The following is a 57,025-nucleotide window of genomic DNA, read 5'->3' on the forward strand; positions in this document are numbered from 1 at the left end:
AGGCCATCGATGCGGGCGCGGAGTTCATGCTCTCGCCGATCATGTTCACTCAGGAGATCTTCGACCTCGCTCGCGACGCCGGCGTCATCACGGTTCCCGCGGCCTTCAGCCCCACGGAGATCCAGCGGATGATCGACATGGGCGCCGACATCGTCAAGGTGTTCCCGGCCGGACAGCTCGGACCGGACTACATCAAGGCCGTCCAGGCCCCGCTCGGAAAGCTTCCGCTCATGGTCGTGGGGGGCGTCAACGTGGCGAACGTGCAGTCCTACTTCGACAAGGGCGCCACGTACGCGGGCATTGGCTCCGGCATCTTCGACCCCGCAGACATCGAGGCGTGCGACTCGGCCAAGCTTGCCGCCGCGGTCGCCCGGCTCGAGGAGAGCGTCACCTGGTAGTCGTCGCGCATCGCGACAGGATAGGAAGAAGGAGACAGCATGGCAGATCTGAGCTTTGACAGCTCGCTCGTCGTCCGCATCGACGAGAACGGCCTCACCTGCGAGGACGTGGAGCGCCGCCTGGCGGCCGTTCTCGAGGAGCAGGGCTACGTGAAGGACACCTACGCCCAGGCCATCGTCGACCGCGAGGCCAACTTCCCCACGGCGCTCGACATGAGCGGCCTCAACGTTGCCATCCCGCACTGCGACGTCACAAACGTCAACAAGGCGGCCATGTGCATGGGCGTCCTCGCCAACCCCGTCGACTGGCACAAGATGGACGAGCCGGACGAGACCTGCAAGGTCTCGGTCGTTTGCATGCTGGCCCTCACCGAGGCCCACGCTCACCTTGAGATGCTCCAGAAGGTCATCGCCTTCGTCCAGGACCAGGAGCTCGTCGCCAAGGTCATCGACGCCAAGAGCGCCGACGAGGCCTTCGCCCTTGCCGAGTCGCTGATCGCGTAGGCTCGCCCGGCGAGAAGAACATCGGGAAAGCGGCGCGCCGGAGGGCGCGCCTGAGGACGTTCTCAAGAGAGAGGAAAGAAAAATGGCAGCAAAGCGCGTTCTCGTGGCCTGTGGAAACGGTGTCGCCACCTCCACCGTCGTGGCCTCCAAGATCAAGGACTACTGCGCCGAGAAGGGCGTGAGCATCCAGGTCTCCCAGTGCAAGATGCTCGAGCTTCACGACAAGGCCAACGACTACGACCTCGTGGTGACCTCCGGCAAGTTCAAGGACGCCGACGTCAAGACCCCGATCATCATGGCGATCGCCCTGCTCACCGGCATCAACGAGCAGGCCACGCTCGACAAGATCGTCGACGCCCTGAAGGACTAGTTGACCTGCGGACTCGTCCGCTGGCAGGCGGGTCCCGTCGCCCCGCGCACCTGTTAGTGAAAGTGAGAAAGGAAAGGCATGGACGCGTTCCTCAATGGCGTCAGCACCGTCTTCCAGGCGCTCATCGACGCCGGCGCCTACGTCATGCTGCCGATCATCATCACGATCATCGGCCTCATCTTCCGTATGAGCATCGGTAAGGCGTTCAAGAGCGGCATTACCATCACCTGCGGATTCGTGGGCATCAACCTGCTCGTGAACCTGCTCAAGTCCGCGGTCTCCCCGGCCGCGAGCGCCATGGTCGAGAACTTCGGCCTCAACCTCGACGTCACCGACGTGGGCTGGGGCGCCATCTCCTCGGTCACCTGGGCCTCCCCGATCGTGGCCTTCCTGGTCTTTGAGATCCTGGGCATCAACATCCTCATGCTCGTCCTCAAGCTCACCAGGACGATGGACGTCGACATCTGGAACTACCATCACATGATGATCGCCGGCATCCTCGTTTTCTTCGTGACCAACAACATCGTCTGGGCTCTTGTCGCCACGGCATTCACCGCCGTCATGACGCTCAAGTTCGCCGACTGGACTTCACCGCTCATAGAGCACTTCTTCGGCATCCCCGACGTCACGCTCCCGACGATCTCCTATACCTCGTCGATCATCATCGCGGCGCCGCTCAACTGGGTCATCGACCGCATCCCCGGCCTCAACAAGGTCAACGTCTCGATCAAGAACGTCCAGAAGTACCTGGGCATCTTCGGTGACCCGATGATGCTCGGCCTGATCCTGGGATGTGCGATGGGCGCCCTGGCCCTCATGCCGATCGACCAGATCTTCCTCACCGGCGTCAACGTCGCCGCCGTCATGGTGCTCATGCCCAAGATGACCGCCATGTTCGTCGAGGGCCTCATGCCCATCTCCGACGGCGCCCAGAAGTTCACCACCAAGCACTTTGGCGGCCAGTCGCTCTCCATCGGCCTCGACGCTGCCGTCGTCGTGGGCAACCCCGAGGTCATCACCACGGCGCTCATCATGATCCCGATCACGATCCTGCTCGCCTTCGTCCTGCCGGGCAACCGCATGATGCCGCTCGCCGACCTCTCCGTCGTCACCTTCCGCGTGGCGCTGGTCGTCGCGCTCTGCCGCGGCAACGTGTTCCGCTCGATTCTCATCTCGATCCCGGTCATGGCCGCGATCCTGTACGCCGGCACCTTCGCTGCCCCGTACCTGACCGACCTCGCCACCTCCACGGGCCTGTCGTTCGACGGTCAGATCGCCTCCATGGCCGGCCCGTCGCTGACGCAGACCGCCATCGTCTTCTGGACCTGCATCTCCGAGAACGCGATCATCTTCGTGCCGATCGCCGTGGCCATCTTCGTGGCCGTGTGGGTCCTCGTCGAGAAGAAGATCGGCATGGACAAGATCGAGGCCTACGCCGCCGAGTACGAGGAGATGGAGTAGGCACCATCCTGCAGTCTCGCGCAGGTGCCGCCGACGGGGCGGCACCTGTCGCGCTATCGAGAAACTGAGGGGAACAACCATGGAACGTGCGATTGACAAGCTGGAGCCCTTCCAGCGCGCCATCTCCAAGGCCCACCTCGCCGCCGCCGGCGTTGCCGTTGACTCTCTCGAGAACCCCGACAAGCCGCTCATCGCGATTGCGAACAGCTGGAACGAGGTCTGCCCGGGTCACGAGCCGCTCAAGAAGCTCGCCGAAGAGGTCAAGAAGGGTGTCCTCGAGGCGGGCGGAGAGCCGATCGAGTTCAACACGATCGGCATGTGCGACGGCATCGCGCAGGGTCACGCCGGCATGCGCTACTGCCTGCCGCACCGCGAGATCATCGCGGACTCCTGCGAGGCCATGATCGTCGGCGAGGGCTGCTTCGACGGCGTGGTCTACCTTGGCAGCTGTGACAAGATCATCCCCGCGATGCTCATGGCGGCGGCGCGTATCGACCTGCCTGCCGCGCTCGTGACCTGCGGTCCCTGCTACGACGAGATCAAGCCCTCCGAGTCCAAGGCGCTTCGTGCGCGTTTTCTGGCGGGGGAGGCAACCGAGCGCGACGTCATCGAGGGCACGCTTCGCTACTACACCGGGCCCGGCGTCTGCCCCTTCCTCGGCACCGCCAACACGATGGGCTGCCTCACCGAGGGCCTCGGCATGATGCTGCCCAACGGTGCGCTCTGGCCCAGCTCCACGAGCCAGCGGCGCTTCTCGGCCCGCCAGACCGGAGCGGCCGTGGTCGACCTCGTCCGTCGCAACGTGCGTCCGTCCGACATCATGACGCAGGCCGCGCTCGACAACACGGTCAAGCTGCTCGCCTCCATCGGCGGCTCTCTGAACGCGCTCATCCACCTTCCCGCGCTTGCGCACGAGCTTGGGCTAGAGTGCACCTGGGCCCAGGTCGCCGAGATCACGTCCAAGACGCCCGTCATCTGCAACGTGGTCCCCAACGGCGACATCTCCTGCGTGAACCTGTACAAGGCGGGTGGCATCCCGGCCGTCCTCAAGACCATCGAGGGCGACCTCGACACCTCCGTCATGACGGTCACCGGCAAGACCATGGCGGAGAACCTCGAGACCTCGGTGCTGCGCTGCGACCGCTCGGTCATCCGTACCCAGGACGATCCCGCCTCCGTCGCCAACGGAATCCAGGTCCTCTACGGCAACCTCGCTCCCGAGGGCGCGCTCGTCAAGACGAGCGCCGTGCCCGCCGACCAGCACGTCTGGAGCGGCACCGCAATGGTGTTCAACTCCGAGGAGGAGGCCTTCGACGCGTACAACGCGCATGCCATCAAGCCGGGGACGGGCGTCATCATCCGCTACGAGGGCCCCAAGGGCGGCCCGGGCATGAAGGAGCTCCACCGCGTCACGGAGATCATGAAGGGCATCCCCAACTCCGCCGTCATCACCGACGGGCGGTTCTCCGGCGCCTCCGGTGGCCTCTCGGTCGGCTATCTCTGCCCCGAGGCCTTTGACGGCGCACCCATAGCGCTCGTCGAGGATGGCGACAAGATCAACATCGACCTCACGAAGAACCTCATCGAGGTCGAGGTTTCCGACGAGGAGTTCGCCCGCCGCAAGCAGGGCTGGCAGCCCGTCGTTCACGAGAACGGAGGCCACCTGCTCGCCCGCTACGCGAGGCAGGTGAGCTCCGCAAAGACGGGCGCCGTCATCGGATAGCGCCCGCGCCGCGAGGTTCTTCTCGCGAGAAAAAAGGAGGGGAGGGGGTGCCGCCCGCGTCTCGGACAATGGCTCCGGGCGCGGGCGGCACGCCGTTCCGGCGCCGGCTGCCGGACCGTCCGGTTGCGTGGCTTTGTGGTGAGTTGCGCATTTTTGCTCATGCCATCCCCGCATTTGGGATAATGTCAGGAACGCTCGGCCCGGCCGTCGGGTCGGCGCCAACAATCACGTGACAGCGATTCGCGCGTCATCGGGCGTCGCGCGAGCATGTCGTTTCCCGGCTGAAAACCGAAGGGAGGCCCGGCGTGTCTGATGCGTTTGTCGTCGCGTCGTGCGCAGCAACCTTTGGAATCTTCAACGAGGAGCCGGTGAGGCGCCTGGAGGCGGCGGGCTGCGAGGTGAGGCTCAACCCGTACGGCCGGCCGCTCACGTCCTCCGAGATCGTCGAGCACGCCTACGGGGCGGACGCACTCATTCTGGGCAACGACCACCTTGACGCCGCGACCATCGAGCGCCTGCCCGACCTCAGGCTCATCGCGCGTCACGGCGCCGGCGTCGACGCCATTGACTTTGCCAAGGTGGGGGAGCGTGGCATTACGGTCACCAACACCCCCGGGGCCAACAGCGAGGAGACCGCAGACCTCACCTTTGCGCTCATCCTCGACCTCGCGCGCATGGTCACCCAGTCGGTGACGCAGCTCAAGGGGGGCGTCTGGAACAAGATTCCGGGGCGCAGCCTCCACGGCAAGACGATCGGCATCATCGGCGTGGGCGCGATAGGCATGGCCGTCGCGCGGCGCGCAATGGGCTTTGGCATGGACATCCTCGGCAACGACATCGTCCAGCGCGACGAGGCGGCCCGCTATGGCCTGCTCTACACAAGCCTCTCCGACCTGCTTGCGTCTTCGGACGTGGTGACCATCCACGCGCCGCTCACCTCGGCGACCAAGAACCTTCTCGGGGCGAAGGAGTTCCGCCACATGAAGGAGGGCGCGCTGCTCGTGAACACTGCCCGCGCCGGTATCGTGAGGGAGTCTGCCCTCGAGAAGGCGCTGCTTGGCGGGCGACTCGGTGGGTATGCCGTTGACGTCTACGAGCCGGAGCCGCCCGTCCTCAGCAAGGTGTACGAGCTTCCCAACGTGCTCACGACGCCGCACATCGGCTCGGCGACCTTCGAGGCCAACCTCCGGATGGGCATGGCCGTTGCAGACAACATCATCGCCTTCATGGACGGCCGGGTGCCGCCCAACCGCGTGACGGCCGTGGATCGGGTCCGCTTCTCGTAGGGGGGCGCGGGCCGGCCGGCTTGCCCCCCGCTTGGCGCACAATTCCGGAATTGTGCGAAAACCGCCCCGGACGACTCGGCTTTTCTAAGCGCGAGAAGAACCTCAACTGGCGTTTTTCCTCCAAGTGCGTCGCCCCCGCCGCACAATTCCGGAATTGTGCGCCAGCGGATAGGCGGCATGGGACAAAAGCCCCGATGGAGGTTTTTCTCGCCGGCGAAAGCACTTTCCGCGCCAAGGCCCGACAGGTGGGCGTCGGCCCGGCCGGCTTGTGTCGCCTCGCGTCCGGGGCGATACTACTGGTGCACGGAAGCGGCTGGGAGGAGCCCCCATGAGGATCATCGCCTTTGACGTCCGCCCCGACGAGAGGGACGAGTTCGAGCGCCAGGCGGCGCGTGCCGACGTTGACGAGCTCGTCTGCCGCGAGGAGCCGCTCACCGCGTCCAACGCCGACGACGTGCGCGGGTTTGACGCCGCGCTCATCCTGGGGATGGTCAGCTACGACGAGGTTCTTCTCGCCGAGCTTGCCGCCCGCGGGCTGCGCGTGCTTGTCACCCGAACGATCGGCACGGACCACATCGACCTCGCGGCCGCCGAGCGCCTGGGCATCAGCGTCTCCAACACGAGCTACGCGCCGGACAGCGTGGCCGACTTCACCCTCATGCTCATGCTCGTGGCGCTGCGCAAGTACAAGCCGATGGTCTACCGCCAGAACGTGAACGACTTCTCCCTCCCGGGTCTCATGGGCCGCACGCTCGGCTCCCTCACGGTGGGCATCGTGGGCACGGGGCGTATTGGGTGCGCGGTGGCCCGGCGGCTTGGGGGCTTTGGCTCCACGGTGATCGGCTTTGACCCGCACCAGAGCGAGGCGTTTCTTCCCCTGGGGACGTACGTGACGCTCGAGGAGCTCTACCGGGGCTCCGACGTCATCACCTTCCACGTGCCGGCGACGCCCGAGAACGACCGCATGGTCCGCGACGAGACCCTCGCGACGATGCGCGACGGCGTGGTGCTCGTCAACACGGCGCGCGCGAGCCTTATGGACGTGGACACGCTCGTGCGCGGCGTGGAGACGGGAAAGATCGGCGCGCTCGCGATGGATGTCTTTGCGGGCGAGGACGAGATCTACCACGCCTCGCGCGTGAACGACATCATCGCCAACCGCGACATGGCCTACCTGCGCCAGTTTCCCAACACGGTGCTCACGCAGCACGTTGCGTTCTACACGCGCGAGGCCGTGAACGAGATGGTGGCGCATGCGGTGGATGCCGCGCTGCGGTGTGCGGGGCGCGACGGGGAGGCCCGGGAGTAGTCGGCAGCCAGCTGAGCCGCGGCCCGCGCGCTCGCGCCCCGACCGCTTACGGCCCAGAAAATAGGCGAGCGGCGCGCGGCTAGAATGATGGGGTCCGCGGACCTTCCCCGAGAGGAGCCCCTCATGAGCTGGTATGAGCCGTCCTTTGTCTATCAGGTGTACCCGCTGGGACTGACCGGAGCCCCGCACGAGAACGACGGCGTGCTCGAGCACCGTATCCTGCAGCTCGTTGACAACGGCTGGATCGAGCACATGGCCAAGCTCGGTGCAACGTGCCTGCTGCTCAACCCGGTCTTTGAGTCGGACGCCCACGGCTACGACACGCGCGACTACACGAAGGTGGACTGCCGCCTCGGCACCAACGAGGACCTGCGCACGGTGGTGGACGCCGCGCACGCCGCGGGCATGAAGGTTCTTCTCGACGGCGTGTTCAACCACGTGGGCCGCGGATTCTGGGCGTTTCAGGACGTGCTCCAGCGGCGCGGCGAGAGCCCGTATGCCGGCTGGTTCGAGATCGACTGGAACGGGAACAACCAGTGGGGCGACGGCCTGTCATACACCTGCTGGGAGGGCGTGCCCTACCTCGTGAAGCTCAACCACTGGAGCGCTGAGCTCAACGACTACCTGGCCGACGTCATCCGCGGTTGGGTGCGCGAGTTCGACGTCGACGGCCTGCGCCTGGACGTTGCCTACTGCCTCGACCAGGGGTTCCTCCGCTTCCTGCGAAACCTCGCCAACAGCATCGGCCAGGAGCGCGGCGAGAAGTTCGTGCTGCTGGGCGAGACCATGTTCGGCGACTACAACCAGTGGATGGCCGAGGACATGTGCGACTCGGTGACCAACTACGAGGCGTACAAGGGCCTGTGGTCCTCGATGAACTCCGCCAACATGCACGAGATCGCCTACGCGCTCGAGCGCCAGAGCGGAAGCCAGCCCTGGGACCTCTACACCGGCCGGCACCTGCTCGACTTCGTTGACAACCACGACGTTCCGCGCATCGCCACCAAGCTCGACGACACGCGCCAGCTGCGCCCGCTCTACGGCCTGCTGTTTGCCATGTGCGGCGTCCCGAGCGTCTACTATGGCTCGGAGTGGGGCATCGAGGGCGAGCAGCTCCCCGGCGACCACGAGCTGCGCCCCGCGCTCGACGCGCCCGAGTGGAACGAGCTCACCGACTGGATCGCCGCGCTCGCCGAGGCGCGCGCCAAGAGCCCGGCCATCGTCTGGGGAGACTACGCGCAGCTCCAGTGCCAGCCGCAGCAGCTCGTGTTCCAGCGCCGCTACGCGGGCGGCGAGCACGGTGAGGCGCAGCGCGTCATCGTGGCGATAAACGCGGGCGCGGAGCCGGCCGTCGTGCACTTCGACGCCCAGTGCGGCCGCGCGGTGGACCTCATCACGGGCGAGGACCACGACTTCGGAGGCGGCTCCGAGCTCGCGCCCTTCTCGACGCGCTACTGGCTCTGCGAGCGGTGACCCTGCATGGCGAAACGACGCGGCTAATGGGGTGGAGATGGGTTGTCAGTGGTTTTTTCTGGACCCCTCGAGTAGGCGGAAGAGCGCGCAAGCCTCTGACCTGCGGTTGTTCAGAAGTTAGAGCTGGTTGCTACTTGGAGGGTCCCGAAAAAACCACTGATAACCCAAATTGAAGGGCCGGAACTGCCGCGCTTTCGGGTCGGAAACTGCGCGTTTGGCTCGGGCCACGGCGGCGCTGGGGTTGTCGGATGATCGCTATCCGAGGAGCTCGCGAAGCCTTTGAGTCAAAAGGGCTTTCCTGCGCTCGTAGAATTCGCCGAAGTCCCTGATCTCAAGGGAGGCTCCGTCGGGGATGAGTGCCTCCTCGCGGAACCTCCTCTGTTGCTCGCCGTTCATTTCGTCGTAGTAATTGATGAGGGACATGTCGCTCTTGCTGCCGTTGCTTCGGCCTTCGAGGAGCTGGAGGTTGGGGAGTCGGTCTCGATTTCTCCTCCACGCAATCCAGTCTTCTCTCGAGACGCCTGACGGGGCAGTGCGGTCGAAGCGATCGCGCGGGTGAAGGTGGTCCTGTTCGTAGTGGTAGTTCTTGTTCATCCAGCCAGCGCCAAGAAACGAGAGCGCCTCCCCGGCAACACGGCTGCCCTTTTCCGAGTTGATGATGTCGTCGATTTTGCCGTCTGTTACCCTGAGGTCCCCAATTTGGTCGAGCATGTCAGCGGTAATCTCGAAGTTATAGTTGTTGATGCTGCTCTTCATCTGTTGCAATTTTGACGTTGTTCCCGATTGGAAGTAGGTGAAGAGCACCGCTCGAACAAGGTATGCCCTGACACCTTCACGGTTGGTCTCGTAGTTGGGGTTGTAGTGCATGAGGTAGATGATGGGGAGCAGAACGTTCCAGCCCTTTGAGAACCTTTCTACCTCGATGTTCATGCTGCGTAGGAACTCGGCGAGCTCGTCGAGGGTTCGTCCGAAGGAGGCCCAGTCGTTTTTGAGCTCGTTGGCGACACGCTTGTCGATGGTCGATTTCACGACGTCGCCGTATAGCATGAGGGCGGTACGGATGATGAAGTCTGTTCCAAAGTCCGCAAATGGTCCCGTAAGGACGCTTCCGAACTCCGCCTTTGCGCGTGGCCAGTAAGCCTCGAGGATGGACATGGTGATCTCGTGCTTCTTGAGGGGCTTTCCGCCGCTGTTGAACCGCACGAACATCTCGAGGGCGTCGTCCTGCTTCATGTCCCTGATCTCGGTGAAGCGGACGAGCTTTTCCTCGTAGATTTTGCTGCAGAGCTTGCTAAGCGTTGAGCGGGCATACTCTTTGCTGCTGGGAGGAACGTTGGCAATCGCGGCTTCGATTGCGTCAGGCCGAGTCCCGACATCTCGATACGCTTCGTCGAGGACCTTTCTTATCTCAAATTGAGTTGGGCTCAGTTTTCCAACCTTGTCCGTAAAGCGGACATCGAATCGCTTGCTGTTGTACTCGTCCTCATCGACCATAAGCCTATGCTCGTTGAGCTCGATCACGAGCTTCGTGATCGTTCCACCGGAGCCGCTCTTCCGTGCGTGCTTCTGCCTTAGGTACGTCTTTCCGAGGAGCGAGAGAAGCAGGGATGTAAGGCGCTGCTGTCCATCAAGGACGGCCGTGTCGGTTACCGAGATGTCTACGGTGCCGAGCTCATAGTTGGGCATGTCTGACTGCTTCCTGCTGTTGAAGGTGGCCTCGTGCAGGAATTCGCAGAAATACGTGTCGGGATTTACGTTGGCGCTGTCTAGGTGCCAGAAAAGAAAGGTTGAGATGGGGTAGTCAAGAAGGATTGAGTCCCAGAGCTTCTCGATTTGCTCCATGCTCCAGACGAACTGTCGCTGGAAGGCGGGCATCACATAGCGGCCCTCCCGTATCTTCAAAAGCGCGTCATAGATCGTGATGCTGCCATCTACAAGAACGCTCATCACGTGCCTCCAGTTCCCGTCCCGCCCCGTCATACGACCGGCTGGCAGGACTGCCCCATCGCCTGTCCTTCTCAATTTGAAGGTCCGTTCTAGTCATTGTATTCAACGAGATAGCCGTTGAGCTCGCGCCCTTCTCGACGCGCTACTGGCTCTGCGAGCGGTGATTTTGCATGGCGAAACGACGCTGCTAATGGGGTGAAGACGGGTTGTCAGTGGTTTTTTCTGGACTCTCGAGTAGGCGGAAGGGCGCGCAAGCCTCTGACCTGCGGTTGTTCAGAAGTTAGAGCTGGTTGCTACTTGGAGGGACCCGAAAAAACCACTGACAACCCAAATTGAAGGGCCGGAACTGCCGCGCTTTCGGGAAACGTGCGATGCCGTGCCCCTCACACGGCAAGAGGCCCCGAGAAGCCGAGCTTCCCGGGGCCTCAGACTTGCAGGTGGAACGTCTGCCTTACTGGACCTGCGCCACCATCGCCATGTTGGTGGAGGTGGTGTAGTCGCCAAGGCGCGGCGAGGTCTGCGGGTCGCCGGCGGTGATGACCACGATGTCGCCAGACTCGACGAGGTCGTTGTCACGCGCGACGGTCAGCGCGTTGTAGAGCGTGCTCGAGAGCGAGCCCTGCTCGGTGGTGCGGTACGCGTAGACGCCCCAGTAGAAGCAGGTGCGACGGATGGTCTCCAAGCTCGGGGACATCGCGAAGAGCGGCATCTTCGGGCGGAAGGTGGAGATCAGGCGCGCGGAGCGGCCGGAGTGGGTGGGGGCCAGGATGCACTTGGCGTTCACGCGGTCGGCCATCTCGAGCGCGGCGAAGCCGGTGGCGCCGTTGACGTTGCGCACGCCGCCGCGGTCGTGGTACTCCTTGCGCTCGGGCAGGTACTTCTCGGTCTCCTTGCAGATCTCGGACATGGTGCGCACGGCGTCGATCGGGTACTTGCCGGCAGCGGTCTCGCCGGAGAGCATGACGCAGTCGGTGCCGTCGTAGATGGCGTTGGCGACGTCGGTGATCTCGGCGCGCGTGGGACGCGGGTTGCGCTGCATGGAGTCGAGCATCTGCGTGGCGGTGATGACCGGCTTGTAGTGCGCGTTGCACTTCTTGATGATGGTCTTCTGGATGTGGGGCACCTCGGCGGCGGGCACCTCGACGCCCAGGTCGCCGCGGGCGACCATGATGCCGTCGGCCTCGTGCAGGATCTCGTCGAAGTTCTTGACGCCCAGGGCGCTCTCGATCTTGGGGAAGATCAGCACGTTGGGCGCGCCCATCTCGACGCAGATCTTGCGGATCTCGTTGACGGCCGCGCCGTCGCGGATGAAGGACGCGGCGATGGCGTCGATGCCGAGCTCGCAGCCAAACATGATGTCGGCGCGGTCCTGCGCGGTGACGGACGGCAGGTTGATGTTGAGGTTGGGGAAGTTGACGCCCTTGTGCTCGCCCAGCTCGCCGCCGTTGGTGATGGTGCAGGTGATGTCGGTGCCCTCGACGCTCACGACCTCAAGGCCGATGAGGCCGTCGTCGATCAGGATGACGGTGCCCTCCTCGACCTCCTGCGGGAGGTTCTTGTAGTCGAGCGAGAAGCGCTCGGCGGTGCCGATGACGTCGTCGTCGGTGGTGATCACGCAGGTCTTGCCCGTCTCGAGCGTGACCTTCTTGCCGTCCTGGAGAAGGCCGGTGCGCACCTCGGGGCCCTTGGTGTCGAGCAGGATTGCCACCGGGATGGACAGCTCCGCAGAGAGGGCGCGCACGCGCTCGATGTTCTTGCGGTGGTACTCGTGGCTGCCGTGGGAGAAGTTGAAGCGCGCGACGTTCATGCCGTGCAGGATGAGCTGGCGCAGCACCTCCTCGTCTTCGGTGGCCGGACCCATGGTGCAAACGATCTTGGTCTTCTTCTTGGAAAATGCCATCTGAACCCTTTCTTTCAATGGCGGTGTGTCAGCGACGTCGGCGGGCGGGTGCCTAGCAGACGACGCTGCGGTCGACGAAGTCGGTGCCGTTGGCGAAGGCCTGGGCGTTGTCGAGCGTGACGCGGGCGATCTCGCCGAGCGCCTCGTGCGTGAAGAACGCCTGGTGGCTCGTCATGACGACGTTGGGGAAGGAGCAGAGACGGGCGGTCACGGAGTCGATGACCTGGCCGGCGCGGTTCTGGTAGACGTTCGGGCCCTCCTCGTCGTAGACGTCGAGGCCGGCCGCGCCGATCTTGCCGGAGAGGATGCCGCGGATGAGCGCCTGGGTGTCGACGAGGCCGCCGCGCCCGGTGTTCACGAAGATCACGCCGTCCTTCATCTTGTCGATGGACTCGTCGTTGATCATGTGGCGGCTCTCCTCGTTGAGGAAGGCGTGCAGCGAGATGAGGTCGGAGCGGCGGTAGAGCTCGTCGTAGTCGACGTACTCGTCAACCACGCCGTCGTCCACGAGCTTCTGGTTGGGGTAGAGGTCGGAGCCCAGGACCGTCATGCCGAAGCCCTTGCAGATGCGGCAGAGGGCGGCGCCGATGCGGCCGGTGCCGATGATGCCGGCGGTCTTGCCGTAGAGCGTCTCGCCGACCAGGCCGTCGAGGGAGAAGTCGTTCTCACGGACGCGGATGTAGCCCTTGACGATGCGGCGGTTGGCTGCGAGCGCGAGGCCCATGGCGTGCTCGGCGATGGCCTCGGGGGAGTAGGCCGGGACGCGCGTGACCTTCATGCCGAGGTCCTTGGCGACGGCGACGTTGACGGCGTCGAAGCCGGCGCAGCGCATGAGGACGAGCTTCACGCCAAAGCCCGCGAGGATCTCGAGGGTCATGGCGCCGGCGTCGGCGTTGACGAACGCGCACACGGCGTCGTAGCCACGGGCGAGGGCGGCGGTCATGGGGGTGAGGTTGGTCTCGGTGAAGTCGATCTTGAGGTCGGGATAGTTGACGAGCTCCTTGCTGAAGGAGTTCTTGTCATAGCTGGCGGTACCGAAGAACAGGATCTTCATTGACGCGTCCTTTCCCGTGCGCGCACCCACGTGCGCTCGAACAACCATACGACTCACCAGTTTAGCGCACGCAAGGGCCATGTAAGCTCTCCGTCCACCGAAAAAAGCTTGCGCTGCGCCCCCGACTTGCGATAAATGCGCGCGAGACGTGTTTCTGCCGGCCGAATTTGGGTATCATAGTGCCTTGTTCTGTCAGCTGCCCGGCATGGCAGCCATGACGAGCCCTTGCCCCTCCTGGGGAATTACGATCGGGCGTCAAGTCTGTCGGGCGAACGTCCTACCCAGGAGGAGAAAAACGTTGAAAGAGTACCTGGCGTCCGCGGATGACGTGCTGGGTGAGCTTTCCTCGAACGAGGAGAGCGGCCTGACCTCTGCCGAGGCGGCGAGCCGCCTCGCACAGTACGGGCCCAACAAGCTCGACGAGGAGGAGAAGACCCCGCTGTGGAAGCGCTTCTTCGAGCAGATGGGCGACCCGATGGTCATCATGCTGCTCGTGGCCGCCGCCATCTCGGTCGTGGCCGGCTTCCTGCAGGGTGAGCCCGAGTGGGCCGACGCCGCGATCATCCTGTTCGTCGTGGTGCTCAACTCCGTGCTCGGCGTGGTCCAGGAGGCCAAGAGCGAGCAGGCCCTCGAGGCCCTGCAGGAGATGAGCGCCGCCCAGTCCAAGGTCGTCCGCGACGGCAAGATGAGCCACCTCCCGAGCTCCGAGCTCGTCCCCGGCGACATCGTCCTTCTCGAGGCCGGCGACTCCGTGCCCGCGGACTGCCGCATCCTCGAGAGCGCGTCGATGAAGATCGAGGAGGCCGCCCTCACCGGCGAGTCCGTGCCGGTGGAGAAGCACGTCGAGGCCATCACGCTCGCCGAGGGCACCGACGACGTGCCCCTGGGCGACCGCAAGAACATGTGCTACATGGGCTCAACCGTGGTCTACGGCCGCGGCCGCGCCGTCGTGGCCGGCACCGGCATGAAGACCGAGATGGGCAAGATCGCCGACGCCCTCACCACCGCCAAGAAGGAGCTCACTCCGCTGCAGATCAAGCTCAACGAGCTCTCCGGCATCCTCACCAAGCTGGTGCTCGCGATCTGCGTGATCATCTTTGCCGTGGACCTCATCCGCCACGGCTCCGAGCTCGGCTCCAACCCCGGCATGATCCTCGACACGTTCATGGTGGCCGTGTCGCTGGCCGTCGCCGCCATCCCCGAGGGCCTCGTCGCCGTGGTCACGATCGTGCTCTCCATGGGCGTCACCAAGATGTCCAAGCGCCAGGCCATCATCCGCAAGATGACCGCGGTCGAGACCCTGGGCTGCACGCAGATCATCTGCTCGGACAAGACCGGCACCCTCACCCAGAACAAGATGACCGTCGTCAAGCACGAGCTCGCCGCCCCGCAGGAGAAGTTCCTCGCCGGCATGGCGCTGTGCTCCGACGCCAAGTGGGACGAGGAGGCCGGAGAGGCCGTGGGCGAGCCCACCGAGTGCGCGCTCGTCAACGACGCCGCCAAGGCCGGCATGAAGGGCCTGGACGTGGAGCACCCGCGCCGCGGAGAGGCCCCGTTCGACTCCGGCCGCAAGATGATGTCGGTGGTGGTCGAGGAGGCCGACGGCACCTTCGAGCAGTACACCAAGGGTGCCCCCGACGTGGTCATCGGCCTGTGCACCAAGATCTATGACGGCGAGAAGGTCGTGCCGTTCACCGATCAGCGCAAGCGCGAGGTCCTGGCCGCCAACAAGGCCATGGCCGACGAGGCCCTGCGCGTGCTCGCGCTGGCCAGCCGCACCTACGACGCCCTGCCCGACGACTGCTCGCCCGAGGCGCTCGAGCACGACCTCACGTTCTGCGGCCTGTCCGGCATGATTGACCCGGTCCGCCCGGAGGTCACCGCCGCCATCGCCGAGGCCCGCGAGGCCGGCATCCGCCCGGTCATGATCACCGGCGACCACATCGACACCGCCGTCGCCATCGCCAAGGAGCTCGGCATCGTCGAGGACGCCTCCCAGGCCATCACCGGCGCCCAGCTCGACAAGATCTCCGACGAGGAGTTCAAGGAGCGCGTCACCCAGATCAGCGTCTACGCGCGCGTCCAGCCCGAGCACAAGGCCCGCATCGTCGACGCCTGGAAGAGCCGCGGCAACATCGTGGCCATGACCGGTGACGGCGTGAACGACGCCCCCTCGATCAAGCGCGCCGACATCGGCGTGGGCATGGGCATCACCGGCACCGACGTCACCAAGAACGTGGCGGACATGGTGCTCGCGGACGACAACTTCGCCACCATCATCAACGCGGTGGAGGAGGGCCGCAGGATCTACGACAACATCCGCAAGGTCATCCAGTTCCTGCTCTCCGCCAACATCGCCGAGGTGCTCTCGGTCTTCGTGGCCACGCTCATCGGCTTCACGATCTTCCAGCCGGTCCAGCTGCTCTGGATCAACCTCATCACCGACTCCCTGCCCGCGCTCGCGCTCGGCATGGAGGAGGCCGAGGGCGACATCATGAAGCGCAAGCCGCGCAAGGCCTCCGACGGCGTCTTCGCAGGCGGTATGGGCGTCGACATCGCCTTCCAGGGCGTCATCATCACCCTGCTCGTCCTGGCGAGCTTCTTCGCCGGCATGTACTTCCACAACGGCGCGATCGACTTCGCCGACCTGATCGACGGCATCCCCGACCCCGAGGGCGTCACGATGTCCTTCATCACGCTCTCGATGGTGGAGATCTTCCACTCCTTCAACATGCGCAGCCGCCGCGCCTCGATCTTCTCGATGAAGCGCCAGAACAAGTGGCTGTGGGGCGCCGCGCTCCTGGCGCTCGCGCTCACGGTGGTGCCCGTCGAGGTCGACTTCATGGCCGAGGTCTTCGGCTTCATGACGCTCGACCCCATGGCCGTGCTCACCGCCATCGGCCTGGCCTTCCTGATCATCCCGATCATGGAGGTCTACAAGGCCATCATGCGCGCGGTCGAGAAGGACGCGTAGCCTCGCTTGCCAGACCGCATCAGTGTCTCCTCTGGGGCCGCCTTCGGGCGGCCCCCTCTTTTTGCGCGCGGCTCGTGCGGACCCTCGGGGCGGGACGCGGGCCGCGCGGGCGTCAAGCCGTATAATGGCCACGTCGTTTCATGACCGGAGACGGGGTGGTCACGTGGCAAAACGGGGGCAGCGCGGGGCGTCGCGGCGGAGGGAGGTCCGCGCGCGGGAGATCACGCTGCCGGCCGTGGACACCCTGCGCGACCTGCCCGCCTTCGCCGACCTGCGCGTGGACGACGCGCAGCGCGCGGCCTACGAGGAGTTTCTCGCCGCCTCGGAGAACGCGGGCGAGATGCGCCTCGGCTTTGTGGTGCGCCTCGACCGTGGGTTTCCGCTCGTGGTCACCGAGGGCGACGCGTTTCGCGCGGAGCACGCCGTGGCCTTTGCCAAGCAGGACGGCGAGAAGGACGACGGACTGCTGCCCGCCGTGGGCGACTGCGTCGCGGTGCGCCGCGCCCCCGGCCACGACATGGGCGTCATCGAGCGGGTGCTGCCGCGGCGCACGAGCTTCGAGCGGTGGCGCGGACGCAGCCGCGGCGAGAAGCAGGTGCTCGCGGCAAACGTGGACGTCATACTCATCGTTCAGGCGCTCGGCGCGGGCGACGTGCTGCTCGACCGCGTGGCGCGCTCCCTCGTGCTCGCCAACGACTGCGGGACGACGCCGGTGGTCGTGCTCACGAAGGCCGACCGTCGCTCGGAGGCGGAGCTCGCACACGACCTGGGGCGCGTGCGCGGCCTCGTGGGCGAGGGGACGAGGATCGTCGTGACGTCCTCCGCCGAGGGCGAGGGGCTCGACGAGGTCCGCGCCTGCGTGCCCGCGGGAACGTGCGCGATGATCCTGGGCGAGTCGGGAGCGGGCAAGTCGACGCTGCTCAACGCACTTCTCGGCCACGAGGCGCTGGCAACGGGCACGGTGCGCGAGCGCGACGACCGGGGTCGCCACACCACGGTGGCTCGCGTCATGGTGGCGCTGCCCGGGGGCGGCACGATCGCAGACGCACCCGGCCTGAGGAGCCTGCCGCTCGTCGGTCACGAGCGGGGCCTCGCGAAGGCCTTCCCCGAGATCGCGGCCGCCGCGCGGGAGTGCCGCTTCAGGGACTGCACGCACGTCCACGAGCCGGGCTGCGCGGTGCGCGAGGGCCTGGCGGCGGGAGACATCGCCGAGGAGCGCCTTGACTGCTACCTGGCCCTGGCCGCGGAGATGCGCGCGAGCGCCGATTCGCTCGACCCGGACATCGTCCTCTAGAAAAGCATCAAAAAGCAAATCTCGACGCACGTCCCTGTGAAGGGCGTGTGTGCATGACGGTTTCTATCTAGATGCTCGGCATTCGGTCGAGCGATGTTGTTTTCCTGCGGCGAGAAGTTTTTTCGACAGGTTCGTGGAAGAAATCCGGAAGGTCCGTGTCTGACTTTCCCCAAAAGCCGCGGGACCGCCCCACGCGTGGCGTGACAATGCCCACACCCCGCGCCTCCAGAGGGGAGGCGGGGCGAGAGGGGGTGGCTCATGAGGCGGCGCTTCAGGTTGGTTGCATCGGGTGCGTGCGCGGTCGCGGCGACGGCGCTCTGCCTGCTGTACGGGCAGGGGGTCCGCGAGGAGGCGGAGCAGGCCCGCGCCGAGGCGCTCGAGCGCTATGGCGGCGAGGTCGTGAGCCTGGTGGTGGCGACTGAGGGCATCGAGGCGGGCGAGGTCGTGGACCGCACCAACGTGGCGGAGCGCGACTGGCTCGTCGACCTCGTCCCCGAGGGTGCCGTGACGGCCGTCGACGAGGTGCTCGGGGCCGAGGTGAGCGTGCCCGTCGCGGCGGGGCTGCCCCTCACCGCGCTCAACTTTCGCGACGCCGCGGGTGCCGTGGAGGTCCCGGCCGACCGCGTCGCGCTCAGCGTGCCGCTTGCCGACGACCTGGGGCTTCCCCTGGCGGTGACGGCGGGGACCACGCTCGCCGCGTTCGAGGTGACCGACGCCGGAACGCGCCTGCTCGCAGACGACCTCCAGGTTCTTGCGGCGGCGCAGGAGAGTGCCGGGCTCGCGGCAAGGGGCTCGATCACGCTGGCGGTGTCGCCGGACGACGTGCCCTCCGTGCTCTCGGCGAGCGCGGAGGGCAGCCTGCGCCTCGCGCTGCCCGGCGAGGGGTCTCTCGAGCTCGGGACGGGCGGTGCGAGCGCCCCCACGGACGTGCCCGCAGAGGGCTCGTCTCCCGGGGGAGGCGAGGGCGATGCCCGCGGCGAGGCCGCCGACGAGGAGCCCGGCGCGTCGGGAGGGACGCAGGGCCAGGATGCAGAGGGGGAGGGCGCATGAGCGACTGGGTGATGCTAAGTGCCGAGAAGAGCCGTGACGCCGTGAGGCGCCTCGGCGCCTCGCTCGACCCGGGCGGGCGGCTGCTGGTCGCGCGCGACGCGGACGACCTGAGGAGCATGGTCGCCTCCGCGGAGGCGGGCGAGCTCGGCGTCATCGTGGGTCCCGTCGAGGACGGGGTGTCCGACATCAACCTCGCGGCCGCCGTCGCCAAGGACGGCAACGCGCGCGTGGTGGTGCTGGCAGGTGAGCGCACCTCGGGGTCGCTGAGGTCCCGGGCCGCGCGTGCGGGGGTCGACCTCGTCGTCGACCTCGCGGAGCTTGGGGAAGGCCCCGGGGCGGGAGACGAGCCCCCTTTGTGTGACGGGGGTCGCACGGCAGGGGCGGCGGTCCCGCCCCAGGGGCCTCCCACCGACGCCCGCGGAGGCGCCACGCCCGCGCCCGAGGCCACTCCCGTCGGCGTCGTCGACGCGCCGGTCCTGGTCTTCTGCTCGGGGCGCGGCGGCGTGGGAAAGACCTCGCTCGCCGCGGTGTCAGCCTGCGTCGCGGCGCGCTGGGGGATGAGGACGTGCCTCGTCGACCTCGACCTCTCGTGCGGGAACGCCTATGCGGCCCTCGGGCTGCCCGGAGGCTCCGACCTCGCCGCGCTCTCGTCCCCGGAGGGGGTGACGCCCGAGCTCGTGGGCAGGCTGTGCCGCGCCGCGGCGCAGGGCGTGTCCCTGGCGGGCCCGTGCGAGCGCCCCGAGACGGCCGAGCTCGCCATGCCGCACGTCCGGGCACTTCTCGACCTGCTTTCCCGCGAGTACGACCTCGTGGTGGTGGACACCTCGACGACCTTCACCGACGCGGTGGCCCAGGCGGCGCAGCGTGCCGACCGCCTCGTGCTCGTGACCGACGGGCGCACTCCGTCGGTGGCGTCGCTCGCCCGCATGGGAGGCCTGGCGGTGCGTCTGGGGGTGGCGCGCACGAGGATCGTGCGCGTCGAGAACCGTGCGGACCCGCGCGAGCGGGCGAGCCACGCCCTGGCCCGCGCCGAGGTGGGGCTCGAGGCCGCCCGTGCGTACCGCGTGGTCGAGGGCGGGCGCGAGGTGGTCGAGCTTCTCGCCGCGGGACGGGCCTGCGAGCTGGCGGAGCCGGGCCTTGCGTTCACCGACTCGCTCTCCGCGGCGCTCGCGCAGATGCTCGCCGAGCTGGGGAGGCTCCCGGAGGGGGAGGAGCCCCGACGTGCCAGCGAGGGGACGGCGCCGCGGGGCCTGAGGTCGCTCTTCGGCCAGCGGAGGGAGGCGAGGTAGATGTCGGTTCTCGAGCGAGTCCGGGAGGCGGAGGCCTCCGAGCGCGCCGCGTCCGTGCCGGCTGCCACGACCCTGCGCCCGGAGCGCGACTGGCTCAAGGGCGCCCTCATCGAGCGCCTCGGGCTCACGACCATAGCCGACATGCTCTCCGGGGAGGACGTCTCCCGCGTCAGGGCTGAGCTGCGCGTGGTCCTCGAGGCCATCCTCAACACGCGTGGCCCCGGGACGCTCGGCGTGGAGGAGCGCGAGACGCTCGTGCGCCAGGTCGTCGACGAGGTGTGCGGCCTCGGTCCCATCCAGCCGCTGCTCGAGGACGACGAGATAACCGAGGTGATGATCAACGGCTGCGGCGCCCTGTTCTACGAGCGAGACGGCGAGCTGCACCCGGCGGACGCGGTCTTTGACTCACCCGAGCAGATCATGATCGTCATGGACCGCATCCTCGCGCCGCTCGGGCGCAGGCTCGACCGGGCCAGCCCCCTCGTGAGCGCGCGCCTGCCCAACGGCGACCGCGTGAACGCGGTGGCGGCGCCCATAGCCATCGACGGCCCTGCCGTGACCATCCGCAAGTTCTCCGACCGGATCAGGACCCTCGAGCGCCTCGTGGAGCTGGGCTCCCTACCGGGGTGGTTCGCGCTGCTGCTCTCGTGGGCGGTGCGCGCCCGGCGCTCGATCGCCGTGGCGGGCGGGACCGGGTCCGGAAAGACGACGCTGCTCAACGCGCTCTCGTGCGAGATCCCGCTCGACGAGCGGATCGTGACGATCGAGGACTCGGCCGAGCTGCGCTTTGACGCGCACCCGGACGTGGTGCGCCTGGAGACGCGCGACAGCTCGATCGAGGGCTCGGGCGAGGTCACGATCAGGGACCTGGTGAAGAACGCCCTGCGCATGCGGCCGGACCGGATCGTGGTGGGCGAGGTGCGCGGCGGGGAGTGCGTGGACATGCTCAACGCGCTGAGCACGGGACACGACGGATCGCTCACCACGCTTCACGCCGGAAGCGCCGAGGAGGCGGTGATGCGCCTCGTCCTCATGGCCCGCTTTGGGATGGACCTCCCGACCGACCTCATAGAGGAGCAGATCGCGATGGCCGTGAACCTCATCGTGGTGACGCGTCGCCTCTCGGACGGGTCGCGTCGCGTGGCGTCGCTGACGGAGGTGTCGCGCGGCCCCTCGGGCGAGGTCGTGCTGGAGGACTGCGTGAGCTACGACGCGGCGACGCGCTCGTGGCGACTCGAGCGCGAGCCGGCCTTCGTGGCCGCGGCGCTTGCGGGCGGCGTCCTGGACGCGGGGGAGGTGGAGTCATGGAGAGGCTGCTTGCGGTAGGCGTCGGCTGTGCCGTCGGGTGCGCCTCGCTCGTCCTGCTCTCCACTGGCGAGAAGGACCGCAGGGGTGCCGGCTGGCACGTGCGCCGCGTCGCCCGGCACGTCCGCGCGACGCTGCGTCGCCTCGGGGCGACGGCGTGGGCGGCGCTCGCCCTCGAATGGCGGCCCGTGCGCTCGCTCGTCGACGAGCTCGCCGGCCGGGAGTCCCTGCGCTCGCTCGGCCTTTCCCCGCGCGAGCTCGCCGCCGCCCTCGGGGTGGCGTTGCTCGGCGCCTCCGTCCTTCTCGCCCTGCTGCTCGCCTCGCCCGTTGCCGGCCTCGTGGGGGCCGGCGTGGCGCTCGCCGCCGTGTCCGCCCGCGACTCCGCGGCCCGGCGGCGGCGCCAGCGCGGGGTGAGGTCGGCGATGCCGGGCGTCTACCGGACGCTCTCGGTGGCGCTCGGCTCCGGCCAGACGCTCGCCCAGGCGGTCGCCTACGTGGGCGCGCACGAGCGAGGCCCTGCGGCGACCGTCTTCTCCCGCATGTCGCTGCGCCTGAGCTGCGGGGTGGGGACGGAGGAGGCGGTGTCGCTCCTGGCGCGCGAGCTCGAGGCGCCCGGCGTGGACCTCCTCGCCGCCGCGCTCGTGATCTCGCACCGGACGGGAAGCCCCCTGCGCGAGCTGCTGACGCGCTCCGCCCGGCTCGCCGAGCGGCAGGGGGAGTTCGAGCGGCTGCTGCAGGTCAAGACCGCCCAGGTCAGGCTCTCGGTGAGGATCGTGTGCCTGCTGCCCGCCGTCATGATCGCCGTCCTCGCGCTCGTGTCCCCCGACTTCCAGGACGGCCTGCTCACGCCCGTGGGGCTCGGCTGCGTTGGGGCGGCGCTCGCCCTCGACGGGGTGGCGTTGCTCATCATCAGGAGGCTCGTGAGGGAGGTGCTGTGATGGACGCTGGCTCGGCGGCGCTGGTCCTGGGGGTGTTCGTCCTCTCCGGCATGTCGGCCCTCGCGCTCGGGGAGCGGCCCGTGCGCCTGCTGCGCGCCCGTCGGCCGCAGACGCTCCTGCGCCGGGCGTCCGCGGTGGTGGCAGCCCTGCCCGTCGTTCGCGAGGCGCTCCGCTCGGAGCTCGTCGCGCGCAGGCGCGCGGCGTGCCTCGGCGAGCTCCCCGTGCTTCTCGACGTGGTGACGCTCGGGCTTTCCGCGGGCCTGTCCTTCGACGCCTCGCTCGAGCTGTACTGCGCGCGCTACCACAACGAGCTCTCCGCCGCGTTCTCCGAGGCGATGCTCGGCTGGCGCATCGGGGCCCGAGGGCGCGAGGAAGCGCTCTGGGACCTGGCGGAGGAGCTGGGGGTGACGGCGCTGCGGAGGTTTGCCTCGGTGGTGGGAGAGTCGCTCGCCTTCGGCACGCCGCTCGCCGAGGCGCTCGAGCGCCAGGCGCAGGCCATCCGCGACGAGCAGCGCTCCCAGGTGGAGGAGGAGATAGAGCGGGTGCCGGTGAAGATGCTGGTGCCCCTGGGGACGCTCATCGTCCCGGCGATGTTCTTGGCGATTCTGGGACCGCTCATGGGGTCGGTTCTGGTTGTTGGCTAGCTCAGGTTCTGAGCGGAGAGAGAGGAGAGGCCATGGGTGGAGAGAGGGTCAGGGCGGCCCTGCGCGAGGCGCTGGCGGACAGGTCCGGCCAGGGGACGACGGAGTACGCGATCCTCGTGGGCGTGCTGGTGGTGATCGCGATCATAGCGATCATCGCGTTCAGGGACCGCGTCTCGGAGCTCTGGGACGCCATCGCCAACGGCATCAACTCGCTGTGAGGCGCCGCCGTCTCGTCCTCGCGCTTCTCGCCTGCGCCGTCGCGCTCGCGCTGCCGGTGCTGCTGGGCGCGCCCCAGGCGTCCTCGCCCGGGGCCGCCTCCCCGGTGTCCGGGGAGGCGGCAGGGGAAGAGGCGGCGCCGACCGTGCTCGGGGGCGACGGGCCCCTCGCGCTGCCGGACGCCGCGGAGGGCGTCGTCGAGGTTTCGCCCGGCGTCTCGGCGCAGGTGAGCGGCTACGAGAGCGACCTGCCGCTCGAGGAGGAGGCGCGCCGCTGCCTCGAGCGCTACCGAAATGAGGGAGACTGCGTCGTCTCCCGGTCGGGCTATCTGGATCTGTTGGGAGGGACGTGGGGATGCGTGATGCAGGGAGACGGATGGGCAGAGGTCCTTCTCGTCAGCGAGGCGCCCGATGGCGCGGGAAGCGAGGTCGTCGTCTGGCGCATGGACGCCGCGGACGCCGCGGACGCGCTCGCGGGTGGCTAGGGGGACGATGCGGGCAGTCGAGCGTCGAGTACCTCCTCGTGCTGGGCGCCTTCCTGTCGGCGATCGTGGCGCTCGGCCTGCTGTGGCACGCGGGGCGAGACGGGGTTCTCGTGGGCCTTGCCGGCGAGTCGGCCTCGCACGGCCTCGGGCAGGGGACGGTTGCCCTGCTCAAGGACGTGCTGGGGTATTGAGGTGGGCGCGCGGGGCGTCCTGGGCTCCCGGAGGGCCCAGATGAGCGTGGAGGCCGCGGTCCTGCTCCCCGTGCTGCTGACGCTCGTCGCCCTGCTGGCGCAGCCGGTCTGCGTGCTCTACACGAGGTCGGTGATGGCGTCGGCGGCAGGCGAGCTCGTCAGGCTCGTGGCAACGACGCGCGGCTCGCAGGAGGACGTGCGCGCCTACGCGCTGAGGAGGCTGGCGGCCGTTCCGGACGTCTCGATCTTCCACGAGGGCGGCCCGGAGGCATGGGTCGTGGAGACGGGCGGCCCGGACGACCAGGGCGGGGTGAGCGTGTCGATAGAGGGCCGCGTGAGGCCGCTGCCCCTTCTGGGGGCGATCGTCTGGGCGCTGGGCGAGCGCGACGGCGAGGGGGTCGCGGTACGCGTGGAGGCCACGGGAGAGGTCCGTTCGAGCTGGGTTGGGGGAAGCTATGGGGAATGGGTCGGAATGTGGGGCTGAGCGTCGGGTCGCGCGCGCCGCGAGAGGGGGGCTCCTGCGCCTCAGGGACGACGAGGGCGGGCTCACGACGGTCGCGGTGGCGGTCGCGCTGCTGCTCTGCCTGACGCTCGTCTTCTCCGCCGCCTCGGCCGGCTGGGTGGCCTCGCGGTCCTCGGAGATCCAGCGCGTGGCCGACGCGGCGGCGATGGCGGGGGAGAACTCCGTGGCGGCGTTCTCGACGATCGCGCAGGTGCTCGACGCCTGCGTCCTCAGCATGGGCCTCGCCGGCATCGTGACCTACGGGGCGGGAATCGTCGCCTCGTGCGTTCCCGGCCTCACGGCCGTGGGCGCGCAGATGTGCTCGGCGGCCGACGCGGTCCTGGAGGCGCGCTCGAGCCTGGCGCGCACGGCCGCCTCGGGGCTCGAGCGCCTCGAGTCGGCGCTGCCCCTGCTCGTCGTGGCCAACTCGGCTTCGTGCGTGGAGGCGAACTCGGCGGGCGGCGCCAGCTACGAGGGCTGCGCGCTTCCGCTGCCCACGAGCTCCCAGTCGGACTTCTCCGCCCTCGAGCGTGAGGTGGGCGACGAGGGCCTCTCCGACCTCTCCGAGCAGATGCGCGAGAGCTCCCGGGAGACCGCCGACGCGGAGGCGCGCGCGGACGAGGCGCTCAGGCGCGGGTGGGATGCGGACTGCGGCTCGCGGCCCTACTGCCTGCGCGAGCGTGCGGCGAGCCTCGCTGGGCTCGCGGCCTCGGAGAACCCCGACTACCCGTCCCCTGCGGGGTGGACCTTCGGGGCGGCGCTGCTGAGGGCGCGGAGCTACTACGCGGCCCGGCTCGCGGCGGAGCGCGTGGAGGGGTCGGACGCGGAGGAGCTCACGGACGCGGCGTGCCGCCGCGCGTTCTACGCGTTCGCCCTCTCCGAGGTCATGGCGGGGTCGTACGCGGAGTCCCCGGACGGGACGGTATCGGCGGATCTGCCCAGGCTGCCGAGAAACGCCGAAGAGACCCGTGCGAGCGCGCTCTACGGCCAGGCCAGCTGGCCCTGCACGGACGAGGGCGCGGGGCGCACGCTGCACTGCTCGCTCGACTGCCCGGGCGCCACGGGGGAGCCGTCGGGCGTGGCGTCGCTCGAGGAGCTCGACGCGGGCTCCGTCCTGCCCTGCGACGCGTGCCGGATGGACGTGGGCGACCTCGGCCGCGTCGCCTCGGCGTCCACCTCGATACCAAACGGCTTCGAGCATCACTGGCGCACGGTCGTCGACGCGTCCGAGGACTACGAGCGCGCCCGGGCCGACCTGGCCGCGGCGCAGGGGAGGACCCGGGAGCTCGCGGAGCTGGGGGAGGAGGGCTTCGAGCGCGCGCTGGGGCAGCTCGGCGAGCGCCCCACGCTCTGCCCGCCCGGGGCATGGGGCTGTGTCGCCGTGGTGGCGCGCGACGGCGGGGAGGGCGTCCCCACCGAGCTCACCGAGGCGTTCCTCTCGTCCGCCGAGCTTCCCGCGGGCGCCGCGGTGTCCGCCGCGACGCTGGCGCCCGACGAGGCCACGGCTGACAACAACGTCCTGTCGAGCTTCTTCGACGCGCTGGGTGCGGGCGACTCGCTCCTCGGCGGGGCCGCGGACGGCGTGACGGAGCTCTGGGGAAGGCTGCTGGTGGGCTACGGGTCGGCCTACGGGAACGTCGCCGAGGCGGGAGGCGAGTTCCTGGACGGCCTGGACGGGGTGCTCGGGGGAAGCGTCGGGTCCTGGTTGAGGGAGCAGCTCAAGGGGGTGCTGCGCGACGCGGGCCTCGAGCCGGTCGACATGCGCCTGAGAAAGCCCGTGCTCGTGTCAACGCAGGACGTGCTCGACCAGGCTGGCCTCGAGAGGGTGTCGACCGTGCGGGAGCTGGTGGGGTCGCTCCCCGACTCCGCCTCGGCGCTCGACTTTGCCCGGGCGGCGGGGCTGCGCCTCGTCGAGGGGGTGGGCGGGAGCCTCATGGTGGCGGAGGTCGAGATTCCCGGGACGGGGCTCTCTATCCCGCTCACGGTGGACCTCTCGGGACTGGGGGCTGCGTCATGAGCGCCGTGCGGGCACCGCGTGCCCCGTGGTCGGGACGGGGGCAGATGACGGTCGAGCTGGCGGTGGTGGCGCCCGTCGTGATCGTGATCGCGCTCGTGGCGCTGAACCTGATGCGCTACGTCGAGGCCTGCGCGGCCTTCGACCAGGCGGCGCTCGACGCCGTGGTCGCGCACGGGGTGGCGCCGGCCGGCGAGCAGAGCCAGGAGCGGGCCGTCGAGGAGGTCCGCGCCGCGATCGAGCTCTCGCTCGGGGACTTCCCGCGCTGCGAGGTGGACGTGCGCGCCGAGCGTGTGCCGTCAGGGGGCACGTCGGGATCGTTTTCCGTTTCTCCCCTGCTCACGCGCTACGTCTGCTCGCTCTCATACCGGCCCTGGCCCCTCGCCGCACGCCTGCCGGGCGTGACCTTCGAGCCCCCGCTCGCGCTGCGTCACGAGCGCTCGCTCGTGGTCGACCGATACCGTCCCGGGGTGGTGGTGTGAGATGGGGTGCGTGAGGCTCGCCTCGGACGAGCGCCCGGGCGTCGTCTACGAGCTGCGCGTCCTCGCGTCGTGGTGGGGGCGCCTGCGCGGCCTTCTCGCCACCACGCCCGACGCGTCGCCGGTCCTTCTCGCCCGGTGCGCCTCGGTGCACACGGTCGGGATGGGATACGACCTGGACGTGGCGCTGGTCGGGGAGGACGGCGAGGTCGTCGCCAGGCGCCTCGCCATGCCTCCCGGTTCGTTCCTCTCCCACCCCCGGGCGCGCTGCGCGATGGAGCGGCCGGCACGCGACGGGCCGTGGCCTGCGGTGGGAGAGCGCCTGTGGATCGTCTCCGCCAGCCCCTCGGCGGCGGGGCAACGCTGAGAAAGGAGTCTTGCCATGAGCGAGCGCACGGGGAGCGTGACGCCCCTCGACACCAAGCTCTGCCCCCGGTGCGGGGCCGAGCTCTACGCGGACATGGGGGTCTGCTACGGGTGCCTGTACGACTTCTCGAGGGCGCGGGAGCCCTCGTCTCCCGAGGGGATGCCAGCGGTTCCGGAGGAGCCGGCACGCGGGGACACGGTCGACCTCTCGGCCGCGGCCGAGCTGGCGCGCGGCCTTCCGGGTGAGGTCGGGGTGGTGGTGCGCACCGCCTCGGTCGACCTGTGGTCGGGAGTCCCGGAGGACGGCATGGCGCTCGGGCGCGCGGCAGACAACGACGTGGTGCTGCACTCCCCGGCCGTGTCCGCGCACCACCTCCGCCTCGTTCCCACGCCCGACGGCATGGAGGTCTGCGACCTGGACTCCACGAACCCGGCGCGCTACCGGGGGAGGGAGGTGAGGGGAAGGGTCGTCGTGCCCTACGGAGACTCGCTCGACGTCTGCGGCTGCGTGATCACCGTGACCGGGCCTGCGGGATCGGCGTAGCACCCTCTGCTATGCTTGCGGCAGCACGTGAGCCCACCCATGGCTGGAGACACCATGACCACAAGCCACCCGCTGCCGCGCCGCGCGCTCCTGCTCGGCCTCGCCCTGCTCGTCGCCCTCGCGGCGGGTCTCGCCCTGCCCGCCTCGCCCGCCTACGCGCGGGACTACGAGGTGAGCGACGTCGACATCGTCGCCACGGTCAGCCCCGACGGGACCCTGAGCGTCGTCGAGAGCCGGACCTTCGAGTTCGACGGCAGCTTCAACGGTGTGTACTGGGAGCTCCCCACCGGGCTCAACTCGAGCAACGGCCGCGACGTCGAGGTGAGCGTCCGCTCCGCCGGCGAGCTCGTCTCGGGGGAGCTCGACGCCTTCGAGGAGTCCGCGGCGGGCCTCGACGGCACCTACGAGGTCACGGGCGACGGCTCGGGGGTGACGAGGGTCAAGATCTACTCGGCCCACGAGGACGAGTCGGTGACCTTCGCCATCGCCTACGATGCCACGGGGATCGTCACGCGCTGGCAGGACACCGGCGAGCTCTACTGGAAGTTCGTCTCGGACGGGTGGGACGTCGCGTCGAACAACGTCACCTGCCGCTTGGTCCTGCCGGTCCCCGAGGGGGAGTCGGTCGGCGCGGGAGACAACGTGCGCGCCTGGGGGCACGGCCCGCTCGACGCCACGGTGCGCTTTGACGGCGCGGACGTGGTGTTCGAGGCGCCCGGCGTGGGCACCGACGAGTTCGCGGAGATGCGCGTCACCTTCCCCGCGGCCTGGCTGTCGGGGCTCGAGGAGACCCCGGGCGAGCAGCTCCCCACGATCTTGTCGCAGGAGCAGCAGTGGGCCGACGAGGCGAACGCCCGGCGCTCCCAGGCGCGGGTCCTGTACTTTGGCGCCATCGGGGTGGGCGTCCTGCTCGTCCTGGGCACGGTCGTCGCGTCGGTGTGGTGCGTCGCGCGCTATCGGCGCGACTTCAGGCCCCGGTTCCAGGACACCTACTTCCGCGACGTCCCGACCTCCGATCACCCCGCCATCCTCGGTGCGCTCTACAACGGGGGCAAGGCAGAGGGCAAGGAGCTCACGGCGACCCTCATGCGCCTCACCGACACCGGCTACGTCAGGCTCGACCGGGTGACCAGGCGCCGCAAGACCCTGCTGAGGGAGAAGGAGGAAGAGGACTATCGCCTGACCAGGCTGAGGGACGTCCCTCCCGCCAGCGAGGTGAAGGGCCGCGTCGAGAAGGCGGCGCGCAGCGTGGACGAGAAGACCCTGTGGCTGCTCTTCAACAAGGTCGCGGGGAAGAAGAAGGGGGAGGAGGCTCCCAGCGAGCTGCTGTTCTCGCAGATAGACGAGTGCGCCAAGGAGCATCCGGAGCGCTACGCCGAGGCGTACGAGTCCTGGCAGAACCTCATCGAGGGGCGCTGTCTCACGCGCTTCTCGGACAAGGAGGACCGGGTTCGGGGAAGGGGGCTGCTCGCCGGCCTGGCCGTGGCGTGCGTCGCGGGGGCGCTCGGCCTCATGGCGGCGCTCCTCGTCATGGAGGCGCCGATCGAGGTGACGCTTCCCGTGCTCGTGCTTCTCCTCGCCTGCGCCGCGGGGGCGTTCTTTGCGAGAGGTTCGATGCGGGAGCTCAGTCGAGAGGCGGTGGAGGTCCAGGCCAAGCTCGAGGCGCTCGAGCGCTGGCTGCGCGACTTCACGCGCCTCGAGGAGGCCGTACCCGGCGACGTGGCGCTCTGGAACAGGCTGCTCGTCATGGCGGTGGTGCTCGGCGTGTCCGAGCAGGTCATCAAGCAGCTGAGCGTCGCGTGCCCCGAGGTGCTCGACGACCCCGGCGTCATGGCTACGTACGGCTGGCTCTACTGGGGCGGCCGCGGCGTCCGGGCGCCGATCGACTCGCTGGGAGAGCATCTCGAGTCGGCCCACCACGTGTCCGTCGCGGCGACGGCGGGGTCGGACTTCAGCTCCGGGAGCGGAGGCGGGGGCGGCTTCTCCGGCGGCGGTGGCGGCGGCTTCGGCGGTGGCGGCGGTGGGGGCGCCTTCTAGTCCCACCAGGCTTTTCTCGCCACCCCAAAAAAGTCTTTGACACCGCCGGCGGGTTTGATATAGTAATCCCTGCACCAAATGGCTGGGTAGCTCAGTTGGTAGAGCAGGGGACTGAAAATCCCCGTGTCAGGGGTTCGACTCCCTTCCCCGCCACCAGTAAATGAGGCCCCCGAGTCGCACAGCGGCTCGGGGGTTTTCCTTTCGCGGGCGCTTGGCCCCTCCCTAGTAGCGCACCTCGAAGTCCGTCTCGCCCGGAACGAGCGCGACGTCCTCCCGCTCGTCGACCACGTAGCTGATGGGGTGGCGCCGGTAGGCGTCGAGCATGCGCGAGAAGAACGCCCCCACGTGCGCGGCCGAGCCCTGTATCTCCGCCCTGACCGAGCCGTCGGGCTCGTTTCTCACCCAGCCCGTGAGCCCCAGCTCGCGCGCCACCCCGAGCGACGTCCAGCGAAACCCCACGCCCTGCACCTGGCCCACGAACCGCAGGCGCAGCCTCCGGGCGTCGGGGGGCAGCTCGGGGGCTGCGCCCGACGGGGCGTCCTCTCGCTTCCTGAAGCCAAACATGGAGCCTCCCGCCCCGGGCTGTCCGGATATGATGGTCGCGCCCGCCGCTGGCGGCCCGCGCCCCTCCCGTTGCGTACAATAATACCCGCGCCGCCGGGCCACGCGCGCCGCGCCGCGCTCGCATCACGTATCGCGTCATGCTCAGGGAGGCACGATGGGCTGGACAAGAAGAGAGTTTCTCGCGCTGGCGTCCGTGGGGGCCGTCGCCGGAATCACCGGCTGCACCCCCTCGCGTGAGACGCCGCAGACGCCCGCCGAGGACCAGGTCGAGCCGGACCCCTCCGTCGACCTCGCCGAGTTCGAGTCGCTCGCGCTCGACACGTCGGCCTGGCGCTACGACGAGAAGAACGACGTCTACTACCAGCTCGGCCTGACCTACTGCAAGAGCCCGGCGACCGCGGCCTACGAGTCGCTCGCCATCTTCGTGCCGGGTGCCTACTTCACGGCGGAGGCGAACGGCTCCACCTACTCCTGCACCGTCAACGAGAAGGCCGTGGTCGGCGCCTTCACCGCCGCGACGGCGCCCGTGCTCATGCCCGTCAACACCGGCACCCTCGCCGCCCAGGCCAGCCCCACGACCTACGACTACGAGGGCCTGGCGCCCTACATGGAGGCGGGCTGCATCTACGTCTACGCGGGCTTCCGCGGCCGCTCCGCGGGCTACGACAGCGCCTCGGGCACCGGCGAGCTGTATCCCGGCGGGTCCCCGTGGCCGGTCGTGGACCTCAAGGCCGCGGTGCGCTACCTGCGCTACAACGCCTCGGTCCTTCCGTGCGACGCGAGCCGCGTCTTCGTCTTCGGCTTCGCCGCGGGCGGCGGCGTGAGCGCGGTCATGGGCGCCTCGGGCGACGCGACGCTGTTCGACCCCTACCTCTCCTCCATCGGCGCCATCACGCACGACGCCCAGGGCGTGACGGTCTCCGACGCGATCGCCGGCAGCGCCTCGTGGTGCCCGGTGACCTCCTTCGACATGGCCGACGCCGCCTACGAGTGGTCCCAGGGCCAGTACGCAGCCGAGGGCACGCGTGCGGAGGGCACCTGGACGCGCCTGCTCTCCCAGGACCTCGCCGCCTCCTACGGCGCGTGGGTCAACGAGATGGACCTGCGGGACTCCGACGACGCGCAGCTCACGCTCGACGAGACGGAGACGGGCACCTACGCGATGGGCACCTACGCGTCGGAGCTCCTCTCCAACATCGACGAGGCGGCCACCTACTTCGTCCAGAACACGGCCTTCCCCTACACCTACACGCCCCAGCGCCTCGAGGACCCGACCTTCCCCGGCGACCCCAACCTCGCGGCGACGCGCGAGGCCGACGCCGCGGCGAGCGCCCCGACGAGCGACGCCGCCCCGGCCGACGGCACGGGCGAGGGCGAGGCGGGCGAGCCGGCGACCGACGCCGCCGCCGAGGACGCCGCGGGCGCCTCGACGCTCGCGGGCGTGGCGCAGGTCCAGTCGACGATCTACGAGTCCGCCCAGAGCTACTTCGCCGCGCTCAACGCGGACAACTGGTGGATCAACTACAGCCACAGCTCGGCGAGCGTCTCGGTCTCCAGCGTGCGCGACTTCGTCTTGCACCTGCGCCCGGCCGACCTCGACGCCTCCCCCTACGACCTGCCCGACCGCAGCTCCAAGACCAACCAGCTCTTCGGCATCGGGGAGGAGTCGACCCTGCACTTCGACGCCGTCGCGGCGGGCCTCGTCGAGAAGAACCTCGACGCGTACTCCGCCTGCGAGGACTGGGACGACGAGTTCGAGCTCGCGTGGCAGGGGGACCTCGAGAAGGTCGACTCGCTCGAGACCGACATGGCCACGCGCGTCGCGATGATGAACCCGCTCTACTGGCTGAGCGGCCACTACGAGGGCTACGGCCAGGCCTCCGTGGCGCCGCACTGGCGCATCAACGAGGGCCTCTTCGACACCGACGCCGCGCTCGTCACCGCCCCTAACATCGTGCTCGCCCTGCGCAAGTACGACGGCGTGGCCGACGTCGCCCACACGCCCGTCTGGGGCCAGGGCCACGTCCTCGCCGAGCGCTCCGGGTCCGCGACGACCAACCTCATCGCCTGGGTCACGTCCTGCTGTGACCAGTAGCAAGGCGAGAGGGGTGCGTGGCGACGCCCCTGCGGGACGCCGCGACGACGCGGCAGTGCCGGGGGCGGAGACCACCCCTGTCGCGCGCCTCGGCGCGCGCCAGTCGCTCTTCGTGGGCGTGACGCTCTTCTCGATGTTCTTCGGTGCGGGCAACCTCATCCTGCCGCCGCTGCTCGGCGTGCAGGCCGGCAGCGAGAGCCTGCCCGCCCTTCTCGGCTTCTTTGCCGCGGGCGTGGGGCTGCCGGTGCTCGGCATCGTGGCGGTGGCGCTCTCGGGCACCCTGCGCGAGCTCGCCTCGCGCGTGAACCCCGTCTTTGCCCGCGCCTTCGTGGCCCTGGTCTACCTGGCCATAGGCCCGTGCCTCGCCATCCCGCGCACGGCCTCGACCGCCTTCGAGATGCTCGCGCCGCTGCTTCCGGGAGGGGTTAGCGTCCCCGCGGCGCGCCTGGGCTTCTCGGTTGCGTTCTTCGTCGTGGCCTTTGCGCTCGCCATGCGCCCGGGGCGCCTCACGCGCCTGCTCGGCCGCGTCACCGGCCCGGCACTCATCCTGCTCATCGTGGCCGTGGTCGGCGCCGCGGCGTGGGGGCTGGCCTCCGGCGCCCCCGCGGCCCCCGCGCCCGTGGCGCCCTACGACGGCAACGCCGCGGTCCAGGGCTTCCTCACCGGCTACCAGACGATGGACCTTCTCGCCTCGCTCACCTTCGGCCTGGTCATAGCCTCGAACGTCCGCACGCTCGGCGTGACGGAGCCGCGCGGCGTCATGTACGAGGTGTGCCGCGCGGGCGCGGTGGCCGGCGTGCTCATGATGGCCGTCTACGGCGGCCTCTGCGCCGTGGGCCTCGAGCTGAGCTCGGCGCTCGCGGGGGCCGGCAACGGCGCGGTGGTCATCACCGAGTCGGCCACGCTGCACTTTGGCACCGCCGGCACGGTCATGGTGGCCGCGATCTTCCTGCTCGCGTGCCTCAACGTCTGCATCGGCCTCATCAGCTGCTGCGGTACCTACTTCGCCGGGGAGCTGCCCCGCGTGGGGTACCGCGCGTGGGCGCTCGCCTTCGCCGCGTTCTCCTGCGCCGTCTCCAACCTCGGGCTCGACGCGATCATCTCGTTCTCCGCGTCGCTGCTCGGCGCCCTCTACCCGCCGGCCATCGTGCTCGTCGTCATGGGCATGGCCCGGCGCGCCTGCGACTCCGTCCCCGCCGTCTGGCCCTGGACGGTCGGCGTCACCTGCGCGGTGAGCGCCTCCGAGGCCCTGCGCGACGCCCTCGCCCCGGCCCTTCCGCTGCCCCTCGACTTCCTGCCGCTTGCCGAGGTCGGCCTCGGCTGGGTCGTGCCCGCCGCGCTCACGGCGGCGGCCGTCACGCTCGTCTCGCTGTCCGCGCGCCGCCTCGGCGCGCGCCCGTCCGAAAAGGAGCTCCCATGAGACACGTCTCGCTCTCCCGAAGGGCCCTGCTCGCCGCGGCCGCCCCGGCGCTCGCGTGCTGCGTCGTCTGGTCCCTTGTCGGCTGCGACGCCGGCGCCCCCTCCGACGCCGCGGCAGACGACGCCCCCTCGCAGGACGCCTCTGCCGAGGCGACCTCCGAGGTTGACCCGGACGACCCGTACGCCACGGGCATCCACCACGCCACCATCGAGGTCGAGGGCTACGGCACCATCGAGGTCTCCCTCAACGCCAACGTGGCGCCCATCACGGTCTCAAACTTCTGCCACCTGGCCGAGGAGGGCTTCTACGACGGGCTGACCTTCCACCGCGTGGTGCCGGGCTTCATGATCCAGGGCGGCGACCCGTCCGGGGACGGCACGGGGGGATCTGGCCAGACCATCACGGGCGAGTTCTCTGACAACGGGGTCGAGAACGACATCCCCCACGTGCGCGGGACGATCTCGATGGCGCGCTCGAGCGACTACGACTCGGCCAGCTCGCAGTTCTTCATCATGCAGGAGACCACCTCGTCGCTCGACGGCCAGTACGCCGCGTTCGGCACCGTGACCTCGGGTATGGAGGTCGTCGACGCCATCTGCGAGCAGGTGACGGTGGCCGACGAGGCGAGCGGGTACGTCGCGCCCGAGGACCAGCCCGTCATCACGAGCGTCACGATCGTCGACTAGGCGGCCGGCCGGCGCGGGGCCATCCCGCGTGCTTAGGGATTCCGGGTTATGGCAACCGACGCCCCTGGCCTGCTTACGAATCCGGGGTTGTGGCAGCCCACACCCCCTCCGCGGCCCGCTCTGCGGCGAGAAGAACCTCGGAACAGCGTCCCTGCCTGGGGTTCTTCTCGCCAGATGCGCCGCGTGGGGAGACGGCGCTGCCACAACTCCGACTTTCTAAGCACGCTCGCCGCGCGGACTGCCATAACCCTGATTTCCTAAGCGGGACACGGAAGCCTCCAACGCATAAACGCAATAAAATATCGAGAGCTGCGTAAGCTTTCAATACTCCATCCGTAAACGGCATAAAAATCTCCTTTTACGTGCTATACTTGGAAAACGTGAAAGGAGTGGCCTATGTATGCCATTGGGGAGTACCTCGTCCATCCGGGTCAGGGTGTGTGCCGCGTCGAGGATGTGACCGAGGGGCCACGGGCGGTCTACCAGCTGCTCCCCGTGGGCAAGCGCCACCCCGTGCACATCAGCTTCCCCGTTGCCAACGAGGCGCGCCTGCGCCCCGTCCTGTCGCGCTCCGAGGCCGAGGACATCATCGAGCGCTACCCCGCCATCGAGGTCGAGCAGTTCCAGGCGCGCAACAACGCGCTCGAGGAGGAGCACTACAGAAACGAGATGCGCCAGGGCTCGTGCCTGGACTCGGTGCGCATCGTCAAGACCTTCCGCGCCCGCATAGCCGACCTCTCGGCCCGCAACAAGAAGCCGCCGGTGGCCTACGAGCGCATCCTCAAGGAGGCGAGCGAGCGCTCCTGCGCCGAGCTCGCCGTCGCGCTCGACTGCACCCCGGAGGACGTGGTCGTCCTCTTCCAGCGGCGTCTTGGCGAGGACGGCCAGAACTAGCCCCTGGCGAGAAGAGCCTGCGCTCAGCGATTCTGCCTGCCTGGCTGTAGGCGCCTGCCGACACTTTTACGGTCAGAAGTGACGGCAGGTGCCTACAGTTGCCCAATTGCAGGAGCGAACCGACACTTTCACCCCAAAAAGTGTCGGCAGGCGCCTACAGCCCCACTCCGCCCGCCGCCCGCCCCCGCGGTCCTTCTCGCCGGCGGACGAGCGTTACAGCTTTGACGCCAATGCGTGTGGGTGCTGTGTGGTCCCGCGTCCTCCCCTTAAAATGGTGTTTCACGCTCACGACACCATTCCAAGGAGGAAGCAATGGCGACAAGCGAGCAGCAGACGACCGAGGCCGTCGAGAGCCGCGCCATCATCACCGTGCTGGGAAGCGACCGCCCGGGCATCGTTGCCGCGGTGGCGGGGGCGCTCAGCGAGCGCGAGGCCAACATCCTCGACATCTCGCAGACCATCCTGCAGGGCACCTTCACGATGACGATGCTCGTTGAGCTGGGCTCCGCGGACTTTTCCGAGCTCAAGGGGGCGCTCGACGCCCTCTCCGAGAGCCTCGGCGTTCAGATCACCATGCAGCGCGAGGAGGTCTTCAGGTACATGTACCGCCTCTAGTCGCGAGGACGGCCGGGGCTTGCCCCGCGCCCCGATCATAGGAGGTATCCATGATTCGCATGCCCAAGGGGGGCGGTTGGCCCATCCTCACCCCGCACGACACGCCGGCCTTCGAGCACGTGGCCGACGCCTATCCCATGCCGTCGGTCGGCCTGGGGCTCCCCGCGGTCTCCGACGGCCTCTACCACGGCTACGAGGACGTGGACGTGGTGGAGAGCGAGCTCTACGCCAAGTACGACGTCAAGCGCGGGCTGAGAAACGCCGACGGCTCGGGCGTGCTCGTGGGCCTCACCACGATCTCCAACGTCCACGGCTACAACCGGACCGACCACGGCATCGAGCCGGACGACGGCCGCCTCATCTACCGCGGCTACGGCGTGGACCAGCTCATCGGCGCCGCTCAGGCCGAGGACCGCTTTGGCTACGAGGAGGTCGCGTACCTGCTCATCGCCGGCAAGCTGCCCACGCGCGCCGAGCTCGACGACTTCCGCGCCCGCGTCGACGCGCGCAAGCAGCTGCCCGAGGGCTATTTCGGCCTCTTCCCGCGCGCGACCTACAGCCACTCCATCATGAACGTGCTGCAGCGCGCGACGCTTCTGCTCTACGCCTTCGACCCCAACCCCGACGACACCTCGCCCACGCACGAGATCGACGTGGCGCTCTCCCTGCTCGGCCGCTGGCCGCGCACGGCCGCCGTGGCGCACGCCGCCCACGTGGCGGAGCAGAACGACGAGCGCCTGCTCGTGCCTCCGGTGCGCGAGGGCTACTCGATGGCCGAGACCGTCCTCGACGTCCTGCGCTCGGACGAGGGCTTCACGCACGAGGAGGCCATGCTGCTCGACGTCATGCTCATCCTGCACGCCGAGCACGGCGGCGGCAACAACTCCACGTTCACCACGCGCGTGCTCTCCTCCTCCGGCACCGACGCCTACTCCGCCTACGCGGCGGCCATCGGCTCGCTCAAGGGCCCCAAGCACGGCGGCGCCAACTTCAAGGCCGGCGACATGATCGACGACGTGGCGGCCCACGTGCGCGACTGGTCGGACGACGACGAGGTGGCGGGCTACCTCGGCAAGATCCTGCGCAAGGAGGCCTTCGACCACGCGGGGCTGCTCTACGGCCTGGGCCACGCGGTCTACACCAAGACCGACCCGCGCGCCGAGATCATCCGCGAGTACGCGCGACGGCTCGCCGAGCAGAAGGGCCAGGTGGACAAGCTCGACCTCATCGCCAGCATCGAGCGGCTCGGCCCCCAGGTCATGCGCGACGTCCGCGGCATCACCAAGCCCATCTCCACCAACATCGACATGTACACCGGCTTCGTCTACTCGATGCTCGGCATCCCGCAGGACCTCTTCACGCCCATCTTCGCGATGGCGCGCCTCGCCGGCTGGACCGCGCACCGCATGGAGGAGCTCTACGGCGCGGGCCGCATCATCCGCCCGGCCTACAACTCCGTCATGCCCAACGGCGGGGAGTACGTGCCCCTGGACGAGCGCTAGCAGCCGGCGGCCGCCTCCCTGCCAACGCAAAACGCGGCGAGAAGAACCCCCAGGTTCTTCTCGCCGCGTCGTCGTTTTGACAGCGAGCGGGACGCTACTCCTGCGGCTCCTCCCCGTCGCCCTCAAGCTCGGCCTCGTCCTCTTCCTCCTCGTCGAGGCGCAGCGGGCGGAAGCTCGCCGTGTCGCCGCCCACGAGGGTCTTGTTGGCCTCCTCCACGGAGCGCTCGCGGTCCTCGCGCATGCGCACGGAGAAGATGTCCTCGTCCTCCTCGGCCTCCGCCTTGGCCTCGGCGGCGCTGGTCTGCGCCACGGCGCGCGCGGCGTCGGCGAGCTCGATGCGGACGAGCTTGTGCTGGCGCTTGGTCTTGGAGAAGAGCGGCACGTACTCGAAGATCAGGCTCGAGTTCTCGAGGCCGTACCAGCGCGCCGGCGAGCCGCAGAGGCTGCGGATGAAGTACTTGAGCTCCATGCAGCGGCGGTTGACGCCGGAGATCTCGGTCTCGGGGGAGAGGGTCTTCCTGAGCAGGCAGAACTTGAAGTCGCCGACCACGCTCGGCTCGAGGTAGATCGAGTACTTGTGGTTCTGCGGCGCGAGCTGGCCGCGCTCCACCAGGTTGGCGACGATCTGGTAGAGGTAGGTGTTCACGCGCTGGTTAACCTTGAAGCCCAGGCGCAGCTGGATCTTGAAGAGGAAGTCGGTGCCGTAGTCCTCGACGATGTACTCGTGCGTGAAGGGCTCGTCGGTCACCTGGACGTTGAGGAAGTAGTAGGCCTTGGCGCGCTTGGGCTGCTTGTCCAGGATCGAGTAGAGGATGTCGCGGTCGAGCTTGTCGAAGGTCGAGTCGTTGGTGAGGAAGACGAGGTTGTCGGCGAGCAGGGGGTAGTCCTCGTCGTGGCTGAGGTCGAAGATCTGGTCGAGGTACTTGCTCACGGGCAGGTACATCGTCTGCGTGCGCTCGATGGCGGTGCCCCGGCGCCACACGTACATGACCAGGAAGATGGCCGCGGCGATGACCACGGTGACGTAGCCGCCGTGGAAGAACTTGGTCAGGCTCGAGAAGAAGAACATGAACTCGATGGCGCCGAAGAACAGCGCGAAGGGGATGGCGAGCGCGACCTGGTGGCGGATGCGGGAGAGGTAGGTGAACAGCAGCACCGTCGTCATGAGCATCGTCACGGTGATGGCCAGGCCGTAGGCGGCCTCCATGTGGGCGGAGGTCTGGAAGAGCAGGACCACGCAGATGCAGGCGACCCACATCACGTTGTTGACCATCGGGATGTAGATCTGGCCCTTGGTCTGCGAGGGGTAGTTGATGCGCATGTGCGGCATGAGGTCGAGGCGCACCGCCTCGGAGACGATGGAGAACGACCCGGTGATGAGCGCCTGCGAGGCGATGATGGCCGCGAAGGTGGAGAGCATGACGGCGAAGATGCGGATCTGCTCCGGGAGCATCTGGAAGAACGGGTTGAGGTCGGGGATGGCGGCGAGCTCGGCCGAGCCGTTGCTGGCGAGGATCCACGCGCCCTGGCCGAGGTAGTTGAGGATGAGGCAGACCTTCACGAACGGCCAGGAGGCGTAGATGTTGGGCTTGCCCACGTGGCCCATGTCGGAGTAGAGGGCCTCGGCGCCGGTGGTGCAGAGGAACACGTTGCCGAGCACCATCACGCCCGCGGCGTTGAGGTTGCCGTCAAAGAGGAACGCGATGCCGCGGACGGGGTTGAGCGCACGCAGCACCTCGAAGTTGCCGAGGATGTGCGGCAGGCCCGCCACGGCCAGGAACGCAAACCACAGCGTCATGATGGGCCCGAAGGCCTTGCCGATGCGCGAGGTGCCGGCCTTCTGCACGAAGAACAGCACGCACAGGATGCAGATGACGATCGCCACCACGATCTGCTGGTTCTCGCCGATGAGGCCATAGAAGAAGTCGACCGTGCGCAGGCCCTCGATGGCTGTGGTCACCGTGACGGCCGGGGTGAGGATGCCGTCGGCCAGAAGCGCCGCGCCTCCGACCATGGCCGGGATGATGAGCCAGCGCCCGCAGCGTTTGACCAGGCTGTAGAGCGCGAAGATGCCGCCCTCGTTGTGGTTGTCGGCCTTCATGGCCACGAGCACGTACTTGACGGTGGTGATGAGGGTGAGCGTCCAGATGATGAGCGAGAGCGCCCCCAGGACCACGTCCTCGGACATCGTGGCGAGCCCGCCGTTGCCGGAGATGATCGCCTTCAGGGTGTACATGGGGCTCGTGCCGATGTCCCCGTACACGACGCCCAGGGTGACCAGGATCATTGCCGCGGAGAGGGGGATGCCGGCGCCCTTGACCTTCCTGCCTGCGCGCGACAACGAGCTTATCTGCGGTTTCATGACGCTCCAAACTGTGTGCCTACAGAAAAGGGCCCCGTGGCCCGATGCCTCAGCGTATCACTTATTGTCAGTGGGTAGAATGGGCTTTGGGTAAGGCGACGGGAAGGAGCGGCAACATGTCAGACGGCGAGAAGAACCTCGGCGGCGCGGGCGCCGCGGCGGCGGGCGGCCAGGGCCCCACGGCGGCGGAGCGCGAGCGGACCCGGCCCTACGCGGTGGTTCCGGCCGAGCGCGCGACGGGCGTGCCGGAGCCGGCGTCGGCGCGGCTCACCTGGACCGACGGCGAGCGGACCCTCGAGTACGAGGCCCGCGCGGCGCACTGCGAGGTGCGCGACGACGCGGGGGTCCTCATCGGCAGGATGTTCTCGCTCTCCTACGTCGTCGTCGACGAGTCGGGCGCGCCGGACCGCACGCGCCCGGTGACCTTTGCCTACAACGGCGGCCCGGGCTCGAGCTCGGTGCCCATCAACTTCGGGGGCATCGGGCCCAGGCGCGTGAGCACCGACGGCGTGCGCCACGTGCGCGCCGACGCCGCGGTGGTGGACAACCCCCACACGCTGCTCGTCGACTCCGACGTGGTGTTCCTCGACGCGCTCGGCACCGGATGGTCGGTGCTCGCGGAGGACGCCGACCCCAAGAAGGTCTTCTGCGCGGACGGGGACGCCGACGCCTTCGCGCGCGCCATCTGCGCCTGGCTCACCGAGAACGGCCGCTGGTCGAGCCCGCTGTACCTGTACGGAGAGTCCTACGGGACGGTGAGAAACGCGGTGCTCATGCGCCTTCTGGGCGAGCGCGGCGTGCAGCTCACGGGCGTGGTCATGCTCTCCGCGGTCTTCAACATCGCCGCCCTGCTCAACCCCGGCGACGACCTCTACTACCTGGGGATGTTCCCCACCTACGCGGCAACGGCGCAGTTCTTCGGCAAGGCGGGCGCCGGCGTGGGCGAGGACGAGTGGTTCGACCGCGCCGTCAGCTTCGCCGAGGACGAGCTCGCGCCGGCGCTGCTGCGCGGCGACCGCCTGGGCGAGGAGCGCGAGCGCGCGGTGGCCGAGGGGATGGCGAGCTTCATCGGGCTCGGCGCCGAGCACATCCTCGCCCACCACCTGCGCATCGACCTGCTCGACTTCCGTACGCACCTGCTCGAGTCCGAGCGGCGCGTCTGCGGGCGCCTTGACACGCGCTTCTGCTCCGACGAGCGCTCGCCGATGCAGAGCTATGACATGTGGGTCGCCGGCGAGGACGCGGCCGACGACGCCCTCGAGGGCGCCTGGGTGCGCGCCTTCCGCCGCTTCTGCGCCGACGAGCTCGGCTACGAGGGGCCCGCGCGCTACCTCTCCAACAACTACGACAAGGTCAACGCCGGCTGGCGCTGGGGACACGAGGAGCCGGGCCTGGGCGACGTCGAGACGCCCGACGTCTCGCTCGACGTCGCCGTCGCGCTGCGTCGCAACCCCACCTGCAAGCTCGCCATCATCGGCGGGCGCTACGACGCGGCGACCACGTGGTGGAACGTTGTGCACGACATGAGCCGCCAGTTCCTCTCGCCCGAGCTCAAGAGCCGCGTGAGCTGGTACCGCTACGGCTGCGGCCACATGGCCTACGTCGACGAGCCCACGCTCGCCGCCATGGGCCGCGACCTGCACGAGTTCTACGAGAAGCGCTGACGGGCCCCGGCCTTCCCGCGCGCCGCTGCGCTAGACTAGCCGAGAAGACCGATGGGCAAGGGAGGTCCCATGACAGACGTCCTCGAGCGCTTCATGCGCTACGTGCGGGTGGACTCCGCGTCCGACCCTGACAACGCTTCCGTGACCCCTTCGACCGCACGCCAGCACGACATGGCACGCCTGCTGGCCGACGAGCTGGCGGAGCTGGGCTGCGAGGGCGTGTCCGCCGACGGGCACGCCTACGTGACGGGCGCCCTCCCGGCCTCGCCGGGCGCCGAGGGCCTGCCGGCCCTCGTGCTCTGCGCGCACATCGACTCCTCGCCGGACGCGCCGGCGGAGGGCGTGAGCCCCCACGTGGTGCGCTACGAGGGCGGCGCGCTCGTCGCCGGCGTCGTGGACGGGGAGCCGGTCCAGACGACGCCCGAGCAGGTCCCCGACCTCGCGCTCTTCGAGGGGCAGGACATCGTCTGCTCGGACGGCTCTACGCTGCTCTCCGCGGACGACAAGGCCGGCGTGGCGGAGATCATGGCGCTTCTCGCCCGCCTGGCGGCAAACCCCGAGCTGCCGCGCCCCCGCATCGTGGCAGCCTTCGTGCCGGACGAGGAGATCGGGCACGGCGCGGCGCTGCTGGACGTGGAGTCGCTCGGCGCCTGCGGCGGCTACACCGTCGACGGCGGCGCGCTCGGCGAGTTCAACTACGAGTGCTTCTCGGCGAGCGAGGCCACCGTCACCGTGCGCGGCGTGATGGTGCACCCCGGATCGGCCAAGGACGTGATGGTGAACGCCATCACCGTGGCGTCCGAGTTCCAGCAGATGATCCCGGCTGCCGAGCGCCCCGAGCACACCGAGGGCCGGGAGGGCTTCTACCACCCCACGGACATCTCCGGCACGGCCTCCGAGGTCACGCTCACCTACATCCTGCGCGACTTCGACGCCGCCGACTTTGCCCGTCGCGAGCAGACCATGCGCGACGTCGCGGCCTTCCTCAACGGCCGCTACGGCGAGGGCACCGTCAGCGTGGAGATCAGGGAGCAGTACCGCAACATGGCCGAGAGGTTCGGTCCGGGCGACCGTCGCCTCGTCGACTTTGCGCTGGAGGCGAACCGCGAGTCGGGCGTCGAGCCGGTGGTGGTCGCCGCCCGCGGCGGCACCGACGGCGCGCAGCTCACCTTCCGCGGCCTGCCGTGCCCCAACCTCGCCACGGGCGGTTACAACGCCCACTCGGTCCGCGAGTTCGTGCCCGTCTCGAGCCTCGAGAAGACCGTCGAGGTGCTCGAGCGCCTCGTCGCCAAGTTCGCCGCGCCCGCGGACGGGGCGGGGGCGTAGGCGTGGTCCAGGACGTCCTTCTCGCCGTCGTCGCCGTGCTCGTGCCCGCCGTGGCGCTCACGCTCGAGCACCTGGGCAACGTCCACATCTCCGAGCGGCACCACAGCCACCACGACACCTACGCCGTGCCGGCGCCCTTCACGCGCGCCATCGCGCTCGCGATGGCGTTCATGGGGGCGATGGGGCTGCTCATGGGCTGGCTCTGCCGCGAGAACGTCTTCGAGGCGAGCCACGTCACGGTGCTCGCGTTCTTTGACGCGTTTCTGGTGACGAGCCTCGTGGCGTGGGGCGCGTTCAGGCGCTACCGCGTCTCGGTCTTCGGGGACAGCCTCGTGGTGCGGCCGTTCTTCGGGCGTGAGGTCTGGGTGCGCTACAGCGAGATCGAGCGCCTCGAGTGGTCCGGCATCAGGATGGAGTCGGGGTTCCGCAGCCTCGACGTCTGGATCGGCGGCAGGCGCGTGGTGAGGATAGACGGCATCGTCGACGTCGAGCAGATCATCATGAGCATCGACCGCTTTGACCTGCTCCCCCGTACGCTCTAGGAGGTTGGCGTGATCAAGCTCGTCCTCTCGGACATGGACAACACCCTCGTCCCCTTTGGCGCGCGCCACGCGAGCCCGCGCACGATGGAGGCCATCCACGCCGTGCTCGACGCCGGCGTGCGCTTCGGCCCCGACACCGGGCGCGACTACGTCGAGCTCATGCGCTTCTTCCGCATGGACGAGGAGTGCTTCATGACGGGCATCTTCTCCAACGGCAAGCGCGTGCGCGCGGACGGGGACTACGTCCAGACCACCCTCATCGACCACGACGTGCTCGTCCGTCTTGACGAGGTCCTTCGCCCCGAGCCGGGCATGTTCCTCGTGTGCTACCCGGCCGAGACCAACCTCTTCAACCCCGCCTACGGCGTGGGGGTCTCGAGCGCGGAGCTCGCCGTGTTCGAGGCGCGCACGAGCTTCGTGGGCGGCACGGTGGACGAGGTGCCCGACATCGACTTCGTGGCGGCGACCATCGCATGCCCGGGCGGCCCGGAGCGCATGGAGCGCTGCCGGGCGATCGTTGCCGAGGCGGTCCCGGAGGTGAGGATCGTCTCGCCGATCCCGGAATGGTTCGACGTGCTGCCGGCTGGGACGTCCAAGGCCGCCGGCCTCGAGGTCCTTCTCGACGCGCTCGGCGTGGGCCTGGACGAGGTGGCGGTCTTCGGCGACGCCGAGAACGACCTCGAGATCATGCGCAAGGTGCCGCACTCGGTCGCTGTGGCCAACGCGACGCCCGAGGTGAGCCGCGCCGCCCGCCACCACGTGGGGGCGAGCGCCGACGAGGGCGTGGCGGACGCGCTCTTCGAGATCGCCCGCGCGGCGCGTGCCGGCGAGATGCCGGCGTTTCTCGCCGACTAGGCCCGGACACGGGAGGGGAGTGGACCATGATCAAGCTCGTCGCGTCCGACATGGACGGAACCCTGCTCGACGACGACTCGCGCGTTCCCGAGGAGACGTTCTCCCTCGTCCGCGCGCTCTCAGAGCGGGGCGTGCGCTTCGTGGCAAGCTCGGGGCGGCGCTACGGCACGCTGCGCTGGATGTTCGAGCCCGTCGCCGACCAGATCGACTACGTGGGCTCGCTCGGCACCCAGGTCTACGCGGACGGGCGCCTGCTCGACCGCGAGGTCTTCTCGACCATAGCGGTGATGCGGCTCTTCGAGACCTGCCAGATGTTCGACTGCCTGCACCTGGCCCTCTACGACGACACCCACACCTACCTGCTCAACGACCAGAGCGCCTACCTCCGCGAGCTCGACAAGGACCTCCCCGACGCGATCTGCGTCTTCGACCCGCCCTCGCCGGACGTGAGCATCATCAAGGCCGCCATCTGCTGCGACCGCCCCGACCAGATCATGGACATGGCCTACGTGCTCGAGCGCGAGCTCTCCCACTGGTTCACGTTCCTGCCGAGCGGCTCGCGCTGGATAGACGTGACGCCGCGCCACGTGAGCAAGGCTACGGGGCTCGAGCAGGTCATGCGCTACTGGGGCATCGAGCGCGACGAGGTGGTCGCCTTCGGCGACTCCATGAACGACTACGCGATGCTGCGCTACGTGGGGCACCCCTACGTGATGGCCAACGCGCGCTACGCCGTGAAGCAGGTGGCGCAGCGCGTCATCGGAACGAACTCGGAGCACGCCGTCCAGGCGGCCATGCGCGAGATCCTGGAGGGCCTCGCCTAGCCCGTCGGCCCGCGGGCATGCCGGGGGAGCCTCGTCCATGAGGTTCCCCCGTTTTAGTACCAGTGGTCTAACTGATAGAGTTGTTACTACCAGTTCATTGCCATTCCGAACAGGGCTTCTTTCCGTTTTATGAACAAAAATCGTCTGATTAACTGCGGAAATGTTTCCATACCGCTCGCAGCAGAAAAGCTACCGCTCACAGCTTTCTTCACAATTTGACAACATCTATGTCAAAGACGTGTATAGTTGCTAGCATGCCGTTTCGCGCCGCATGGCATGGCGCACGGCAAGGGGAGGGTACGACGCGCCGCGTGGGCACGAGGAGGAACATGCGCACTTTCGAGGTTCGCGATCAGTTTTTGCTTGACGGAGAGCCGTTCACGATCCTTTCCGGCGCCATCCACTACTTCCGCGTCCACCCGAGCGACTGGCACCACTCGCTCTACAACCTCAAGGCGATGGGCTTCAACACCGTCGAGACCTACATGCCGTGGAACCTCCACGAGCCGCGTCCCGGCGAGTTCGACTTCGAGGGAATCGCCGACCTCGCGCGCTTCCTCGACGAGGCGACCGAGCTCGGCCTCATGATCATCGTGCGCCCCACGCCGTTCAGCTGCGGCGAGTGGGAGTTCGGCGGGCTGCCCGCGTGGCTGCTCGAGGACCGCTCGATGCGCCCGCGCTCGCGCGACCCCAAGTTCCTCGAGTGCGTGGCGCGCTACTACGACGCGCTCATGCCGATCCTCGTCCCGCGCCAGGTCACGCACGGCGGCAACATCATCATGATGCAGGTGGAGAACGAGTACGGCTCCTACTGCGAGGACAAGGAGTACCTGCGCGCCATCCGCGACCTCATGCTCGAGCGCGGCGTGGACGTGCCGCTGTGCACCTCCGACGGCCCGTGGCGCGGCTGCCTGAGGGCCGGCACCCTCATCGACGACGACGTCCTGGTGACCGGCAACTTCGGCTCCCGCGCGGCGGAGAACTTCGCCGCCCTCAAGGCCTTCCACGAGGAGCACGGCAAGAACTGGCCCCTCATGTGCATGGAGTTCTGGGACGGCTGGTTCAACCGCTGGGGCGAGAACGTCATCCGCCGCGACGCCCAGGACCTCGCGGACAGCGTGCGCGAGCTGCTCGAGCTCGGCGGCTCCATCAACCTCTACATGTTCCACGGCGGGACCAACTTCGGCTTCATGAACGGCTGCTCGGCCCGCCACACGCACGACCTGCACCAGGTCACCTCCTACGACTACGACGCCCCGCTTGACGAGGAGGGCAACCCCACCGAGAAGTGGTACCTCCTTCGTGACGTGGTGCGCGACCTCTTCCCGGGCAACTGGACCGCCGACCCGCTCGTCAAGACCGCCGTCAGCGTCCCCGCCGAGAAGATCGAGCTCACCGGCCGCTCGGGCCTCTTCGAGAACCTCTCCAACCTCGCCGAGCCGGTGCGCTCGCTCTACCCGCAGTGCATGGAGGACATGGGCCAGAGCTACGGCTACGTCCTGTACCGCACGCAGGTCGAGCGCGACACCTGCGAGCCCGAGCGCATCCGCGTGATCGACGGCCGCGACCGCGCCCAGGTCTACGTCAACGAGAAGCACGTTGCCACGCAGTACCAGGAGCACATCGGCGAGGACATCCGCTACGCCCTTCCTGAGAAGAACAACCAGCTCGACGTCCTTCTCGAGAACATGGGCCGCGTCAACTACGGTCACAAGCTCCTCGCAGACACCCAGCGCAAGGGCATCCGCACGGGCGTCTGCGTCGACCTCCACTTCGTGCTCGGCTGGGAGGCCTACTGCCTGCCGCTCGAGGACGTCTCCAAGGTCGACTACTCCGCCGGATGGGCCGGGGGCACCCCGTCCTTCTCGCGCTTCGAGTTCACGCTCGACGAGCCGGCGGACACCTACATAGACACTACGGGCTTTGGCAAGGGCGTCGCTTTTGTCAACGGGACCAACGTGGGCAGGTACTGGGAGATCGGTCCCATCGCCACGCTCTACGTGCCCCACGGCATGACGCGCGCCGGCGTCAACGAGCTCGTGCTGTTCGAGACGGAGGGGACCGTCTGCGACACCATCTCCCTGCGCTCCGAGCCCCTCATCAACCACCTGGAGAAAGAAGGAGTTGAGTAGCATGATCGTTGGAGCACGTGTTGACTTCCGCCTGATTCACGGCCAGGTCGGCAACCTCTGGGCCAACGCCCGCCAGGTCAGCCGCTTCATGGTCGTCGACGACCAGGTCGCCGAGGACGCCACCCAGAAGCAGGTGCTTCGCATGGCCACCCCCGCCACCTGCAAGCTCTCCGTGCTGCCCGTCGAGAAGGCCGCGGCCAACATCCTCGCCGGCAAGTACGACGCCCAGCGCCTGTTCATCGTCGTCAAGAAGCCCGAGGTCTACGTCAAGCTCGCCAAGGCTGGCGTGAAGTTCGACGAGATCATCCTCGGCAACATCACCTCGACGAACATCACCAAGAGCTACAACCGCAACATCAACTGCGGCCAGGACGACGTCGACGCCCTGAACGAGCTCCAGTCCATGGGCGTCCCCATGGTCATCCAGCTCACCCCGCAGAACAGCCCGGAGACCTTCAAGCCCTAGCGGCGCTACGCGGTGAGGGGAGATGCACCGCAGCTCATAGCGTAAGTAACGTACGTACCTGTTCGAGTTGTTAGAAGGAGGAAAAGACCATGATTCAGTGGTGGCAGATTCTTCTGCTCACGCTCTATGCGGGCTTCCAGATCATGGACGAGCTGCACTGGTACTCCAGCGCCGGCTCCGCCGTGTTCTCTGGCTTCATCACGGGCCTCGTCATGGGCGACATGGCAACTGGTCTCTTCATCGGTGGTAGCATGCAGCTCACCATCCTCGGCGTCGGCACCTTCGGCGGCGCTTCCCGCATCGACGCCAACTCCGGCACCCTGATCGCCACGGCCTTCGCCGTGTCCCAGGGCATGGACCCGGAGCAGGCGCTCGCCGCCCTCGGCGTGCCCGTGGCCGCCATCCTCGTCTACACCGACATCCTCGGTCGTATGGCCAACACCTTCTGGGGCCACGCCTGCGACGCCGACGTCGAGAAGATGAACTGGAACGCCTACAACGTTCACTACTGGATGGGTGCCGTCTCCTGGTGCCTCTCCCGCATGATCCCGGTCTTCCTGGCCCTGGCCTTCGGCCAGCCGCTGGTTGAGGCCATCACCACCGCCCTCAACGGCGACCTCGCCTGGCTCGGCGCTGGCCTGACCGTCGCCGGTGGCATGCTGCCGGCCGTCGGCTTCGCCATCCTGCTGCGCTACCTGCCGGTCAAGAAGCACATCGCCTACCTGATCCTCGGCTTCGTGATCGCCGCCCTGCTCGGCACCGCCTTCACGAGCATCGTGAACATCAGCGGCGACGCCGCCAACATCGCGACCGCCCTCAACGGCCTGCTGCCCGAGGAGTCCGCGCTTGCCGTGACCGGTGGCTACAAGGGTCTGTCGATGCTGACCGTCGCTCTCATCGGCTTCGCTCTTGCTTACATCTACTACCAGCTGCACCAGAACGCGCCTGCCGCGGCTGCCTCTGCTGGCGTGGAGGGAGATGACGACGATGAGCTCTAAGACCACTGGCTACAAGCTTACCAAGGCTGACTTCCAGCAGATCAACCGCCGCAACCTCGTCGGCTTCCAGGCTGGCTGGAACTACGAGCGCATGCAGCACTCCGGTTACCTCTGGATCATCCTTCCGCAGCTCCGCAAGATCTACGGGGATGACACCGAGGCCCTGAAGACCGCCTGCCGCACCCAGTGCTCGCCGTTCTTCAACACCTCGAACTTCCTCAACACCATCATCACGGGCATCGACCTCGCCATCGAGGAGACTGACGGTCTCGAGGGCATGGACACCGTCGCCTCGCTGAAGACCGGCCTCATGGGCCCGCTCGCCTCCATCGGCGACTCCATCTTCGGCTCGCTGCTCCCGACGATCTTCGGCGCCCTTGCCGCCAACATGGCCATGCAGGGCAACCCGCTCGGCATCTTCATCTGGATCGCCGTGAACGTCGTGGTCGACTGGTTCCGCTGCAAGCAGACCTACATCGCCTACGACCAGGGCATCAAGCTCGTCACCACCATGTCCGACAAGCTCAACGCCATCACGGACGCCGCTACGGTCATGGGTGTCTTCATGGTCGGCGCGCTCATCTCCACGAACGTGGGCATCGTCCTCACGATCACCCCGGACATCGGCGGCGTCGTGATCGACGTTCAGGACATCCTGAACAACATCTGCCCCAAGCTCGTCCCGGCTGCGCTCGTCGGCTTCGTGTACTGGCTCCTCGGCCGCAAGGGCATGACCTCGACCAAGGCGATCTTCATCGTGCTGGTCATTGGCATCGTCCTCGGCGCCCTCGAGCTCGTCGCGAAGGGCTAGGCCCGAGTCGGCTCACAGTCTCACGGTGCCCGGCCCCCGGGCCGGGCACCAACCGTCCTTTGGTGACATACGCTCGAGCGGGCGCGCATCTCACGGTCGGGGCATCCGCCCCCGCCCTATCTCCCGAGATGCGCGCCCGTTCTCTCTAGAAAGGCACATTCGTCGTGGAACCTGGCGTCATCGCATTTCTCGTCCTCATCGTGGCCTACTTCATCGCGTCGGAGGGGTTCCGTCGCTACTACGAGGCCAAGTTCGAGGGCTTCTTCAACACGGCACACTACGAGCAGGCGCTGGAGGCGCTGGGTGCCATCCCCGCGCGCGTTACCATGACGACGTACCGCCAGTACTACCTACGCTTCCTGTGCTACCAGGCCATGGACAACGAGGAGATGGCCACGCGCATGATCGAGCTGCTCGTGCGCATGAGAAACTCCCCCCGCCGGCAGGCCCAGACCCTCACCGTCGCCTTCAACTACTTCACGCAGATCGGCGAGAAGACCCGCGCCAAGGAGCTTCTCGCCCAGCTCAAGGCCGTCAAGGGCGTGGACCAGGCGGTCGTGGCGGACTGTCAGCTCACCTACGACATCGTCTTCTCCAAGAAGAGTGCCTACATCGACCAGATGGAGCAGATGCTTGCCAAGGAGAAGAACCCCGCCCTGCAGGGCAAGCTCTGCTTCCTGCTCTGGAAGCAGTACGCCAACAAGGGCGACAAGACTCACGCAAAGCAATACAAGCGTCGATTTGAAGAACTGACGAAGATAGAGAAACCGCAGCATACAGCCTAAGTTTTAGAGTGTGTGCGTTACAATGAAGGTAATCTGGTTGTAACCAGTTACTGAAGGAGCCTCGCGAGCGCGCTCGGGAGGCGGAGAAGGGAGCTACGAGATGATCGGATTCATCCTTACCGGGCACGGGCACTTCTCGACAGGCCTCAAGAGCGCCCTGGACATGATCGCCGGTCCGCAGGAGGCGTTCGAGATCGTCCCGTTCGAGGAGGCCGAGGCGGGCGCCTACGGCGACAAGCTGCGCGAGGCCGTGAGCGCCATGCGCGCCCAGACCGACGGCGTGCTCGTCTTCTGCGACCTCATGGGCGGCACCCCCTTCAACCAGTCCATGATGATCACCGCCGAGCAGGACAACGTCTCCGTGGTCGCGGGCACCAACCTGCCCATGCTCATCGACATCGTCATGGCCCGCAGCGAGTCCTCCACGATCGACGAGCTCGTCGCCGAGGCCGTCGAGATCGGCAAGGAGGGCGTCTGCCACATGGAGCTCGCCGGAGGCTCCGACGACGAGGACGACGAGGACGACGAGATGTAGGTTCTTCTCGCCACCAAGAGGGGCGAGCCCGACGGGGAGGTGGGGCACATGGCGACGAGAGCGCGAAAGCAGCCGCTGTACGACCAGCTGATCGACATCCTGACGGAGAAGATCGAGCAGGAGTACCGCCCGGGTGACCTCATGCCCTCCGAGCGCGAGCTGTCCGAGCGCTACGGCCTCTCCCGCACGACGGTCCGCCTGGCCCTGCAGGAGCTCGAGAAGCTCGGCATGGTGGTGAGGAAGCACGGCCGCGGGACCTTCGTGGCCGACCGCTCCGCGCAGGTCACCAACCTCATGCAGTCCTACAGCTTCACCGACCAGATGCGCGCGATGGGCCGCGAGCCCTCGACTACCATCCTCGAGTTCTCCGAGATCGACGCCGACAAGAACCTCGCCCAGCACATGGGCGTGCGCCTCGGGGAGAAGATCTTCAAGCTCAAGCGCCTGCGCTCGGCCGACGGCGTGCCGATGATGGTCGAGCAGAGCTACCTGCCCGTGCGCAAGTTCCTGACGCTCAAGCGCCCCCTGCTCGACAGCATGCCCCTCTACGAGATCATCGAGAGCGTCTACCACGAGAAGATCCGCGTGGCGGAGGAGGAGTTCTTTGCGAGCGTGGCTCGCCCCTCCGACGCCCACCTGCTTGACATACCCGAGGACGCCCCCGTCCTTGAGCTGGCCCGCACCACCTACAACACGAGCAACGAGATCATCGAGTACACGCTCTCCGTGGCTCGTGCCGACCAGTTCAAGTACAAGGTCCTGCACCAGCGGATGTAGCCCCTCGCAAAGCCACTCACGCCGCGCCCGGAGCGCCGGGCGGCTCAGGAGAAAGGAAGTTCAGCATGTTCGAGAAGAGCGTTGACGAGCTGAAGGAGCTCGGCGCCGACATCACGACCGCCGAGATCGCCCAGCAGCCCGACCTCTGGGAGGACACCTTCCAGATCTACGCCGACAACAAGGCCGCCATCGAGAAGTTCCTCGCCGAGGCCAACGCCATGGCCGAGGGCCGCACCTCCGTGGTCTTTGCGGGCGCCGGCACCTCCGACTACGTCGGCGACACCGTAGCCCCGTACCTGCGCCGCGCCGGCGACACCGCGACCTACGACTTCAAGCCGGTCGCCACGACCGACATCGTCTCCGCGCCGCGCGACTTCCTCGGCGCCGACGAGCCGACCATCCTGGTCTCCTTCGCGCGTTCCGGCAACAGCCCCGAGTCGCTTGCCGCCGTCGACGTTGCCCGCAAGTACGTGAAGAACATCAAGTTCCTCAACATCACCTGCGCCCCCGAGGGCAAGCTCGCCGTGGAGTCCGAGGGCGACCCGGACGCCCTCACGCTGCTCATCCCGCGCGCCAACGACAAGGGCTTCGCCATGACCGGCAGCTACTCCTGCATGGCGCTGCTCTCCACCCTCATCTTCGACACCGCCTCCGACGAGCAGAAGCTCGCGTGGGTGCGCGAGACGGCTAGGATGGGCCGCGAGGTCGTGGCGCGCGAGGACGAGGTCGGCGCGTTTCTCGCCGGCGACTTTGACCGCGTGACCTACCTCGGCTCGGGCTCCTTCGTGGGCCTGGCGCAGGAGTCGCAGCTCAAGATTCTCGAGCTCGCCCACGGCCTCACCGCCACGTCCTGGGACAGCTGCATGGGCTATCGCCACGGGCCCAAGAGCTTCGTCGACGACAAGACCCTCGTCTTCGTCTTCGTCAACAACGACGCCTACACGCGTCAGTACGACCTCGACATCCTGAACGAGATCGCCGGTGACGAGATCGCCCAGAAGACCATCGCCGTGCAGCAGGACTGCGGCACCCCGTTTGCGGGCGAGTCGTTCACGTTCGCCGGCGGCGAGGCCCTGCCCGAGGCCTACCTCGCCCTCCCGTTCGTGATGGTCGCCCAGGTCGTCTCGCTGCTCAACTCGGTCCGCGTGGGCAACACGCCGGACACGCCGAGCCCGAGCGGCACCGTCAACCGCGTGGTCAAGGGCGTGACCATCCACCCGTTCGAGGCATAGCGCAAACCTGTGGCGCGGAGGGGGAGCCCTCCGCGCCTTGTCGTGAGGAGAGAAGAGCCATGAGCACCTTTGCCATCAAGGCCGATCGCTTCGTGCTTCCGGGGGCCACCGTCCAGGGCGGCTACCTCACCGTGGAGGACGGTAAGTTCGGCATGTGGTCACCCGAGGCGCCGGACTGCGAGGTCCGCGACCTCACCGGCTGCATCGTGGGGCCGGGCCTCGTGGACACGCACATCCACGGCTTCTACAACCACGCCACGACCGACCGCGAGGCGGCCGGCATCAACGCGTCGAGCGTGGAGCTGGCGCGCCGCGGCACCACGGCATGGCTGCCCACCACCTTCACCGAGTCCGTCGACGAGATCGCCGACTCCTGCGCCGCCATCGCCGCGGCCGACGAGGCGCGCGGCGAGGACTTCGTGGGGGCGCGCATCGCCGGCATCTACCTCGAGGGCCCGTTCTTCACCGAGGCGCACGTGGGTGCGCAGAACCCCAAGTACCTCGTCGACCCGAGCGTCGAGGTCTTCGAGCGCTGGCAGGAGCAGGCTGGCGGGCGCATCGTGAAGAGCGCGCTGGCCGCCGAGCGCGACGGGGCGTGCCCGTACTGCGCCGCCCTCGCGGCCATGGGCGTGGTCACCTCCATCGGTCACTCCGACGCGACCTACGACCAGACGCTCGCCGCGGTGAACGCGGGGGCCAGCTGCTTCGTCCACACCTACAACGGCCAGCGTGGCCTGCACCACCGCGACCCCGGCGTGACGGGTGCCGCGATGACGACCAAGAACACCTACGCGGAGATCATCTGCGACGGCCGCCACGTCGTCCCGGCCGCCATCAAGGCGCTCGTCGACGCCAAGGGCTGGGAGCACACGGTGCTCATCACCGACTGCCTCGGCTGCGGCGGAATGCCCGAGGGCGAGTACATGTCCGGCGGCCTGCCGGTCGTCATGAAGGGCGGGCTGTGCTACCTGCGCAACGAGGACGGCACCACCGGGTCGATCGCCGGGTCCGTGCTCACGCTCGCCGAGGGCGTCAAGAACATGGTCGACTGGCAGATCGTGACCGCCGACCAGGCCATCCGCATGGCCACCGAGGTCGCGGCCCGCTCCGCGCGCGTGGACGACCGCTTCGGCCTCATCTACCCGGGACGTGATGCGGACATGACGGTCTTCAACGCGGACATGACGCTCGCGACCACGTTCGTGGGCGGCGTCGAGGTCAAGTAGGGGGCATCCCGGCGCGCGGCGCGGGACGAGAGCCCGCGCCCGTGCCGGGACGCCTGCGGCTGTGTTTGTCGCATCAGGGGAGGAGCGTGCGATGAAGGGGACGGCGGCGCGGTTCAAGGCAGAGGTCCTGCGAAGGCTCGACGAGGTGTTCGACGGCCAGGAGGACGCCCTGCACGAGGCCGCGGAGATCTTTGCGGACACGATCGAGCGCGGCGGCATCATCCGCGCCTTCGGGTCCGGCCACAGCCACGCAAACGCGCTCGAGATCTGCGGGCGCGCGGGTGGCTACATCCAGACCAAGATCGTCCGCGAGCCGGCGCTTGGCATCTACGAGATGCTCGACGGCGTGGGGGACCAGTTCTGGTACAAGCTCGACCTCAGGCCCGAGGACTGCTTCGTCGTGATTTCCAACTCCGGGCGCAACCCGCTGCCCGTCGAGCTGGCCATGCACGCGCGCGAGGCTGGCGTCAAGGTGATCGCCGTCACGGCGCTCGACGTCTCGAGCGCCGGCACGTCTCGCAGCAAGAGCGGCAAGCGCCTCTTTGAGTGCGCCGACGTGGTGCTGGACAACAAGTCGTCCTTCGGCGACGCCGCGCTCGAGGTGGAGGGGCTCTCGACGCGCGTGGGAGGCACCTCGCTCTACACGGGCTGCCTGCTGCTCGACTGCGCGATCATGGAGTCGATCGACATCCTGCTCGAGCGCGGTGTGCAGCCGCCGCTCTACATGAGCGCCAACGTCGACGGCGGCCCCGAGTTCAACCAGCGCCTGCTGGACCAGTTCAAGGACCGCCTCGCCGAGTACTAGGCAAGGGAGAGAGGGGAGCGGGCGGGCGGCGTCCTGATTCTGGGCGCCGCCCGTCCCTTCATGTCGAGAGACAAAAAAGCCCGGAGGACGTATGGCCTCCGGGCTGCAGGTTCATGGTCGCGGGGGCAGGATTTGAACCTACGACCTCCGGGTTATGAGCCCGACGAGCTACCAGACTGCTCCACCCCGCAATGTATGTAGTTCACATGTATTTTAGTGCCTGTGAACTTGGCACTTCCGCAGGGTTATGAGCCCGACGAGCTACCAGACTGCTCCACCCCGCAATTGGGTGCACATCGCGTGTGCAAGAAGTAACTATATCCACCCCTCGTTCTTCTCGCAAGGTCATTTTTAGGATGTGAACGTGTCTCCACAATTGAGCGGGTCACGAGGCTGTGTCGGAGCTTTTCAGCCTCGTTTCGGGCGGAAGACGCTGCGTTGCGGGAGGGCTTCGTACGTTACGGATTGCGCGCGAGCGCGTAAACAGGGCTGCCTTCGGGCGGCGTGCTGCCTCGGCTGGTGGGACACTCGCCGGCGTCACGTCCGCGTCCACCCAGGGAGGCCGCCATGTACGATACCGGCTCAACCGCCTTCATGCTTGTCTGCACCATGCTTGTCCTGCTCATGACACCGGGGCTCGCCTTCTTCTACGGCGGCCTCTCGCGTCGCAAGAACGTGGTCAACACGATGCTCATGTCGTTTGCCGTGATTGGCATCGTGGGGCTCACGTGGGTGCTCGTGGGCTGGTCGCTTGCCTATGGCGGCGACGGGTCCAACCCGGTCATCGGCGGCCTTGACCAGCTTGGGCTCTCGGGCGTCGTCGGGGGCATGCTGGACGAGGCACAGGTCGCGGACGGGTCATCCTACCCCTCCGTGGTCGACGTGACCTTCCAGATGGCGTTTGCCCTCATCACCACGGCCATCATCACGGGGTCGGTTGCCGGGCGCATGCGCTTTGGTGCGGTCGCGCTGTTTGTTGCCGTCTGGTCCGTCGTGGTGTATGCCCCGCTCGCGCACATGGTCTGGGGCGGGGAGGGGAGCCTCGTCGGCGGCATCATCGGCGCGCTCGACTTTGCCGGCGGTGACGTGGTGCACATCAGCTCTGGACTCACCGGGCTCGTCCTGTGCCTGTTCCTCGGTGCGCGCAGGGGCTTTGGCCTCAAGACCTACCGGCCTCACAACGTGCCGTTCGTCGCGCTCGGTGCCGGCCTGCTCTGGTTCGGATGGATGGGCTTCAACGGCGGATCTGCCTTCGCCGCCAGCGACGTCGCCGGCCTCGCCGTCCTCAACACGGTTGCGGCGAGCGCCGCGGGCCTGTCTGCCTGGCTTGTGGTCGAGCGTGTCAGGACGGGTAAGGCCACGCTCGTCGGCGCCTGCACCGGCCTGGTGGCAGGGCTCGTCGTGGTGACCCCGGGCGCGGGCTACGTGGAGCCCTGGGCTGCCGTGGTCATGGGCGTGGTCGTCTCCCCGGTCTGCTACTTCATGATCTCCCACCTCAAGGCGCGCCTTGGCTATGACGACGCGCTCGACGCCTTTGGCTGCCACGGCGTGGGCGGCGTCCTGGGCGGTCTGCTCACCGGCATCTTCTGCCTGCCCGAGCTCTCCCCGAGCGGCCTGGGCGGCCTGCTCTACACCGGCAGTCCGGAGCTGCTTGTCCGGCAGGCGCTCGGAATCGTGGTGACGATCGTCATCGTTGGCGTGCTCGACCTGGTGATCGTGCTCGCGGTGCGCGCCGCCTTCCACGGCAGGCTGCGCGTGGAGCAGAGCGAGGAGGCGCTCGGCCTCGACGTCGCATCCCACGGAGAGAGCGCCTACCCCGCCTACTCGGGCCTCGACTCGTAGTCCCAGCGCGTCGGGGCGTCCCAGGAAGCCGGCAAACAGCCATCTGTCAAGGAGCAAAGCATGAAGAAGGTAACTGCCATCATCCGCCCGGAGAAGCTCGAGGAGCTCAAGGACGCGCTCAGCGAGAGGGGCGTGCACGGCATGACGGTCTACGAGGTCATGGGCTGCGGAAGCCAGCTCGGCTGGAGCGAGTTCTACCGCGGCACCGAGGTCATGCTCAACATGATCCCCAAGGTGAAGGTCGAGCTCGTGGTCAACGACGCGCAGGTTGAGGGCCTGATAGAGCTCGTCTGCGAGGTGGCGCGCACTGGCGAG

General features: G+C 68.1%; 52 protein-coding genes and 2 tRNA genes (2 of these 54 running past the window's edge). 48 read left to right on the forward strand and 6 right to left on the reverse strand.

Going from position 1 to position 57,025, the window contains the following annotated elements:
- The 8 genes from B5F23_RS04310 to B5F23_RS04345 all read left to right on the forward strand — a co-directional run.
- A protein-coding gene (locus tag B5F23_RS04310; protein ID WP_087352152.1) for a bifunctional 4-hydroxy-2-oxoglutarate aldolase/2-dehydro-3-deoxy-phosphogluconate aldolase crosses the window boundary here: on the forward strand, positions 1–398 show its 3' portion. 223 nt of this gene lie to the left of the window's left edge; only the last 398 of its 621 coding nucleotides appear in the window; its start codon lies beyond the left edge, outside the window; its stop codon occupies positions 396–398.
- Positions 399–437: 39 nt separating this feature from the next.
- Complete coding sequence (locus tag B5F23_RS04315) at positions 438–902, forward strand: PTS sugar transporter subunit IIA (protein WP_087352154.1); 465 nt, start codon at positions 438–440, stop codon at positions 900–902.
- Between the two features lie 82 nt (positions 903–984).
- On the forward strand, positions 985–1,272 hold the full coding sequence (locus tag B5F23_RS04320; protein ID WP_087352156.1) for a PTS sugar transporter subunit IIB: 288 nt from the start codon (positions 985–987) through the stop codon (positions 1,270–1,272).
- Between the two features lie 78 nt (positions 1,273–1,350).
- Positions 1,351–2,733, forward strand: a complete 1,383-nt coding sequence (locus tag B5F23_RS04325; RefSeq protein WP_087352157.1) for a PTS galactitol transporter subunit IIC — start codon at positions 1,351–1,353, stop codon at positions 2,731–2,733.
- Between the two features lie 79 nt (positions 2,734–2,812).
- The gene (gene ilvD / locus B5F23_RS04330) at positions 2,813–4,456 is read left to right on the forward strand and encodes a dihydroxy-acid dehydratase (protein ID WP_087352159.1); all 1,644 of its coding nucleotides are present in this window, start codon (positions 2,813–2,815) and stop codon (positions 4,454–4,456) included.
- A gap of 305 nt (positions 4,457–4,761) precedes the next feature.
- Entirely contained in the window at positions 4,762–5,742 is a 981-nt protein-coding gene (locus B5F23_RS04335; RefSeq protein WP_087352161.1) for a phosphoglycerate dehydrogenase, read from the forward strand.
- Between the two features lie 328 nt (positions 5,743–6,070).
- Positions 6,071–7,051, forward strand: coding sequence for an NAD(P)-dependent oxidoreductase (locus B5F23_RS04340; protein WP_087352163.1), 981 nt, complete (start codon positions 6,071–6,073; stop codon positions 7,049–7,051).
- A 123-nt stretch (positions 7,052–7,174) separates the two neighbouring features.
- Positions 7,175–8,524, forward strand: a complete 1,350-nt coding sequence (locus B5F23_RS04345; RefSeq protein ID WP_087352164.1) for an alpha-amylase family glycosyl hydrolase — start codon at positions 7,175–7,177, stop codon at positions 8,522–8,524.
- Positions 8,525–8,779: 255 nt separating this feature from the next.
- Here B5F23_RS04345 and B5F23_RS04350 read toward each other — a convergent pair whose 3' ends face one another.
- The 3 genes from B5F23_RS04350 to B5F23_RS04360 all read right to left on the reverse strand — a co-directional run bounded on the left by B5F23_RS04350 (position 8,780) and on the right by B5F23_RS04360 (position 13,425).
- Complete coding sequence (locus B5F23_RS04350) at positions 8,780–10,471, reverse strand: DUF262 domain-containing protein (RefSeq protein WP_087352538.1); 1,692 nt, start codon at positions 10,469–10,471, stop codon at positions 8,780–8,782.
- Between the two features lie 451 nt (positions 10,472–10,922).
- On the reverse strand, positions 10,923–12,371 hold the full coding sequence (gene pyk / locus B5F23_RS04355) for a pyruvate kinase (RefSeq protein ID WP_087352166.1): 1,449 nt from the start codon (positions 12,369–12,371) through the stop codon (positions 10,923–10,925).
- A gap of 52 nt (positions 12,372–12,423) precedes the next feature.
- Positions 12,424–13,425, reverse strand: a complete 1,002-nt coding sequence (locus B5F23_RS04360) for a 2-hydroxyacid dehydrogenase (RefSeq protein WP_087352168.1) — start codon at positions 13,423–13,425, stop codon at positions 12,424–12,426.
- 298 nt (positions 13,426–13,723) lie between these two features.
- On the opposite strand from B5F23_RS04360, the gene B5F23_RS04365 reads away from it, so the two are divergent.
- From B5F23_RS04365 to B5F23_RS04445, 17 genes are all read left to right on the forward strand, one after another.
- A complete protein-coding gene (locus B5F23_RS04365; protein WP_087352169.1) occupies positions 13,724–16,399 on the forward strand; it encodes a cation-translocating P-type ATPase in 2,676 nt (891 codons plus the stop codon).
- Between the two features lie 163 nt (positions 16,400–16,562).
- A complete protein-coding gene (rsgA, locus tag B5F23_RS04370) occupies positions 16,563–17,693 on the forward strand; it encodes a ribosome small subunit-dependent GTPase A (RefSeq protein ID WP_446723475.1) in 1,131 nt (376 codons plus the stop codon).
- Between the two features lie 258 nt (positions 17,694–17,951).
- Positions 17,952–18,743, forward strand: a complete 792-nt coding sequence (locus B5F23_RS04375) for an SAF domain-containing protein (protein ID WP_087352174.1) — start codon at positions 17,952–17,954, stop codon at positions 18,741–18,743.
- Positions 18,740–20,032 carry an AAA family ATPase gene (locus B5F23_RS04380; protein WP_087352177.1) on the forward strand — a complete coding sequence of 431 codons (1,293 nt, stop codon included), beginning with the start codon at positions 18,740–18,742 and terminating at the stop codon, positions 20,030–20,032. Before B5F23_RS04375 ends, B5F23_RS04380 begins: the two co-directional genes overlap by 4 nt.
- On the forward strand, positions 20,033–21,358 hold the full coding sequence (locus tag B5F23_RS04385) for a CpaF family protein (RefSeq protein ID WP_087352179.1): 1,326 nt from the start codon (positions 20,033–20,035) through the stop codon (positions 21,356–21,358).
- Complete coding sequence (locus B5F23_RS04390) at positions 21,337–22,275, forward strand: type II secretion system F family protein (protein ID WP_087352181.1); 939 nt, start codon at positions 21,337–21,339, stop codon at positions 22,273–22,275. The genes B5F23_RS04385 and B5F23_RS04390 overlap by 22 nt, the downstream gene beginning before the upstream one ends.
- Complete coding sequence (locus tag B5F23_RS04395; RefSeq protein ID WP_241145792.1) at positions 22,275–22,919, forward strand: type II secretion system F family protein; 645 nt, start codon at positions 22,275–22,277, stop codon at positions 22,917–22,919. The genes B5F23_RS04390 and B5F23_RS04395 overlap by 1 nt, the downstream gene beginning before the upstream one ends.
- A 32-nt stretch (positions 22,920–22,951) precedes the next feature.
- Complete coding sequence (locus B5F23_RS04400; RefSeq protein WP_087352183.1) at positions 22,952–23,137, forward strand: class III signal peptide-containing protein; 186 nt, start codon at positions 22,952–22,954, stop codon at positions 23,135–23,137.
- A complete protein-coding gene (locus B5F23_RS04405; RefSeq protein WP_087352185.1) occupies positions 23,134–23,619 on the forward strand; it encodes a hypothetical protein in 486 nt (161 codons plus the stop codon). Before B5F23_RS04400 ends, B5F23_RS04405 begins: the two co-directional genes overlap by 4 nt.
- 38 nt (positions 23,620–23,657) lie before the next feature.
- Positions 23,658–23,810, forward strand: a complete 153-nt coding sequence (locus B5F23_RS09940; RefSeq protein ID WP_241145793.1) for a hypothetical protein — start codon at positions 23,658–23,660, stop codon at positions 23,808–23,810.
- Position 23,811: 1 nt separating this feature from the next.
- Positions 23,812–24,294: a pilus assembly protein gene (locus B5F23_RS04415; protein WP_241145794.1), complete on the forward strand. Its 483-nt coding sequence runs from the start codon at positions 23,812–23,814 to the stop codon at positions 24,292–24,294.
- Positions 24,266–26,329 (forward strand): TadE/TadG family type IV pilus assembly protein, encoded by a 2,064-nt coding sequence (locus tag B5F23_RS04420; RefSeq protein ID WP_087352189.1) that lies wholly within the window; start codon positions 24,266–24,268, stop codon positions 26,327–26,329. The genes B5F23_RS04415 and B5F23_RS04420 overlap by 29 nt, the downstream gene beginning before the upstream one ends.
- Positions 26,330–26,373: 44 nt before the next feature.
- A complete protein-coding gene (locus B5F23_RS04425) occupies positions 26,374–26,808 on the forward strand; it encodes a hypothetical protein (protein WP_087352191.1) in 435 nt (144 codons plus the stop codon).
- A 1-nt stretch (position 26,809) separates the two neighbouring features.
- Positions 26,810–27,172 (forward strand): hypothetical protein, encoded by a 363-nt coding sequence (locus B5F23_RS04430; protein ID WP_087352193.1) that lies wholly within the window; start codon positions 26,810–26,812, stop codon positions 27,170–27,172.
- Positions 27,173–27,187: 15 nt separating this feature from the next.
- On the forward strand, positions 27,188–27,715 hold the full coding sequence (locus tag B5F23_RS04435) for an FHA domain-containing protein (protein ID WP_158096118.1): 528 nt from the start codon (positions 27,188–27,190) through the stop codon (positions 27,713–27,715).
- A 54-nt stretch (positions 27,716–27,769) separates the two neighbouring features.
- Positions 27,770–29,752: a DUF2207 domain-containing protein gene (locus B5F23_RS04440; RefSeq protein ID WP_158096119.1), complete on the forward strand. Its 1,983-nt coding sequence runs from the start codon at positions 27,770–27,772 to the stop codon at positions 29,750–29,752.
- 80 nt (positions 29,753–29,832) lie between these two features.
- Positions 29,833–29,908, forward strand: a tRNA-Phe gene (locus B5F23_RS04445).
- 66 nt (positions 29,909–29,974) lie between these two features.
- Here the strand turns inward: B5F23_RS04445 and B5F23_RS04450 are convergent.
- Positions 29,975–30,316, reverse strand: a complete 342-nt coding sequence (locus B5F23_RS04450; protein WP_087352197.1) for an acylphosphatase — start codon at positions 30,314–30,316, stop codon at positions 29,975–29,977.
- 154 nt (positions 30,317–30,470) lie between these two features.
- Here B5F23_RS04450 and B5F23_RS04455 point away from each other — a divergent pair, with 154 nt between their 5' ends.
- The 6 genes from B5F23_RS04455 (at position 30,471) to B5F23_RS04480 (ending at position 37,528) form a co-directional block, all read left to right on the forward strand.
- On the forward strand, positions 30,471–32,411 hold the full coding sequence (locus B5F23_RS04455; protein WP_087352199.1) for a subtype A tannase: 1,941 nt from the start codon (positions 30,471–30,473) through the stop codon (positions 32,409–32,411).
- A gap of 13 nt (positions 32,412–32,424) precedes the next feature.
- On the forward strand, positions 32,425–33,831 hold the full coding sequence (gene brnQ, locus B5F23_RS04460; protein WP_241145795.1) for a branched-chain amino acid transport system II carrier protein: 1,407 nt from the start codon (positions 32,425–32,427) through the stop codon (positions 33,829–33,831).
- Positions 33,828–34,517, forward strand: coding sequence for a peptidylprolyl isomerase (locus B5F23_RS04465; protein WP_087352200.1), 690 nt, complete (start codon positions 33,828–33,830; stop codon positions 34,515–34,517). The genes brnQ and B5F23_RS04465 overlap by 4 nt, the downstream gene beginning before the upstream one ends.
- Before the next feature lie 396 nt (positions 34,518–34,913).
- Positions 34,914–35,411, forward strand: a complete 498-nt coding sequence (locus B5F23_RS04470) for a CarD family transcriptional regulator (RefSeq protein WP_087352202.1) — start codon at positions 34,914–34,916, stop codon at positions 35,409–35,411.
- Between the two features lie 312 nt (positions 35,412–35,723).
- Positions 35,724–36,026 carry an ACT domain-containing protein gene (locus tag B5F23_RS04475; protein WP_087352204.1) on the forward strand — a complete coding sequence of 101 codons (303 nt, stop codon included), beginning with the start codon at positions 35,724–35,726 and terminating at the stop codon, positions 36,024–36,026.
- 50 nt (positions 36,027–36,076) lie between these two features.
- Complete coding sequence (locus B5F23_RS04480) at positions 36,077–37,528, forward strand: citrate synthase (RefSeq protein WP_241145796.1); 1,452 nt, start codon at positions 36,077–36,079, stop codon at positions 37,526–37,528.
- A gap of 94 nt (positions 37,529–37,622) precedes the next feature.
- On the opposite strand, the gene B5F23_RS04485 is transcribed toward B5F23_RS04480, so the two are convergent.
- The gene (locus tag B5F23_RS04485) at positions 37,623–39,890 is read right to left on the reverse strand and encodes a KUP/HAK/KT family potassium transporter (protein WP_087352206.1); all 2,268 of its coding nucleotides are present in this window, start codon (positions 39,888–39,890) and stop codon (positions 37,623–37,625) included.
- A 116-nt stretch (positions 39,891–40,006) separates the two neighbouring features.
- Between B5F23_RS04485 and B5F23_RS04490 the strand changes: the two genes are divergently transcribed.
- The 15 genes from B5F23_RS04490 (at position 40,007) to B5F23_RS04560 (ending at position 54,868) form a co-directional block, all read left to right on the forward strand.
- A complete protein-coding gene (locus B5F23_RS04490; RefSeq protein ID WP_087352208.1) occupies positions 40,007–41,554 on the forward strand; it encodes a S10 family peptidase in 1,548 nt (515 codons plus the stop codon).
- A gap of 69 nt (positions 41,555–41,623) precedes the next feature.
- A complete protein-coding gene (gene pepT / locus B5F23_RS04495; RefSeq protein WP_241145797.1) occupies positions 41,624–42,880 on the forward strand; it encodes a peptidase T in 1,257 nt (418 codons plus the stop codon).
- Positions 42,881–42,882: 2 nt separating this feature from the next.
- Complete coding sequence (locus tag B5F23_RS04500; protein ID WP_087352212.1) at positions 42,883–43,422, forward strand: hypothetical protein; 540 nt, start codon at positions 42,883–42,885, stop codon at positions 43,420–43,422.
- A gap of 9 nt (positions 43,423–43,431) precedes the next feature.
- Entirely contained in the window at positions 43,432–44,277 is an 846-nt protein-coding gene (locus B5F23_RS04505) for an HAD family hydrolase (protein WP_087352214.1), read from the forward strand.
- A gap of 26 nt (positions 44,278–44,303) precedes the next feature.
- Positions 44,304–45,101, forward strand: a complete 798-nt coding sequence (locus B5F23_RS04510) for an HAD family hydrolase (protein ID WP_087352216.1) — start codon at positions 44,304–44,306, stop codon at positions 45,099–45,101.
- A gap of 329 nt (positions 45,102–45,430) precedes the next feature.
- Positions 45,431–47,233, forward strand: coding sequence for a glycoside hydrolase family 35 protein (locus B5F23_RS04515; protein ID WP_087352217.1), 1,803 nt, complete (start codon positions 45,431–45,433; stop codon positions 47,231–47,233).
- Position 47,234: 1 nt separating this feature from the next.
- Positions 47,235–47,699, forward strand: coding sequence for a PTS sugar transporter subunit IIB (locus tag B5F23_RS04520; RefSeq protein WP_087352219.1), 465 nt, complete (start codon positions 47,235–47,237; stop codon positions 47,697–47,699).
- A gap of 89 nt (positions 47,700–47,788) precedes the next feature.
- Complete coding sequence (locus B5F23_RS04525) at positions 47,789–48,697, forward strand: PTS mannose/fructose/sorbose/N-acetylgalactosamine transporter subunit IIC (protein WP_087352222.1); 909 nt, start codon at positions 47,789–47,791, stop codon at positions 48,695–48,697.
- A complete protein-coding gene (locus B5F23_RS04530) occupies positions 48,678–49,508 on the forward strand; it encodes a PTS system mannose/fructose/sorbose family transporter subunit IID (protein ID WP_087352224.1) in 831 nt (276 codons plus the stop codon). Before B5F23_RS04525 ends, B5F23_RS04530 begins: the two co-directional genes overlap by 20 nt.
- A gap of 164 nt (positions 49,509–49,672) precedes the next feature.
- Positions 49,673–50,293, forward strand: coding sequence for a hypothetical protein (locus B5F23_RS04535; RefSeq protein ID WP_087352226.1), 621 nt, complete (start codon positions 49,673–49,675; stop codon positions 50,291–50,293).
- A 100-nt stretch (positions 50,294–50,393) separates the two neighbouring features.
- The gene (locus tag B5F23_RS04540; protein ID WP_087352228.1) at positions 50,394–50,828 is read left to right on the forward strand and encodes a PTS sugar transporter subunit IIA; all 435 of its coding nucleotides are present in this window, start codon (positions 50,394–50,396) and stop codon (positions 50,826–50,828) included.
- A 48-nt stretch (positions 50,829–50,876) separates the two neighbouring features.
- Positions 50,877–51,605 carry a GntR family transcriptional regulator gene (locus B5F23_RS04545; RefSeq protein WP_087352230.1) on the forward strand — a complete coding sequence of 243 codons (729 nt, stop codon included), beginning with the start codon at positions 50,877–50,879 and terminating at the stop codon, positions 51,603–51,605.
- A gap of 65 nt (positions 51,606–51,670) precedes the next feature.
- A complete protein-coding gene (gene agaS, locus B5F23_RS04550; RefSeq protein ID WP_087352232.1) occupies positions 51,671–52,837 on the forward strand; it encodes an SIS domain-containing protein in 1,167 nt (388 codons plus the stop codon).
- Positions 52,838–52,896: 59 nt separating this feature from the next.
- The gene (gene nagA / locus B5F23_RS04555; RefSeq protein WP_087352234.1) at positions 52,897–54,063 is read left to right on the forward strand and encodes an N-acetylglucosamine-6-phosphate deacetylase; all 1,167 of its coding nucleotides are present in this window, start codon (positions 52,897–52,899) and stop codon (positions 54,061–54,063) included.
- Positions 54,064–54,154: 91 nt separating this feature from the next.
- On the forward strand, positions 54,155–54,868 hold the full coding sequence (locus tag B5F23_RS04560) for an SIS domain-containing protein (RefSeq protein ID WP_087352236.1): 714 nt from the start codon (positions 54,155–54,157) through the stop codon (positions 54,866–54,868).
- A gap of 114 nt (positions 54,869–54,982) precedes the next feature.
- On the opposite strand, the gene B5F23_RS04565 is transcribed toward B5F23_RS04560, so the two are convergent.
- Positions 54,983–55,059, reverse strand: a tRNA-Met gene (locus B5F23_RS04565).
- 376 nt (positions 55,060–55,435) lie between these two features.
- Here B5F23_RS04565 and B5F23_RS04570 point away from each other — a divergent pair.
- Both B5F23_RS04570 and B5F23_RS04575 read left to right on the forward strand, forming a co-directional pair.
- Entirely contained in the window at positions 55,436–56,710 is a 1,275-nt protein-coding gene (locus B5F23_RS04570; RefSeq protein ID WP_087352238.1) for an ammonium transporter, read from the forward strand.
- Positions 56,711–56,770: 60 nt separating this feature from the next.
- Positions 56,771–57,025, forward strand: the 5' portion of a protein-coding gene (locus tag B5F23_RS04575; protein ID WP_087352240.1) for a P-II family nitrogen regulator. Its footprint extends 84 nt past the window's final position; the window shows 255 of its 339 coding nt (coding positions 1–255); it begins with the start codon at positions 56,771–56,773; its stop codon lies beyond the right edge, outside the window.

The organism is Olsenella sp. An188, from assembly GCF_002160255.1.
Taxonomy (GTDB): Bacteria; Actinomycetota; Coriobacteriia; order Coriobacteriales; family Atopobiaceae; genus Thermophilibacter; species Thermophilibacter avistercoris.

Coding starts and splice junctions, on each gene's coding strand:
- B5F23_RS04475 (WP_087352204.1), top strand. CDS start 35,724: ATGGCGACAAGCGAGCAGCAGACGACCGAGGCCGTCGAGAGCCGCGCC.
- B5F23_RS04525 (WP_087352222.1), top strand. CDS start 47,789: ATGATTCAGTGGTGGCAGATTCTTCTGCTCACGCTCTATGCGGGCTTC.
- pepT (WP_241145797.1), top strand. CDS start 41,624: ATGACAGACGTCCTCGAGCGCTTCATGCGCTACGTGCGGGTGGACTCC.
- B5F23_RS04345 (WP_087352164.1), top strand. CDS start 7,175: ATGAGCTGGTATGAGCCGTCCTTTGTCTATCAGGTGTACCCGCTGGGA.
- B5F23_RS04380 (WP_087352177.1), top strand. CDS start 18,740: ATGAGCGACTGGGTGATGCTAAGTGCCGAGAAGAGCCGTGACGCCGTG.
- B5F23_RS04315 (WP_087352154.1), top strand. CDS start 438: ATGGCAGATCTGAGCTTTGACAGCTCGCTCGTCGTCCGCATCGACGAG.
- B5F23_RS04545 (WP_087352230.1), top strand. CDS start 50,877: ATGGCGACGAGAGCGCGAAAGCAGCCGCTGTACGACCAGCTGATCGAC.
- nagA (WP_087352234.1), top strand. CDS start 52,897: ATGAGCACCTTTGCCATCAAGGCCGATCGCTTCGTGCTTCCGGGGGCC.
- B5F23_RS04350 (WP_087352538.1), bottom strand. CDS start 10,471: ATGAGCGTTCTTGTAGATGGCAGCATCACGATCTATGACGCGCTTTTG.
- B5F23_RS04375 (WP_087352174.1), top strand. CDS start 17,952: ATGAGGCGGCGCTTCAGGTTGGTTGCATCGGGTGCGTGCGCGGTCGCG.
- B5F23_RS04465 (WP_087352200.1), top strand. CDS start 33,828: ATGAGACACGTCTCGCTCTCCCGAAGGGCCCTGCTCGCCGCGGCCGCC.
- B5F23_RS04530 (WP_087352224.1), top strand. CDS start 48,678: ATGACGACGATGAGCTCTAAGACCACTGGCTACAAGCTTACCAAGGCT.
- B5F23_RS04560 (WP_087352236.1), top strand. CDS start 54,155: ATGAAGGGGACGGCGGCGCGGTTCAAGGCAGAGGTCCTGCGAAGGCTC.
- B5F23_RS04510 (WP_087352216.1), top strand. CDS start 44,304: ATGATCAAGCTCGTCGCGTCCGACATGGACGGAACCCTGCTCGACGAC.
- B5F23_RS04480 (WP_241145796.1), top strand. CDS start 36,077: ATGATTCGCATGCCCAAGGGGGGCGGTTGGCCCATCCTCACCCCGCAC.
- B5F23_RS04400 (WP_087352183.1), top strand. CDS start 22,952: ATGGGTGGAGAGAGGGTCAGGGCGGCCCTGCGCGAGGCGCTGGCGGAC.
- B5F23_RS04425 (WP_087352191.1), top strand. CDS start 26,374: ATGACGGTCGAGCTGGCGGTGGTGGCGCCCGTCGTGATCGTGATCGCG.
- B5F23_RS04515 (WP_087352217.1), top strand. CDS start 45,431: ATGCGCACTTTCGAGGTTCGCGATCAGTTTTTGCTTGACGGAGAGCCG.
- B5F23_RS04485 (WP_087352206.1), bottom strand. CDS start 39,890: ATGAAACCGCAGATAAGCTCGTTGTCGCGCGCAGGCAGGAAGGTCAAG.
- B5F23_RS04520 (WP_087352219.1), top strand. CDS start 47,235: ATGATCGTTGGAGCACGTGTTGACTTCCGCCTGATTCACGGCCAGGTC.
- B5F23_RS04490 (WP_087352208.1), top strand. CDS start 40,007: ATGTCAGACGGCGAGAAGAACCTCGGCGGCGCGGGCGCCGCGGCGGCG.
- B5F23_RS04325 (WP_087352157.1), top strand. CDS start 1,351: ATGGACGCGTTCCTCAATGGCGTCAGCACCGTCTTCCAGGCGCTCATC.
- B5F23_RS04385 (WP_087352179.1), top strand. CDS start 20,033: ATGTCGGTTCTCGAGCGAGTCCGGGAGGCGGAGGCCTCCGAGCGCGCC.
- B5F23_RS04455 (WP_087352199.1), top strand. CDS start 30,471: ATGGGCTGGACAAGAAGAGAGTTTCTCGCGCTGGCGTCCGTGGGGGCC.
- pyk (WP_087352166.1), bottom strand. CDS start 12,371: ATGGCATTTTCCAAGAAGAAGACCAAGATCGTTTGCACCATGGGTCCG.
- ilvD (WP_087352159.1), top strand. CDS start 2,813: ATGGAACGTGCGATTGACAAGCTGGAGCCCTTCCAGCGCGCCATCTCC.
- B5F23_RS04540 (WP_087352228.1), top strand. CDS start 50,394: ATGATCGGATTCATCCTTACCGGGCACGGGCACTTCTCGACAGGCCTC.
- B5F23_RS04440 (WP_158096119.1), top strand. CDS start 27,770: ATGACCACAAGCCACCCGCTGCCGCGCCGCGCGCTCCTGCTCGGCCTC.
- B5F23_RS04570 (WP_087352238.1), top strand. CDS start 55,436: ATGTACGATACCGGCTCAACCGCCTTCATGCTTGTCTGCACCATGCTT.
- B5F23_RS04450 (WP_087352197.1), bottom strand. CDS start 30,316: ATGTTTGGCTTCAGGAAGCGAGAGGACGCCCCGTCGGGCGCAGCCCCC.
- B5F23_RS04470 (WP_087352202.1), top strand. CDS start 34,914: ATGTATGCCATTGGGGAGTACCTCGTCCATCCGGGTCAGGGTGTGTGC.
- B5F23_RS04435 (WP_158096118.1), top strand. CDS start 27,188: ATGAGCGAGCGCACGGGGAGCGTGACGCCCCTCGACACCAAGCTCTGC.
- B5F23_RS04430 (WP_087352193.1), top strand. CDS start 26,810: ATGGGGTGCGTGAGGCTCGCCTCGGACGAGCGCCCGGGCGTCGTCTAC.
- B5F23_RS04420 (WP_087352189.1), top strand. CDS start 24,266: ATGGGGAATGGGTCGGAATGTGGGGCTGAGCGTCGGGTCGCGCGCGCC.
- B5F23_RS04360 (WP_087352168.1), bottom strand. CDS start 13,425: ATGAAGATCCTGTTCTTCGGTACCGCCAGCTATGACAAGAACTCCTTC.
- B5F23_RS04395 (WP_241145792.1), top strand. CDS start 22,275: ATGGACGCTGGCTCGGCGGCGCTGGTCCTGGGGGTGTTCGTCCTCTCC.
- B5F23_RS04390 (WP_087352181.1), top strand. CDS start 21,337: ATGGAGAGGCTGCTTGCGGTAGGCGTCGGCTGTGCCGTCGGGTGCGCC.
- agaS (WP_087352232.1), top strand. CDS start 51,671: ATGTTCGAGAAGAGCGTTGACGAGCTGAAGGAGCTCGGCGCCGACATC.
- B5F23_RS04320 (WP_087352156.1), top strand. CDS start 985: ATGGCAGCAAAGCGCGTTCTCGTGGCCTGTGGAAACGGTGTCGCCACC.
- B5F23_RS04340 (WP_087352163.1), top strand. CDS start 6,071: ATGAGGATCATCGCCTTTGACGTCCGCCCCGACGAGAGGGACGAGTTC.